At 70.5% G+C, this 56,434-nt stretch carries 53 protein-coding genes and 1 pseudogene (1 of these 54 running past the window's edge); 24 read left to right on the top strand and 30 right to left on the bottom strand.

The window, feature by feature from the left end; all coding sequences use genetic code 11:
- Both ACFPA8_RS24345 and ACFPA8_RS24350 read left to right on the top strand, forming a co-directional pair.
- On the top strand, window positions 1–55 hold the end of the coding sequence (locus ACFPA8_RS24345; RefSeq protein ID WP_386451856.1) for a sirohydrochlorin chelatase. 857 nt of this gene lie to the left of the window's left edge; 55 of the gene's 912 nt are visible here — the last part of the coding sequence; the start codon falls outside the window, past its left edge; the stop codon is at window positions 53–55.
- Entirely contained in the window at window positions 45–1,313 is a 1,269-nt protein-coding gene (locus ACFPA8_RS24350) for an aminotransferase class I/II-fold pyridoxal phosphate-dependent enzyme (protein ID WP_386451858.1), read from the top strand. The genes ACFPA8_RS24345 and ACFPA8_RS24350 overlap by 11 nt, the downstream gene beginning before the upstream one ends.
- Before the next feature lie 55 nt (window positions 1,314–1,368).
- On the opposite strand, the gene ACFPA8_RS24355 is transcribed toward ACFPA8_RS24350, so the two are convergent.
- The 3 genes from ACFPA8_RS24355 to ACFPA8_RS24365 all read right to left on the bottom strand — a co-directional run bounded on the left by ACFPA8_RS24355 (window position 1,369) and on the right by ACFPA8_RS24365 (window position 5,773).
- Entirely contained in the window at window positions 1,369–2,781 is a 1,413-nt protein-coding gene (locus ACFPA8_RS24355; RefSeq protein ID WP_386451860.1) for a carboxyl transferase domain-containing protein, read from the bottom strand.
- A complete protein-coding gene (locus tag ACFPA8_RS24360; protein ID WP_386451861.1) occupies window positions 2,774–4,213 on the bottom strand; it encodes an acyl-CoA synthetase in 1,440 nt (479 codons plus the stop codon). Before ACFPA8_RS24360 ends, ACFPA8_RS24355 begins: the two co-directional genes overlap by 8 nt.
- A 171-nt stretch (window positions 4,214–4,384) precedes the next feature.
- A complete protein-coding gene (locus ACFPA8_RS24365; RefSeq protein ID WP_386451865.1) occupies window positions 4,385–5,773 on the bottom strand; it encodes an SLC13 family permease in 1,389 nt (462 codons plus the stop codon).
- Window positions 5,774–6,069: 296 nt separating this feature from the next.
- Here ACFPA8_RS24365 and ACFPA8_RS24370 point away from each other — a divergent pair, with 296 nt between their 5' ends.
- Complete coding sequence (locus ACFPA8_RS24370) at window positions 6,070–6,792, top strand: FadR/GntR family transcriptional regulator (RefSeq protein ID WP_386451867.1); 723 nt, start codon at window positions 6,070–6,072, stop codon at window positions 6,790–6,792.
- A gap of 134 nt (window positions 6,793–6,926) precedes the next feature.
- Here the strand turns inward: ACFPA8_RS24370 and ACFPA8_RS24375 are convergent, their stop codons facing one another.
- On the bottom strand, window positions 6,927–8,441 hold the full coding sequence (locus ACFPA8_RS24375) for an amidase (protein WP_386451869.1): 1,515 nt from the start codon (window positions 8,439–8,441) through the stop codon (window positions 6,927–6,929).
- 2 nt (window positions 8,442–8,443) lie between these two features.
- Window positions 8,444–9,547: an amidohydrolase family protein gene (locus ACFPA8_RS24380; protein ID WP_386451870.1), complete on the bottom strand. Its 1,104-nt coding sequence runs from the start codon at window positions 9,545–9,547 to the stop codon at window positions 8,444–8,446.
- Between the two features lie 486 nt (window positions 9,548–10,033).
- Between ACFPA8_RS24380 and ectA the strand changes: the two genes are divergently transcribed.
- The 5 genes from ectA to ACFPA8_RS24405 all read left to right on the top strand — a co-directional run bounded on the left by ectA (window position 10,034) and on the right by ACFPA8_RS24405 (window position 14,471).
- The gene (ectA, locus tag ACFPA8_RS24385; RefSeq protein ID WP_386451872.1) at window positions 10,034–10,561 is read left to right on the top strand and encodes a diaminobutyrate acetyltransferase; all 528 of its coding nucleotides are present in this window, start codon (window positions 10,034–10,036) and stop codon (window positions 10,559–10,561) included.
- Window positions 10,562–10,686: 125 nt separating this feature from the next.
- Window positions 10,687–11,955 (top strand): diaminobutyrate--2-oxoglutarate transaminase, encoded by a 1,269-nt coding sequence (gene ectB / locus ACFPA8_RS24390; protein WP_386451873.1) that lies wholly within the window; start codon window positions 10,687–10,689, stop codon window positions 11,953–11,955.
- A 76-nt stretch (window positions 11,956–12,031) separates the two neighbouring features.
- Window positions 12,032–12,436, top strand: coding sequence for an ectoine synthase (locus ACFPA8_RS24395; RefSeq protein ID WP_386451875.1), 405 nt, complete (start codon window positions 12,032–12,034; stop codon window positions 12,434–12,436).
- A 93-nt stretch (window positions 12,437–12,529) separates the two neighbouring features.
- Window positions 12,530–13,429: an ectoine hydroxylase gene (gene thpD / locus ACFPA8_RS24400; RefSeq protein WP_386451877.1), complete on the top strand. Its 900-nt coding sequence runs from the start codon at window positions 12,530–12,532 to the stop codon at window positions 13,427–13,429.
- Between the two features lie 193 nt (window positions 13,430–13,622).
- Window positions 13,623–14,471: an urea carboxylase-associated family protein gene (locus ACFPA8_RS24405; protein WP_386451879.1), complete on the top strand. Its 849-nt coding sequence runs from the start codon at window positions 13,623–13,625 to the stop codon at window positions 14,469–14,471.
- Window positions 14,472–14,595: 124 nt separating this feature from the next.
- Here ACFPA8_RS24405 and ACFPA8_RS24410 read toward each other — a convergent pair whose 3' ends face one another.
- A complete protein-coding gene (locus tag ACFPA8_RS24410; RefSeq protein ID WP_386451881.1) occupies window positions 14,596–16,128 on the bottom strand; it encodes an aldehyde dehydrogenase (NADP(+)) in 1,533 nt (510 codons plus the stop codon).
- A 123-nt stretch (window positions 16,129–16,251) separates the two neighbouring features.
- Between ACFPA8_RS24410 and ACFPA8_RS24415 the strand changes: the two genes are divergently transcribed.
- On the top strand, window positions 16,252–17,022 hold the full coding sequence (locus ACFPA8_RS24415; RefSeq protein ID WP_386451883.1) for an IclR family transcriptional regulator: 771 nt from the start codon (window positions 16,252–16,254) through the stop codon (window positions 17,020–17,022).
- Window positions 17,023–17,343: 321 nt separating this feature from the next.
- Window positions 17,344–17,703: a DUF952 domain-containing protein gene (locus tag ACFPA8_RS24420; RefSeq protein ID WP_386451885.1), complete on the top strand. Its 360-nt coding sequence runs from the start codon at window positions 17,344–17,346 to the stop codon at window positions 17,701–17,703.
- 83 nt (window positions 17,704–17,786) lie between these two features.
- Here ACFPA8_RS24420 and ACFPA8_RS24425 read toward each other — a convergent pair whose 3' ends face one another.
- Complete coding sequence (locus ACFPA8_RS24425) at window positions 17,787–18,362, bottom strand: carboxymuconolactone decarboxylase family protein (protein ID WP_386451886.1); 576 nt, start codon at window positions 18,360–18,362, stop codon at window positions 17,787–17,789.
- Window positions 18,363–18,777: 415 nt separating this feature from the next.
- Here ACFPA8_RS24425 and ACFPA8_RS24430 point away from each other — a divergent pair, with 415 nt between their 5' ends.
- The 3 genes from ACFPA8_RS24430 (at window position 18,778) to ACFPA8_RS24440 (ending at window position 22,156) form a co-directional block, all read left to right on the top strand.
- On the top strand, window positions 18,778–19,107 hold the full coding sequence (locus ACFPA8_RS24430) for a GlsB/YeaQ/YmgE family stress response membrane protein (protein WP_386451888.1): 330 nt from the start codon (window positions 18,778–18,780) through the stop codon (window positions 19,105–19,107).
- A gap of 224 nt (window positions 19,108–19,331) precedes the next feature.
- Window positions 19,332–20,570 (top strand): TerD family protein, encoded by a 1,239-nt coding sequence (locus tag ACFPA8_RS24435; RefSeq protein ID WP_386451890.1) that lies wholly within the window; start codon window positions 19,332–19,334, stop codon window positions 20,568–20,570.
- 188 nt (window positions 20,571–20,758) lie between these two features.
- The gene (locus tag ACFPA8_RS24440) at window positions 20,759–22,156 is read left to right on the top strand and encodes an NADP-dependent succinic semialdehyde dehydrogenase (RefSeq protein ID WP_386451892.1); all 1,398 of its coding nucleotides are present in this window, start codon (window positions 20,759–20,761) and stop codon (window positions 22,154–22,156) included.
- A 202-nt stretch (window positions 22,157–22,358) separates the two neighbouring features.
- On the opposite strand, the pseudogene ACFPA8_RS24445 reads toward ACFPA8_RS24440, so the two are convergent.
- Window positions 22,359–22,758: pseudogene (locus tag ACFPA8_RS24445) on the bottom strand (YeeE/YedE thiosulfate transporter family protein); the annotation flags it as partial.
- A 154-nt stretch (window positions 22,759–22,912) separates the two neighbouring features.
- Here ACFPA8_RS24445 and ACFPA8_RS24450 point away from each other — a divergent pair.
- A complete protein-coding gene (locus tag ACFPA8_RS24450; RefSeq protein WP_386451894.1) occupies window positions 22,913–23,677 on the top strand; it encodes a crotonase/enoyl-CoA hydratase family protein in 765 nt (254 codons plus the stop codon).
- A 193-nt stretch (window positions 23,678–23,870) separates the two neighbouring features.
- Here the strand turns inward: ACFPA8_RS24450 and ACFPA8_RS24455 are convergent, their stop codons facing one another.
- Window positions 23,871–25,487 carry a hypothetical protein gene (locus ACFPA8_RS24455; protein WP_386452339.1) on the bottom strand — a complete coding sequence of 539 codons (1,617 nt, stop codon included), beginning with the start codon at window positions 25,485–25,487 and terminating at the stop codon, window positions 23,871–23,873.
- 316 nt (window positions 25,488–25,803) lie between these two features.
- Here ACFPA8_RS24455 and ACFPA8_RS24460 point away from each other — a divergent pair, with 316 nt between their 5' ends.
- Entirely contained in the window at window positions 25,804–27,651 is a 1,848-nt protein-coding gene (locus tag ACFPA8_RS24460; protein ID WP_386451896.1) for an endonuclease/exonuclease/phosphatase family protein, read from the top strand.
- Between the two features lie 177 nt (window positions 27,652–27,828).
- On the opposite strand, the gene ACFPA8_RS24465 is transcribed toward ACFPA8_RS24460, so the two are convergent.
- The 12 genes from ACFPA8_RS24465 to ACFPA8_RS24520 form a co-directional block, all read right to left on the bottom strand.
- Window positions 27,829–28,683: an EI24 domain-containing protein gene (locus ACFPA8_RS24465; RefSeq protein ID WP_386451898.1), complete on the bottom strand. Its 855-nt coding sequence runs from the start codon at window positions 28,681–28,683 to the stop codon at window positions 27,829–27,831.
- 102 nt (window positions 28,684–28,785) lie between these two features.
- Window positions 28,786–29,775 (bottom strand): 2,3,4,5-tetrahydropyridine-2,6-dicarboxylate N-succinyltransferase, encoded by a 990-nt coding sequence (gene dapD, locus ACFPA8_RS24470; protein WP_386451899.1) that lies wholly within the window; start codon window positions 29,773–29,775, stop codon window positions 28,786–28,788.
- Between the two features lie 118 nt (window positions 29,776–29,893).
- The gene (locus ACFPA8_RS24475; RefSeq protein ID WP_386451901.1) at window positions 29,894–30,541 is read right to left on the bottom strand and encodes a TetR/AcrR family transcriptional regulator; all 648 of its coding nucleotides are present in this window, start codon (window positions 30,539–30,541) and stop codon (window positions 29,894–29,896) included.
- Entirely contained in the window at window positions 30,541–30,861 is a 321-nt protein-coding gene (locus tag ACFPA8_RS24480; RefSeq protein ID WP_386451903.1) for a DMT family transporter, read from the bottom strand. The genes ACFPA8_RS24475 and ACFPA8_RS24480 overlap by 1 nt, the downstream gene beginning before the upstream one ends.
- 228 nt (window positions 30,862–31,089) lie before the next feature.
- On the bottom strand, window positions 31,090–31,419 hold the full coding sequence (locus ACFPA8_RS24485; protein ID WP_386451904.1) for a metal-sulfur cluster assembly factor: 330 nt from the start codon (window positions 31,417–31,419) through the stop codon (window positions 31,090–31,092).
- Window positions 31,416–31,883: a Fe-S cluster assembly sulfur transfer protein SufU gene (sufU, locus tag ACFPA8_RS24490; protein WP_386451906.1), complete on the bottom strand. Its 468-nt coding sequence runs from the start codon at window positions 31,881–31,883 to the stop codon at window positions 31,416–31,418. The genes ACFPA8_RS24485 and sufU overlap by 4 nt, the downstream gene beginning before the upstream one ends.
- A gap of 44 nt (window positions 31,884–31,927) precedes the next feature.
- A complete protein-coding gene (locus ACFPA8_RS24495) occupies window positions 31,928–33,181 on the bottom strand; it encodes a cysteine desulfurase (protein WP_386452341.1) in 1,254 nt (417 codons plus the stop codon).
- A 5-nt stretch (window positions 33,182–33,186) separates the two neighbouring features.
- A complete protein-coding gene (sufC, locus tag ACFPA8_RS24500) occupies window positions 33,187–33,960 on the bottom strand; it encodes a Fe-S cluster assembly ATPase SufC (protein WP_386451908.1) in 774 nt (257 codons plus the stop codon).
- Window positions 33,961–33,967: 7 nt separating this feature from the next.
- Window positions 33,968–34,309, bottom strand: a complete 342-nt coding sequence (locus tag ACFPA8_RS24505; RefSeq protein ID WP_386451910.1) for a non-heme iron oxygenase ferredoxin subunit — start codon at window positions 34,307–34,309, stop codon at window positions 33,968–33,970.
- Entirely contained in the window at window positions 34,306–35,514 is a 1,209-nt protein-coding gene (sufD, locus tag ACFPA8_RS24510; protein ID WP_386451912.1) for a Fe-S cluster assembly protein SufD, read from the bottom strand. Before sufD ends, ACFPA8_RS24505 begins: the two co-directional genes overlap by 4 nt.
- 127 nt (window positions 35,515–35,641) lie before the next feature.
- Window positions 35,642–37,063 carry a Fe-S cluster assembly protein SufB gene (gene sufB, locus ACFPA8_RS24515; RefSeq protein ID WP_386451914.1) on the bottom strand — a complete coding sequence of 474 codons (1,422 nt, stop codon included), beginning with the start codon at window positions 37,061–37,063 and terminating at the stop codon, window positions 35,642–35,644.
- Complete coding sequence (locus ACFPA8_RS24520; protein WP_386451916.1) at window positions 37,060–38,001, bottom strand: helix-turn-helix transcriptional regulator; 942 nt, start codon at window positions 37,999–38,001, stop codon at window positions 37,060–37,062. Before ACFPA8_RS24520 ends, sufB begins: the two co-directional genes overlap by 4 nt.
- Window positions 38,002–38,211: 210 nt before the next feature.
- Between ACFPA8_RS24520 and ACFPA8_RS24525 the strand changes: the two genes are divergently transcribed.
- The 3 genes from ACFPA8_RS24525 (at window position 38,212) to ACFPA8_RS24535 (ending at window position 41,171) form a co-directional block, all read left to right on the top strand.
- Window positions 38,212–39,141, top strand: a complete 930-nt coding sequence (locus ACFPA8_RS24525; RefSeq protein WP_386451918.1) for an ABC transporter ATP-binding protein — start codon at window positions 38,212–38,214, stop codon at window positions 39,139–39,141.
- A gap of 47 nt (window positions 39,142–39,188) precedes the next feature.
- Window positions 39,189–39,905, top strand: a complete 717-nt coding sequence (locus ACFPA8_RS24530; protein WP_386452343.1) for an ABC transporter permease — start codon at window positions 39,189–39,191, stop codon at window positions 39,903–39,905.
- 174 nt (window positions 39,906–40,079) lie between these two features.
- A complete protein-coding gene (locus ACFPA8_RS24535) occupies window positions 40,080–41,171 on the top strand; it encodes a COX15/CtaA family protein (protein WP_386451920.1) in 1,092 nt (363 codons plus the stop codon).
- Here ACFPA8_RS24535 and ACFPA8_RS24540 read toward each other — a convergent pair.
- On the bottom strand, window positions 41,141–41,467 hold the full coding sequence (locus ACFPA8_RS24540) for a hypothetical protein (protein ID WP_386451922.1): 327 nt from the start codon (window positions 41,465–41,467) through the stop codon (window positions 41,141–41,143). The genes ACFPA8_RS24535 and ACFPA8_RS24540 overlap by 31 nt on opposite strands.
- Before the next feature lie 29 nt (window positions 41,468–41,496).
- Entirely contained in the window at window positions 41,497–41,760 is a 264-nt protein-coding gene (locus ACFPA8_RS24545; protein ID WP_386451924.1) for a hypothetical protein, read from the bottom strand.
- A 153-nt stretch (window positions 41,761–41,913) separates the two neighbouring features.
- Here ACFPA8_RS24545 and ACFPA8_RS24550 point away from each other — a divergent pair, with 153 nt between their 5' ends.
- Window positions 41,914–42,228 (top strand): hypothetical protein, encoded by a 315-nt coding sequence (locus ACFPA8_RS24550; RefSeq protein ID WP_386451925.1) that lies wholly within the window; start codon window positions 41,914–41,916, stop codon window positions 42,226–42,228.
- Between the two features lie 244 nt (window positions 42,229–42,472).
- Here the strand turns inward: ACFPA8_RS24550 and ACFPA8_RS24555 are convergent, their stop codons facing one another.
- On the bottom strand, window positions 42,473–43,414 hold the full coding sequence (locus ACFPA8_RS24555; protein ID WP_386451926.1) for a heme o synthase: 942 nt from the start codon (window positions 43,412–43,414) through the stop codon (window positions 42,473–42,475).
- A gap of 428 nt (window positions 43,415–43,842) precedes the next feature.
- Here ACFPA8_RS24555 and tkt point away from each other — a divergent pair, with 428 nt between their 5' ends.
- The 5 genes from tkt to pgl are packed head-to-tail and all read left to right on the top strand — an operon-like array spanning window position 43,843 to window position 50,509.
- Entirely contained in the window at window positions 43,843–45,918 is a 2,076-nt protein-coding gene (gene tkt / locus ACFPA8_RS24560) for a transketolase (RefSeq protein WP_386451927.1), read from the top strand.
- A gap of 52 nt (window positions 45,919–45,970) precedes the next feature.
- Window positions 45,971–47,113: a transaldolase gene (gene tal / locus ACFPA8_RS24565; RefSeq protein WP_386451928.1), complete on the top strand. Its 1,143-nt coding sequence runs from the start codon at window positions 45,971–45,973 to the stop codon at window positions 47,111–47,113.
- Window positions 47,114–47,118: 5 nt separating this feature from the next.
- On the top strand, window positions 47,119–48,645 hold the full coding sequence (gene zwf / locus ACFPA8_RS24570; RefSeq protein WP_386451929.1) for a glucose-6-phosphate dehydrogenase: 1,527 nt from the start codon (window positions 47,119–47,121) through the stop codon (window positions 48,643–48,645).
- A complete protein-coding gene (gene opcA, locus ACFPA8_RS24575; RefSeq protein ID WP_386451930.1) occupies window positions 48,642–49,718 on the top strand; it encodes a glucose-6-phosphate dehydrogenase assembly protein OpcA in 1,077 nt (358 codons plus the stop codon). Before zwf ends, opcA begins: the two co-directional genes overlap by 4 nt.
- Entirely contained in the window at window positions 49,715–50,509 is a 795-nt protein-coding gene (pgl, locus tag ACFPA8_RS24580) for a 6-phosphogluconolactonase (RefSeq protein ID WP_386451931.1), read from the top strand. Before opcA ends, pgl begins: the two co-directional genes overlap by 4 nt.
- Window positions 50,510–50,767: 258 nt before the next feature.
- On the opposite strand, the gene ACFPA8_RS24585 is transcribed toward pgl, so the two are convergent.
- The 6 genes from ACFPA8_RS24585 to ACFPA8_RS24610 all read right to left on the bottom strand — a co-directional run bounded on the left by ACFPA8_RS24585 (window position 50,768) and on the right by ACFPA8_RS24610 (window position 56,390).
- Entirely contained in the window at window positions 50,768–51,154 is a 387-nt protein-coding gene (locus tag ACFPA8_RS24585; RefSeq protein ID WP_386451932.1) for a hypothetical protein, read from the bottom strand.
- Window positions 51,155–51,333: 179 nt separating this feature from the next.
- Window positions 51,334–52,983 (bottom strand): glucose-6-phosphate isomerase, encoded by a 1,650-nt coding sequence (gene pgi, locus ACFPA8_RS24590; RefSeq protein ID WP_386451934.1) that lies wholly within the window; start codon window positions 52,981–52,983, stop codon window positions 51,334–51,336.
- 298 nt (window positions 52,984–53,281) lie between these two features.
- Window positions 53,282–53,617, bottom strand: coding sequence for an RNA polymerase-binding protein RbpA (locus ACFPA8_RS24595; RefSeq protein ID WP_386451936.1), 336 nt, complete (start codon window positions 53,615–53,617; stop codon window positions 53,282–53,284).
- Between the two features lie 237 nt (window positions 53,618–53,854).
- A complete protein-coding gene (secG, locus tag ACFPA8_RS24600) occupies window positions 53,855–54,085 on the bottom strand; it encodes a preprotein translocase subunit SecG (RefSeq protein WP_386451938.1) in 231 nt (76 codons plus the stop codon).
- Window positions 54,086–54,256: 171 nt separating this feature from the next.
- Window positions 54,257–55,033 (bottom strand): triose-phosphate isomerase, encoded by a 777-nt coding sequence (gene tpiA, locus ACFPA8_RS24605; RefSeq protein ID WP_386451940.1) that lies wholly within the window; start codon window positions 55,031–55,033, stop codon window positions 54,257–54,259.
- Window positions 55,034–55,175: 142 nt separating this feature from the next.
- Entirely contained in the window at window positions 55,176–56,390 is a 1,215-nt protein-coding gene (locus ACFPA8_RS24610; protein WP_386451942.1) for a phosphoglycerate kinase, read from the bottom strand.
- Window positions 56,391–56,434 lie beyond the last annotated feature (44 nt).

Here is a 56,434-nt window from a genome sequence, read left to right on the forward strand (position 1 = left end):
GGAACCGCACGGCACGGAGGACGGGGCAACTCGTCCCGGCAGCCATGCACGCTGAGCCGCCGTCGACAGCGGCGGCGACCGCCCGGTGCCGGAAGCCGGACGTCTCCGGTCTGCGGCACCATGGCGACGCCGAACTGCGCGACGCCGGGCCGGGGTTGACCGATCTCGCGGTCAACGTGCGCGCGGGCACGCCACCTCCCTGGCTCAAGTCCCGTCTCGCCGCGTCACTCGACTCGCTGGCCGCCTACCCGGACCAGCGGGACGCCCGCCGGGCGGTCGCCGCCCGGCACGGCGTGGCCGAGGATCAGGTTCTGCTCACCGCGGGGGCCGCCGAAGCGTTCGTGCTGCTGGCCCGCGCTCTGCACAGCGCCCGGCCCGTCGTGGTCCACCCCCAGTTCACCGAGCCGGAGGCGGCGCTGGCGGACGCCGGGCGGAACGTGCGCCGAGTCCTGCTGGGCACCTCGGACGGTTTCCGCCTGGATCCCTCGGCGGTGCCGGAGAGCGCCGACCTGGTCGTCGTCGGCAACCCCACCAACCCGACGTCCGTGCTCCACCCGGCCCGCGTGCTCTCCCGGCTCGCCCGGCCGGGACGGACTCTCGTGGTGGACGAGGCTTTCATCGACGCGGTACCGGGCGAAGCCGAGTCCCTGGCACCGATGTTGGCGGGGCGAGGCGCACCGGCTCACCCGGCGTCGCCGGAAGAGGCGTCACGGGACGAGGAAGCACGGGACGAGGCTCCGCGGGAGGACGAACCGCGGGAAGAGGACCCGCGGGAAGAGGACGCGGACCCGTACGCACAGCCCGGGCAGCAGGTCCTGCCGACGCGGCCGCTGCCCGGACGGCTCGTCGTGCTGCGCAGCCTCACCAAGACCTGGGGGCTGGCGGGGCTGCGCATCGGCTACGTGCTCTCCGACGCCGGGACGATCGCCGACCTCGCACGGCACCAGCCGCTGTGGCCCGTCTCGACTCCCGCTCTGACGGCGGCCGAAGCGTGCTGCGAGCCCGCGGCGCTGGCCGAAGCGGAGGCGGCAGCGCGGCAGATCGAGGCGGACAGAGCCCGTCTGCTGGACCGGCTGCGCGAGTTCGCTCCGGCAGGGCTGCTCGTGGCGGGACGTCCGCGCGCACCGTTCGTCCTCGTGCGTCACCCGCGGGCGGCCGCCCTGCGGGAGGAGTTGCGCACGCGGGGCTTCGCCCTCCGCCGGGGCGACACCTTCCCCGGTCTGGGGCCGCAGTGGCTTCGGATCGCCGTACGGGACGGGGAGTGCACGGACCGGCTGGCGGCGGCCCTCGCCGACGTGCTCGGCCATCCCTGAGGGCCCGTACGACGCCCGGCGTGGCCCCGCAGCCCCGCGCCGGTACGACCACCGGTCACGCGGCGCTGCTTCGCGGCTCCGACCCCTGCCGCGCCCGCGCCCCCACCACGCCCCGCGCGATGCCGAGCCGCACCACGTCCTGGGGACGGAGCCACAACTCGTCGGCGGTACGCGGCACTTCGTCCGGAGTCCGCTTGAGGATCGCCGCGGCCAGTTCGGGAGCGATGACGGAGAAGTAGCTGTCGGGAGTGACCCACAGCCTCCCCGGCGCCGCGAGGGCGAGCGCGCCCCCCGATCCGCCCTCCCCGATGAGCAGCGACGTGACGGGCACGGCCGCTTCGGCGACGGCCGCGAAGGCGTCGGCGATGGCCGGTCCCGCACCCGCGTGCTCCGCCTCCGCGTCGTTGGCCGCACCCGGGGTGTCGATGAGCGTGAGCACGGGGATGCCCAGCCGGTCCGCGGTGCGGATCAGCCGCGCCGCGGTACGGAAGCCGGCGGGGCGGGTAGCCGTTCCGCACTGCGCGGCGTAGGCGACCGTACGTCCCTCGCGCCGTCCGAAGCCGCAGAGCATTCCCTCGTCGACGCCGCCGCAGCGGTCGCCGCGTACGTCCTCGCGCGTCTCGAAGTAGTCGTCCAGATAGGCCGTGGCGGGCGGCCGTCGAGCGTCACGGGCGCGCGCCACGGCCTCCTGCCCGTCGGCCGGGACGGAAGCGGGGCTTCCCCCGGGCAGGGCCTCGGGAGGAGGCGGAGCGGCGCCGGAGCCGCCGGTCAGCAGCGTGAGCCACCGCGCGAGTGTCCCCCGCAGCTCCTCCTCCCCCACGATCTGGTCGACGTGTCCCGCTTCCCACTGCCCCTCCGCCGAGTAGGGCCGCGGGTCGACGCCCTGCGGACGTACCCGGGAACCCGCGAAGGCGACCTGTGCGCCGGGGAGCGCGAGCACCACGTCCGCGCCGGCACCGAGCGTGGCCCAGCCGCCGCCGGTGGCGGGGTCCCGCAGCACGGCGAGCTGCGGCACCCCCGCACGCCGCGCGAGCATCGACTCCTGCGCGACACGCTGCAGTTGGGACAGAGCAACCATCCCCTCCTGCATACGGCTGCCGCCGGTGGCGATGAGGGAGACCACGGGCATCTTGCGTGCGCGGGCCTGCGCGTAGGCCGCGGCGACGCGGTCGCCCGTGCGGGCTCCCAGCGAGCCGCCGAGGAAGCCGAACTCGAAGGAGATCAGCACCGCTTCGACGTCCCCGACCACGGCCGTTCCGCACACCACCGACTCGCTCTCGCCGGTGCGTTCCGCGGCGCGTTCGCGGGCCGCGCCGTAGCCGTTCCAGGCGAGCGGCCCGTCGGTCGCGTGGTGGCCGCCCGGGCCCGGCTCCGCCGCGGTGCCGGGGAGTTCGGTGAAGCCGCTGGAGACGGCGCGGATCACGCCGCGCGCCGACAGGCCCTTGCGGGGGCGGGCGCCGTCACTCATGGAGCGCCCGCTTCATCAGCTTGCCCATGTCGTTGCGGGGCAGCGCGTCGCGGAACCGCACCACGCGGGGCCGCTTGTAGGGCGTCAGCTGGGAGGCGACATGCTCGGCGAGCTCCTGCTCACCGGGCTGCCTGGAGCCGGGAACGATCCAGGCCACGATGCGTTCCCCGAGGTCGTCGTCGGGCTCACCGGTGACGGCGGCCTCCCGGACGTCGGGGTGTTCCAGCAGGACGTTCTCGATCTCGCCCGCACCGATCTTGTAGCCGCCGCTCTTGATGATGTCGGTGGCCTTGCGGCCGACGATCCGCACGTAGCCGTCGGGGTCCCGGGTCGCCATGTCGCCCGTCCGGAACCAGCCTCCGTCGAAGGCCTCCGCGGTGGCGTCGGGGCGGTTGAGGTACTCGGTGAACAGGTTGCGGCCCCGGACCTGGATCTCGCCGACGGTCTCACCGTCGCATTCGCCGACGCTCCGCCCGTCCTCGTCCACGAGCCGCACCTCGACGCCGGCCAGCGGAACGCCCACCGTGCCGGGACGGCGCTCCCCGTCCGAGCGGACGCTGGTGTTCATCAGGGTCTCCGTCATGCCGTACCGCTCCACGATCTGCTGACCCGTCGCCGCGGCGATCCGCCGGTGGTCGTGGACGGGCAGGGGGGCGGAGCCGGACACCAGCAGGCGGGCGCCGGCGAGGGCCCGGGCGAGTCGCTCATCGTCACCGACCTCCTCGGCGATGCGGTGATACATCGTCGGTACCCCGAAAAGCATGGTGCCCTCACCGCTCAGCGCGTCCCTGATGCCGTCGGTCGAGAAACGGCCCAGGTGGCGCAGCGTCCCGGCACGGCGCAGCGGCCCGAGGACGCCGAGGATGAGGCCGTGCACGTGGAAGAGCGGGAGAGCGTGCACGAGCACGTCGTGCTCCGTCCACGCCCAGGCGTCCTCGAGTGCGTCGAGGGTGCAGGCCAGCGCACGGCGTGGGAGGACGGCGCCCTTCGGCGGGCCCGTGGTGCCCGAGGTGTAGACGATCAACGCGGGGGTCTCCTCGCCGGGTTCGGCGGGAAGCGGCGGCGCAGGAGCGGCCGGCGGCGCCGCGGTGACGTCCGTCCGGGGGAGCGCGTCCAGCACCGAGGGGAGAGCAGTCTCCGGCTCGGCGAGCACGAGGGCGGGTTTGCTGTCGCCGACGATGTGCGCCAGTTCGCGCTCTCCCACCTTCGGATTCACCGGTACGGCCGGCGCGCCGGCGAGGAGGGCGGCTACCACCGCGACGCTGGTGTGGAGGGTGGGGGTCGCCCAGACCGCGACGCGCTCCCCAGGGGTGAGTTCCTGGGCCAATGTGCCTGCCGCTGCGGCGAGTCCGGCGTACGTGAGGGAGTGGTCGCCGAAGTCCAGGGCGGTCTTTGCGGGCGGGGTGCTCAGCGCCGGGAAGAGGGTGGACACGGTGGCATTTCCTCGCAGTCTCGCTGGTGCGGCAGCGGGTGGTCGGTCGGGTTCGCGGGTCGGTCCGGGAGACGGGCCGGCCGGTGGGCCGGGGGCTCTCGGGCCGGGGCCTTCGCGGGCCGGGCTTTCGCGGGCCGGCCCCGGAGTGCGGTTACCCGGGGAGTCCGGGGGTCACCCGAAGCCGGGGACGACGATCGCCAGCCAGACGAGGGCGGGGACCGCTGCCGTGACGACGCCGCCGTAGATCATGAGCTGACGGAAGAAGCGGTCCCTGTCGACCTCCTCGGCACTGGCCAGGACCAGGGCGCCGTTGGTCGAGAACGGACTGACGTCGACGACGGTCGCGGACACGGACAGAGCGGCGACCATCCCCACGACGCCGATCTCGCCCTTCTCCAGGAAGGGCACCACGAGAGGGATGAGCGCACCGATGATGCCGACGGACGAGGCGAACGCGGAGACGAAACCGCCGATGTAGCAGAAGAGCAGTGCCGCGATCAGCGGCACGCCGATGGCGGCGACGCCCTCTCCGGCCCATTCGATGGTGCCCATCTCGTCCAGGACGTTGACGTACGTGAGCATGCCGCAGACCAGGAGCACAGTGGGCCAAGTGATGCCGTTCACCGCCTCCTTGCTGTCCTGGGGCCAGATCACGGCGAGGAGGACGGCGAGGGCGATGGCGGTCAGGCCCGCGTCGAGGTCGAAGACGAGGACGGCGACGACCAGCAGGACGAGCCCGGAGAGGGTGGCCAGCCGGGCCGGGGTCGGCCCGGCCGTTCCGCCGGGCTTCTCCCCGGTGGCGCCGGCCGGCTGCACGGTCGCGACGGGGCGCGCGCTTCCGGCAGGGCCCGTGGCCGTTCCGTCTCCCCCACCGGTTACCGGCTTCTCGGGGGCGCCCGCGCCACCGCCTGCACCCGCCGCCTCTGCGGTGTCCCCCGCGAGGGATGCCTCCGAACCGCGAAGGCGCATGCCTCCGCAGGCGACGAAGATGACCGCCGCGATGACGAGGTTGACGACGAGGCTGGCGCCGAACAGGGCGAGTTCACTGCCCGGCAGACCTTCCCTGGCGACGATGCTGTTCACCGTCGAGCCGTAGATGCTGATCGGGGAGAAGCCACCCGCCTGCGCGCCGTGCACCACCAGCGCACCCATGAGCAGCGGGTGGATGCGGTACTTCGCCGCGAACCCCATGGCGAGCGGCGCGATGATGGCGACAGCTGCGGGGCTGACGGCGCCGATGGCGGTCAGCACGCCCGTGACGGCGAACATCACCCACGGGATGAGCACCACCCGGCCGCGCACCATCCTGATTCCGGCGTGCACGAGCCAGTCGGTCGTGCCGTTGGCCCGTGCGATCGCGAAGAAGTACGTGACGCCCACCAGCACCACGAACAGGTCGCCGGGGAAGCCGGCGAAGACCTGCTCGGCGTCGAAGCCGGCGGCCAGGGTGCCGACACCGAAGGCGGCGGCGAAGGCGAGAGCGCCCATGTTGACCGAGCGCGTAGTGGCGATGACGAAGATCACCGCCAGCACCAGGATCGATATGAGTTCGGCGGACATGGGGCTCCCGTCGTCGGGCCCGCGAGCGGATCGTCTCGGGGGAAGTTCGCTGTGGTGGGTGAGGGCCGAAATCCGGCCGTTGCTGGGCGAGCGCGGGTGCCGGAGCCCTCGTGGGAGGACCGGGAGGCAGCCGAAAATTGGCCAATTGGCCGACTGGTCAAGTGGCTGAACCACGTTGAGCCGCGCCGTCACCGATGTCAATGACTGCGACAGAATTGGTTCGTCCACTCGACCATTGAGCCTTTGATCCACGCTGCTAGGCTCCGGCCACGGGGCAGCAGACCGAGGGGGCCCGCATGACCGACGACTCACTGCGACCGATGGCGCGTCCTCGCCTCTACGAGCAGGTCCTGGACCGCCTCAGGGCGTACGCCCTCGAACAGCGGCTCGGCGCTGGCGACAGACTGCCGCCGGAACGCGAGCTGGCCCAGCGCCTGGGCGTCAGCCGGGCCTCCGTGAAGCAGGCCGTGGTCGTCCTGGAGGTGCAGGGCCTCGTCGAGACCCGGCACGGCGGCGGGACGTACATGGTCGGCGGCACTCTCGACGCGGAACCCGTCGAACGGCTGGTGGAACGCCGGCGGCGGCTCCCCGACGTCCTGGAGGCCCGGGAGGCGCTGGAGACCAAACTCGCCGAACTCGCGGCCGAGCGCCGCACGGAAGAGGACCTGAAGGCGATGCGTACCGCCCTCAGCGACATGGAGGCGGACATCGCCGCCGGAGGACACGGCGTCGAGGGCGACCGGCAGTTCCACGCTGCTGTCACCGCGGCCGGGCACAGCTCCCTCCTCGCGGAGTTCATGCGCTCGATCTCCGAGTCGGTCGCCGAGAGCCGCACCGAGTCACTGCGCCAGCCCGGGCGCCCCACCCGCTCGCTCGACCAGCATGTGCGCATCCTCGAGGCCGTCCGGGCAGGCGACCCCGCAGCCGCCGCCGCCGCGATGCGCGACCACGTGAGGACTGTCGCCAAGGTGCGGCTCCTGGAGTGGAACCCGGACGAGAAGGCCGAACCGCACGAGTAGCCACGGACACCCGCCGGCCCGGGGCGGTCCGAATCGGACGGTCCGGAACAGGACGGTCCGGAGCAGGGACGATCCGGAACGAAACCAGGGCGCGACAGGACGGGTGCGGTTCGGGGCGGAACGGAACGGGAAGCTCAGCCGACGCCGGCCAGTGCGGGCTTCCTGCGCTCCACCCAGCCCGTCGACTGCTCGTACGCGTACGCCAGTTGAAGCAGCTCGAAGTCGGCACGGGGCCTGCCCACGAGCTGCAGCCCCATCGGCAGCCCCCGGTCGCTGAAGCCCGCCGGCATCCCGACTGCCGGCACACCGGCCAGCGACCAGGGCACCACCGTCTCCATCCAGCGGTGGTACGTGTCCATCCTGCGTCCGCCGACCCGCTCGGGCCAGTGCGTCTCCTTCGCGAAGGGGAACACCTGTGCCGCCGGGGCGAGTACGTAGTCGTAGTCCCGGAAGAACTCGGTCAGCGCCGCGTACCAGCGGTCGCGCGACTCGGCCGCCACCGTGACGTCGAGGGCGCTCAGCGACAGGCCGCGCTCGGTCTCCCATACCGCTTCCGGCTTCATCCGCGCCCGCGTGCCGGGGTCGGCGTAGAGGCCGTACCGCTCCAGGGCCGCCCACCAGCGCCAGGTGAGGAACGTCCGCCAGATCTCCTCGGCCGGGAAGTCCGGCACCGCCTCGGCCACTTCGCACCCGAGCGCCTCGAAGGCGGTGAACGAGGAGCGGCACACGTCCAGCACTCCCGGTTCCGTGGCCAGGTGGCCGTTCCAGTCCCCGACCCAGGCGATGCGGGTGCCCCGGAAGTCGCGGTCGAGGCGCTCACGGAAGCGTTCCCCGGCCTCGGAAACGGCCGACGGCGACCCTTCGTGCGGCCCCGCCATCACCGACAGCAGCCACGCGAGGTCCGTCACCGTACGGGCCATGGGGCCCGTCACGCCCAGCTGCCCGGTGAATCCGGGAGCGGGAACGCGCCCCCAACTCGGGCGCATGCCGAGCACGTTGTTGAACGCGGCGGGATTGCGCAGGGAACCCATGTAGTCGCTGCCGTCGGCGACCGGCAGCATCCGCAGAGCGAGGGCACACGCCGCTCCCCCGCTGCTGCCGCCGGCTGTGAGCGCGGGGTCGTAGGCGTTGCCCGTCGTCCCCCACACCTCGTTGTACGTCTGCGAACCCAGCCCGAATTCGGGGGTGTTGGTCTTGCCGATCACGACGGCCCCGGCGTCCTTCAGACGCCTGACGAACAAGGCGTCCTGCCCTGCGACGCGGTCCCTGTGCAGCGGCGAACCCTCAGTCCACGGCAGGCCACGCGCCTCCGCGAGGTCCTTCACCGCGTACGGGAAACCGTGCATCCAGCCCAGGTGCCGGCCGCGCTCCAGCCGGCGGTCCTGCTCGCGTGCCTGCTCCAGGGAGAGTTCCGGTGCCTGCGCTCCGACGATCGCGCCGACGTGCGGATTGACCCTGTCGATGTGCGTCAGGTACGCCTGCATGACCTCGGTGCACGTCACCTCGCGTCGCGCTATGGCGCGGGAGAGGTCCATCGCGCTCCACGAGACGATCTCGGGCGCCTCCGCCTGCTCCGGGTCCAGGGCCTCCGCGGGGTTCTCCGGGGTGTCCCCGCCCTCCCCGTCCATGGGGGCTTCGGCGTCCGGCACTGCTACCGCACCACCTCTCCCCGCAGCACGACCCTCTGCGGGGACCCCAGCACCCGTACGTCTGCGCGCGGGTCATCCGTGTAGACGACGAGGTCGGCGGGCGCTCCTTCCTCCAGCCCGGGGCGGCCGAGCCAGCGCCGGGCCCCCCAGACGGCCGCCGACAGAGCGTCCGCCGCGGGGATGCCCGCCTTCACCAGCTCGCCGACCTCCGCCGGGACGAGGCCGTGCGGCAGGGACCCGCCGGCGTCGGTGCCCGTGAAGACGGGGATTCCCGCCTCGTGGGCGGAACGCACCGTCTCGTAGCGGCGTTCGTGGAGCCGCCGCATGTGCGCGGCCCAGCGCGGATACTTCATGCCGCCCGCGGCGAGCTGCGGGAACGTGGCGGTGTTCACGAGAGTGGGAACGATCGCGACGCCGCGCTCCGCGAAGAGCGGGATGGTCTCCTCGGTGAGCCCGGTGGCGTGCTCGATGCAGTCGACACCGGCTTCGACCAGGTCGCGCAGCGAGCTCTCGGCGAAGCAGTGCGCCGTGACCCGGGCGCCTTCCTCGTGCGCCGCGGCGATGGCCTCCTCGACCGCCCAGCGCGGCCAGCACGGGGAGAGGTCGCCCTCCTCCCGGTCGATCCAGTCCCCGACGAGCTTCACCCAGCCGTCGCCGCGGCGCGCCTCGCGGCGGACGTAGGCCGCGAGGTCCCCCGGCTCGATCTCGTGCGCGTAGTTGCGGATGTAGCGCTTCGTGCGCGCGATGTGCCTGCCCGCGCGGATGATCCGGGGCAGATCCGCACGGTCGTCGATCCAGCGGGTGTCGGAGGGGGAGCCCGCGTCGCGCAGCAGCAGCGCCCCGGCCTCCCGCTCCGTCACCGCCTGCTTCTCCGTGGTCGACTCGTCGACAGGACCGGCGGAGCCGAGACCGACGTGGCAGTGGGCGTCGACGAGGCCGGGCAGGACCCAGCCCTCGATGACGCCGGAACCGGGCTCTGAGTCGGGCACTGCGCGCGGAGGGCGCTCGTAGGTGATGCGCCCGTCCACCACCCACAGTTCGTCCCGTATGTCCTCGGGCCCGGCCAGCACGCGCCCCTTGATGTGGAGAATCCCGCGGTCACTCATGGCCCGCAGCCTACGAGCCGCCCGCCCGCCTTCACACCTGCCCGGCATTCCCGCAACTCCGCCCCGGTGCGGAACGTGTTGATCCCATTGCACTCGCGGGCCAAGAGATGCGACATTGAACTCGACGGAGGAAAATGCATTTCCCGGGTTTTATTGGAGCGTAGCCGCCCGTATTCTTGTTCCCGCTTTCCGGTCGCTTAAACACTCGGATTTTCTATGGTTACCATGGTGTAATTAGTGACCTTCCCAAGGTCGTTTCGGGGATGTGACAGACTCCACAAGGCGCCCGTATCCTCCGGGAATATCCTCTTAAGTCGGGGCAGAACGTGCTGCTCAGCTCACCTGCGCGCCTGCGCGCGATAACACACGACCCCCTTCTTGTGTAACCCTGGCCCGCCGTGCGTTTTTGGCATCTGCTGGGTAAATTTAATACCCATGACCGCCGCACAAGCAGACCATGCACGTGCCCACAGGAATTTCCTGGAAATGCCGGAGGGGCTGACACTCGACGCTCCACGACCGGAGGACGGGGCGGCGCTGTGGCGCATCGCCCGCGACTCACGGACGCTCGACCTCAACTCCTCCTACAGCTATCTCCTGTGGTGCCGCGACTTCGCAGGGACCTCCGTGGTGGCACGGAACGCGGACGGCGAACCGGTCGGCTTCATCACCGGCTACGTGCGCCCCCCGCGCCCCCTGACGCTCCTCATCTGGCAGGTCGCCGTCGACGAGGCGGCACGCGGCCGCGGGCTGGCAGCGGCCATGCTCGACGGGCTGGCCGCCCGTGTCGCACGGGAAGCGGGGATCGACGGGATCGAGACCACCGTCACCCCGGACAACACGCCCTCGAACCGCCTCTTCACCTCATTCGCAGAGCGCCACGGCGCCCGGATGGAGAAGGAGGTGCTCTTCGACGCCGGCGTCTTCCCCGAGAGCGGTCACGAACCCGAAGTGCTGTACCGGATCGGGCCGGTCACGTCCCTGACCGGCCTCGCGCCGCTCACCACGCGCTGAGCGTCCGCACGCCGGGTACCGCTTCGCGTCCCCGACTTCGAACAACTCTGCAAGTCCCCGCACATCTGCAAGGCACATCCGCAAGAAGCACATCTCAGCACTCAACTCACTCCCAGGAGCATGCTGTGACCATCACCCAGCCGGACCTCAGCGTCTTCGAGACCGTCGAGTCGGAAGTCCGCAGCTACTGCCGCAGCTGGCCCACGATCTTCGACCGGGCCCAGGGCTCGCACATGTACGACGAGGACGGTCATACCTACCTCGACTTCTTCGCCGGAGCGGGGACGCTCAACTACGGCCATAACAACCCCGTCCTCAAACGGGCGCTGCTCGATTACCTGGAGCGGGACGGCGTCGTGCACGGGCTGGACATGAGCACGGCTGCCAAGCGGGCCTTCCTGGAGACCTTCCACGAGAAGATCCTCAAGCCGCGCGAGATGAACCACAAGGTCATGTTCCCCGGCCCGACCGGCACCAACGCCGTGGAGGCGGCGCTGAAGCTCGCCCGCAAGGTCAAGGGCCGCGAGTCGATCGTCTCCTTCACCAACGCCTTCCACGGCATGTCGCTCGGCTCGCTCGCCGTCACCGGCAACGCCTTCAAGCGCGCGGGAGCGGGCATCCCGCTCGTGCACGGCACCCCGATGCCGTTCGACGACTATCTCGGCGGTACGACCGAGGACTTCGTCTGGTTCGAGCGCCTCCTGGAGGACCAGGGCTCCGGCCTGAACAAGCCCGCGGCGGTCATCGTCGAGACCGTGCAGGGCGAAGGCGGCATCAACGTCGCGCGTGCCGAGTGGCTGCGCGACCTGTCCGACCTGTGCGAGCGGCACGACATGCTGCTCATCGTCGACGACATCCAGATGGGCTGCGGCCGTACCGGCGCCTTCTTCTCCTTCGAGGAGGCGGGCATCAAGCCGGACATCATCACCCTGTCCAAGTCGATCGGCGGCTACGGCCTTCCGCTCGCGCTCACCCTGTTCAAGCCCGAACTGGACATCTGGGAGCCGGGCGAGCACAACGGAACCTTCCGCGGCAACAACCCGGCGTTCGTGACAGCCACTGCCGCGGTGGAGACCTACTGGACCGACAGCCAGATGGAGAAGCAGACTCTCTCTCGCGGCGAGCAGGTCGAGGCAGTGCTGCGCGCGATCTCGGAGGAACACACCGAGGACGTCGCAGACTTCCGCGGCCGCGGACTCGTGTGGGGCCTGGAGTTCCACGACAAGGACCGCGCGGGCGCCGTGGCCAAGCGCTGCTTCGACCTGGGTCTGCTCGTCGAGACCTCGGGTCCGCAGAGCGAGGTCGTCAAGCTCCTCCCGTCCCTGACGATCACCCCCGAGGAGCTCGACGAAGGTCTGCGTGTGCTGGCACGCGCAGTCCGCGAAACTGCTTGACGTCCCGTTCACGGCCCGCCCCGGTTGCGTCCGGGGCGGGCCGACCCCGTAATGAGAGAGAAAGGTAAGACAGAACGTGATCGTTCGTTCGTTCAAGGACATCGAAGGCACCGACCGACACATCAAGTCCGCATCCGGCACCTGGGAGAGCAAGCGGATCGTGCTGGCCAAGGAGCGAGCCGGCTTCTCCCTGCACGAGACCACGCTGTACGCGGGTACGGAGACGTCGATGTGGTACGCAAACCACATCGAAGCCGTACTCTGCGTCGAGGGCGAGGCGGAACTCACCAATGACGAGACGGGTGAGAAGCATCTGATCACCCCCGGCACCATGTACCTGCTCGACGGGCACGAGAAGCACACCATGCGCCCCAAGACCGACTTCCGGTGCGTCTGTGTCTTCAACCCGCCCGTGACGGGCCGGGAGGATCACGACGAGAACGGTGTCTACCCGCTTCTCACGGAACCCGCCGAGGACTGAGCTTCCAACGTCCGGCCGCCACAGGCCGGTTCGGCCTCCTTCAGGCCGCTCGCCAACCCACAGGGCCGTACGAGAGGAGAGGAAGGCAACACCATGACCACCGCACCCGAGCGAACCGCCGACCTGTACCCGACTCGCGGAGCCACCGAGGTGGCCACTCCACGCATGGACCCCGTCGTGTGGTCCGAGCCGGGTGCCCCGGGGCCCATCGAGGCCGCGGTGCTGGCGGACTACGAGCGGGACGGGTTCCTTTCGGTCGACCAGCTCATCACTCCCGATGAGGTCGACATGTACCGGCAGGAACTGGTCCGGCTCACCACGGATTCGGATGTCCGTGCCGACGAGCGCTCGATCATCGAGCCCAAGTCGGACGAGATCCGTACCGTGTTCGAGGTGCACAAGATCAGCGAGGTCTTCGCCGATCTGGTGGGTGACCCGCGGGTAGTGGGTCGGGCCCGGCAGATCCTGGGTTCGGACGTCTACGTCCACCAGTCCCGGATCAACGTCAAGCCCGGCTTCGGTGCCACAGGCTTCTACTGGCACTCCGACTTCGAGACCTGGCACGCGGAAGACGGCATTCCCAACATGCGGACCGTCTCGGTCTCGATCGCGCTGACCCGCAACTACGCCACCAACGGCGGCCTGATGATCATGCCGGGGTCGCACAAGACCTTCCTCGGCTGCGCGGGCGAGACACCGAAGGACAACTACAAGCAATCGCTGCAGATGCAGAACGCGGGGACTCCCTCCGACGAGTCCCTGACCAAGTTCGCCGACGCGCACGGCATCAAGCTCTTCACGGGCGAGCCGGGTTCGGCGGTCTGGTTCGACTGCAACTGCATGCACGGGAGCGGTGACAACATCACTCCATACCCCAGGAGCAATGTCTTCATCGTCTTCAACAGCGTGGAGAACGAGGCCGTGGAGCCGTTCGCGGCGCCGGTCCGCCGCCCCGAGTTCATCGGGGCGCGGGAGTTCACCCCGGTCAGGTGACGCCGGACGTCATACCTGAGCCCGCTGGATGAGAGGGGAGGCCGCACAACGGCCTCCCCCCTTTTTTCTGCGCGGACGGCTCTCTGCGGTGATCAGTGAGCTGCCTCCACACGACGCGCCGCGTCCAGCGCAGGCAGCAGGCACACGCCACAGCACCCCGGATACCCCCGACAGCGAGGGAGCGTACGCACGCATGGCCAGCACCACAGCCGCCTACCAGGCAACCGAGGGCGGCCCCCTCGACGTCGACCGCGCCTTCTACGAGCGGGCGGCCTCCGCGGAGGACGGACGCGAACTGGTCGAGCGCTTCACCGTGCCGATCCGCTCCGGCCGGGCCTGGGAGGTGCCCGCCGGGCACGTGTGCCGCCTGGTCACCGTGGACGGCCCGCAGGTGGGCGACCTGAACGTATGGAACAGGCACGACCCCCGCGAGCGGCTCTGGGCCTCGCGCACACGGCAGTTGCAGCGGGCGCACGTGAGCACCTACGACCGGCTTTGGTCGACGCTGCCGTTTCTGCGTCCGCTGCTGACCATCACCTCCGACACCCTCGCCGGCTACGGAACCGACGCGGAGGGCGGCAGGGTGCACGACCTGCTGGGGACGCGCTGCGACCCGTACGTCAACCGCATGCTGACCGGCGAGGACTTCGACTTCCACTGCCACTCGAACCTCGTGCGGGCCGTACTCCCCTACGGTCTCACCGAGTTCGACGTGCACGACGTCCTCAACGTCTTCCAGTGCACGGGGCTCAACGAGGACGACCAGTACTTCATGAAGGACTGCCCGGCACGCCCCGGCGACCACCTGGAGTTCTTCGCCGAACAGGACCTGCTGTGCGCGCTGTCGACGTGCCCGGGCGGTGACTTGTCGGTTCCCATGTGGGGACCCGGCTCCGACGTGGACCCCGTCGCGTTCTGCCATCCGATCGGCGTCGAGGTCCACCGCCTCGCCCCGGAGCTGCTGACGGGCTGGACGCCGCCGGAGCGGGCCGCGTACCGCAATCTGCACGGGATGAGCCGTCCCGAGTGGCGTACTGCCTGAACTCCCGCGCCCCGCTGAGAGGTTGCAGAGGACCGCAGCTCGTGCCGGAGCTCCGGCCGCACCCGGCGCGTGGGGGCCGGGTGCGGGGGCCGGGTGCGGGTTACGTACGCGCCGACGGCGCCTCTCAGCGCTCCCAGCGCCCGTCGACGCGGCGTGGCAGCCCCAGCGGGTTGGACTCCCGCAGCTCGGGCGGCAGCAGCGGGTCCGGCGCGTCCTGGTACGCGACGGGACGCAGCCAGCGTTCGATGGCGGTGGCGCCGACGGAGGTCGAGGTGGAAGTGGTCGCGGGGTAGGGGCCGCCGTGGTGCTGGGCCGGAGCGACCGCGACACCCGTGGGCCAGCCGTTGACCAGGACACGGCCCGCCAGCGGGGTCAGAGCGGCCAGCAGCCGCGCGCCCCGGCCGCCGTCGCCGGCCGCTTCGCCCCCGCTGAGCTGCAGGGTGGCGGTGAGGTTGCCGGGCAGGCGCGAGAGCACTGCGGAGACCTCGTCCTCGTCCCGGTAGCGTGCGACGACCGTGACCGGCCCGAAGCACTCCTCCAGCAGCAGTTCGTACTGCGGCTGTCCGATCCTCCCGGCGGGAACGGTGAGGAAGCCGGCACCGACAGTGTGCTCGTCCTCACCCGCTCCCGCGAGCACGGGAGCCTCGACGCCCTCCAACTCCGCACGGGCGCCGACCCCTTCCAGGAAGGACTCGCGCATGCGGCTGTCCAGCAACGGTCCTCGGGCCGCCTCGGTGACCTTCTCCCGCAGCGCGTCCAGCAGCCGGTCGCCCGCCTCGCCCTCCGGGGCGAGGACGAAGCCCGGCTTGGTGCAGAACTGGCCGGTGCCCATCGTCATCGAACCGGCGAGACCCGCTCCGATCTCCTCCGCGCGCTCGGCCGCGGCGGCGGCGGTGACCACGACCGGGTTGAGGGAGCCGAGTTCACCGTGGAACGGGATCGGCGCGGGCCGGGCGGCGGCGGCGTCGAACAGGGCACGCCCGCCGCGGACGGAACCGGTGAAGCCTGCCGCCGCGACGAGCGGGTGCTTGATGAGCTCGACGCCCGCCTCGAAGCCGTGCACCACGCTGAGGACGTCCTCGGGCAGCCCCACTTCGGCGGCCGCCCGGCGCAGTGCGGCTCCCGTCAGCTCGGACGTCGCGGGGTGGTCCGGGTGGGCCTTGACGACGACGGGGCACCCCGCCGCGAGTGCGCTGGCGGTGTCCCCGCCGGGCACGGAGAAGGCCAGCGGGAAGTTCGAGGCGGCGTAGACCGCGACGACGCCGAGCGGAATCCGGTAGCGGCGCAGGTCGGGGCAGGGCGGAGTCGCGTCGGGGTCGGCGTGGTCGACGGTGACCCCGAGGTAGGTGCCGTCCTCGATCTCGTCCGCGAAGGCACGGAGCTGGGCCTGGGTGCGGGCCAGCTCGCCCGGGAGGCGCGGCCGCCCGAGCGCGGTCTCCGCGTCCGCCGTGGTGATGATCTCCTCGCTCGCCGCGCCCAGCTGAGCTGCGGCGGCGCGGAGCAGCGCGGCGCGCACGGCGCGGTCCGCGAGCGGCTCGACGGCGCCGTGCGCCGCGCGTACTGCCGTGTCGACGTCGGCGGGTGTGGCCTCCGTGCCGACCTGTTCGCGCTGCTCTCCGGTCCGGGGGTCGACGCTCCACACTGGTGCTGCTGCCACCGTGATTTCCTCCTGCCGCGTGCTTGTCTCCGCAGAGAGGTCGTTCGATATGCTGAACAACGTCTCTGTCGGTGAACCACTGCCGGGGACCCTAAGAGTGCCGCAACGAGGGGGTCAAGGTCGATGTCAGCCGGTGAGACGGGTGCTTCGCAGGTCAAGTCCGCTGTCCGCACGGTGGAGCTGCTGGAGTTCTTCGCCGGGCGGCCGGGCATGCACTCCCTCGCCGCTGTGCAGGAAGCGGTCGGGTACCCCAAGTCCAGTCTGTACATGCTGCTTCGCACGCTGGTCGACCTGGGCTGGGTGGAGACGGACTCCACCGGCACACGCTACGGCATCGGGGTGCGGGCGCTGCTGGTCGGAACCTCCTACATCGACGGCGACGAAGCGGTGGCGGCCGCCCGTCCGACGCTGGACCGCCTCTCCGAGGACACGACGGAGACCATCCACCTCGCCAGGCTCGACGGCACGAACGTCGTCTACCTCGCCACGCGCCAGTCGCAGCACTATCTGCGGCCCTTCACCCGGGTCGGACGCCGGCTGCCGGCGCACTCCACGTCGCTCGGCAAGGCACTGCTGGCCACGTACGACGACGAGCAGGTACGCAAGATGCTGCCGGAGACGCTGCCCGCGCTGACGGAGCACACCGTCACGGACCGCGAGGCCCTGATCGAGGAGCTCGCGCTGGTACGGGAGCAGGGCTACGCCGTGGACCGCGAGGAGAACACGCTGGGGCTGCGCTGCTTCGGCGTCGCCATCCCCTACCGGACGCCGGCGCGGGACGCCATCAGCTGCTCCGTGCCCGTCGCGCGTCTGACGCCGGCGCACGAGCAGATGATCAGGGAGGCACTGTTCGACGCACGTGACCGGCTGACGCTGGCGACCAGGCGCCTCTGACCGCGGGCGGGCAGCGGGCAGAGGCCGCTGCGAGGCACATCCGGAGCCCGGCGGCGAAACGGCGGCCGGGTGCGGGGACCCGGTGGGCGCGGTACGGCTCGCCGTCCGGCTCCCGGCCTGACCCGCCGGACCTGCCGGACCTGCCTCGGTGAAGGCTCAAGTGGCCGCAGTCCTCGCGGAGTCGGGCCCCGGACCGTACTCGTGCGGTGGCCGAGGCGTACGCCCCGGGCTTCGTCAGAGCCGGAACGCGGTGAGCGACGGCCCGGGCGGCCTCCTCCGGTGCGAGGTGTCGTCACGCACTCACCTGGCTAACCTGGCCTCATGGCTGAGCTGTTGCACATCACGGAGCGCTCCCTGTGGGAGTCCGCCCGCCCGTCGGGCAGATACGAGATGTCGACGCGGGGGCGGACCCTCGAGGAAGAGGGCTTCATCCACTGCTCGCTGCGGCACCAACTCCCGCAGGTGGCGAAGATGCTGTACGCCGACACGGATCCCGCCGAGCTCGTGGTCCTCGTCATCGACAGCGAGCGGATCTCCGCGCCCGTGCGCTACGAAGCGCCGGTTCCCGACGCCGCGAGCGGGCCCGGGACGGAGAAGTACCCGCACGTCTACGGTCCGTTGCCCGTGGAGGCCGTCGTCGCCGAAGAGGCGTGGGAGGGGCAGGCCGGCAAGGCGGAGTGATGCGCGTGTGGTGAACGGCCCGCTCCGGACGGGCTGTTCACCACACGGGCGTCGCGGGCCCGGAAGGAAGGACCCGGCATCCCCTAAGCGGAAGCCGCTCCCTTCCGGTGCGGCTGCACCGCGCACTGGTCGGAGAAACCCTGGCCGACGAGGCCGAGTGCCGCGTTGATGCGGGAACGGTGGTTCTCGACGGCGACGATCGCCGTGAGCTCGACGAACGAGCGCTCCCCCAGCCTGCGCATCAGCTCCTCCGCCATCGCGTCCGTGACCGTGGGCTCGGTCTCGGTCATCGCCTCGGCGAACTCCATCACCAGCAGCTCGATCTCGCTGAAGCGCTCCCTGTTCTCCCGCCACACCGGCACGTACTGGACCTTCTCCATCGGCATGCCGAGGTCGTCGGCGAGCCAGTACCCGAAGTCCACGCACCACGAACAGCCGATACGGGCCGCCGAGACCATCTCCGCGAGGTGCTTCAGGCCGGGGTCGAGGGCCCGCCACTTGGCGATGCTCTGCTCGTAGATCGCACCCGCCCGCAGCACCCTGGGGTTGTGCCCCATGGCCAGCAGCGGGTCGAGGACTCTCCCGTACTTGCGGCGCGAGTACCACTCGGCGAGCCGCAGAAAGACGGTGCGCGGCGGATCGAGCGAGATACGGGCCATGAGCTGCTCCTTCGTCCCTGACGTGTAGGCGTTCCAAGCCGTTCCGGCTGACACCTCTACGACGGGACGGGGCGTGCGGATGTGACACGCGCCGCAGGAGTCGCCCGGCCGGACTCGGCAATACGACCAGGCGCTCCCGCGCTCTCCCGCCGTGACCGCCCACCGCGCGCCACGCGCCGCCTGCCGGGGTGGGCTCCCTTCCCGTACGAGGAGGGAGCCCACCCCGGCCTCTCCCCACGAACACCCCTGAACTCACCGCCGGACGAGAGAAGTTGGATTCAGCCACGCCCGATCGCGGTTGTCCCGGCGGCACTTGGGCACGGAACGGCCCATCCGGCGGCACTGAAGCGGAGGCCGGCGGGCATGATGGTTCCCGAACCGATCACCACGGTCGCTCACGGGGAGGCGCTTCACCATGCTTTTCATCGCAGACACAGATCCGGAATCGGCCTTTTCCGGCCTTGTGGAGTCCGGCGTCGTCAGCTGGCTGATCCTGGGACTGGTCGCGGGCACCATCGCCAAGGTCATCCTCCCGGGCCGCGATCCGGGCGGGCTGCTCGGCACGATACTCATCGGCATCGCCGGTGCGTTCATCGGAGGCTGGCTCTCCTCGACATTCCTCGACCGCTCCGTGGACCACGACTTCGTCGACCCGACGCTGTGGGTGTCGGCCATCGCAGGGTCGCTGGTGCTGCTGATCGCGTACCGCATCTTCTTCGGCCACTCGCGCGAGCGGCGACGCTGATCCTCGGAGGCTCCCGGAGGCGGTCCGTCACGGGCTCGGGACGATGCTGCCGGGCCCGGTGCGGGGCCGCCTAGTGCTGTGACCGGGAAGACGCCGTCCCGGCCCCCGCGCCCTCGCACCGCACCGGGCTGCGGGGTCGGCCGGAGCCGCCGACCGCGAAGGCACCGGGCCCTCAGCAAAGGAACTGCAAAGCACAGCCGCTCGTTACGACCGGCATGACCGCAATGACTCCTGGCTCGAACCTTCCGCTGACCGCACCACGGGTGGCGGTGGAAGTGACCGCACCGACCCGGCTCGACGTCTCGGGGCTGCTGCTCGGCGAGCAGGGAAAGGTTCGATCGGACGACGACTTCGTCTTCTACAACCAGCCCACCGCACCAGGCGTGACGCACAGCAGCGGCACCGCCGACACCATCACCGTCGACACCGCCGCGGTCCCTGCCGACGTGCACAAGATCGTCGTCACCGCCAGCCTCGACACCCCCGGTGCGTCCTTCGCCGGTACGGAACCGACGGCGACCGTGCGGGACGCCGCCACGCAGGCGGTCGTCGCCACGTTCACCCCGCCCCAGCTGGGCCCGGAGACGGCACTGGTCGTGGTCGAGGTCTACCGCCGCGGCAACGCGTGGAAGGTGCGCGCCGTCGGCCAGGGCTACGCCAACGGGCTGGGCGGAATCGCCGCCGACTTCGGCGTCGACGTCGAGGAGCCGGCCGCACCTCAGGCGTCCGCGGCGCCGGCCGCGGCCCCCGGGCGGACCGCACCTCCCTCCCCGCCGCCCACTCCGCACGCACCGCCGCCGCAGCCCGCCCCGCAGGCGGCGCCCGCTCCCCCGCCCACTCCCGCCGCGCAGGCAGCAGCACCGCCCTCCACAGGCAAGATCAACCTGGACAAGGGCCGGGTCAGCCTCCAGAAGAACCAGACGGTCTCGCTCACCAAGGGCGGACGTCCCATGCTCAGCACCGTGAAGATGGGCCTCGGCTGGGAGCCCGCGTACCGGGGCCGCGGCCGGGGCCAGGACATCGACCTGGACGCCTCCGTCATCGCCTACGACGCCAACCGCAAGAAGGTCGACGCCTGTTACTTCGGCAAGCTCGTCATCCTCAACGGCGTCGTGCAGCACTCCGGTGACAACCTCACCGGCGAGGGCGGCGGCGACGACGAGGTGATCACCGTCCACCTCGGCGACCTCCCCGCGCAGGTCTCCGGGCTGGTCTTCACCGTGAACTCCTTCTCGGGACAGAAGTTCACCGAGGTGGCCAAGGCGTACTGCCGCCTGATCGACGCGGCCACCGACCAGGAGCTGGTCCGGTTCGACCTCAGCAACGCGGAGCCGCGCACCGGCGTGCTGATGTGCAAGCTCGTACGCCAGTTCTCCGGCGAGTGGGACATGACGGCGCTGGGTGAGTACGTCGACTCACGTACGGTCCGCGGCATGGTCAAGCCGGGAGGCGCCGCGCTGTGACCGCCCGTGAGGCGGGGACGGGCCGTCCGGGCCCGCCCCCGTCCGCTTCCTCCCCTTCTGCCGCTTACCGATCCCGCCGTCAGCAATAGGGCGCCCGATCCGGGGTACCGCGAATGCACGGTCGCTGGCACCCCCGCAGCACGTACGCGCAGACAGGCTCCCGAAGCAGGCAGAAGGAGGCGCTTCACATGGCCATCGCCACCGTGAACCCGGCCACGGGCGAGACCCTCAAGACGTTCGACGCGCTGAACGCCGGTGAGATCGAGGAGCGGCTCGTCCGGTCCGCCCGTGCGTTCAGCGAGTACCGCCTCACCGATTTCGCCCAGCGAGCCGGGCTCATGCACCGTGCTGCCGACCTGCTCGAAGCGGATCAGGAGGGCGTGGCCCGCACCATCACCACCGAGATGGGCAAGACCCTCGGCTCGGCCCGCGCCGAGGTGGCCAAGTGCGTGAAGGCGATGCGCTGGTACGCGGAGCACGCCGAGAAGCTGCTGGCCGACGAGCATCCCGAACAGGACGACGTCAAGGACTCCGGCGCCGAACGGGCCCTCGTCCGCTACCGCCCCTTGGGCACGGTGCTGGCGGTCATGCCCTGGAACTTCCCGCTGTGGCAGGTGGTCCGCTTCGCGGCCCCCGCCCTCATGGCGGGCAACACGGGACTGCTGAAGCACGCCTCGAACGTGCCGCAGACCGCTCTGTACGTGGAGGAGCTCTTCCGCAGGGCCGGATTCCCCGAAGGCGTCTTCCAGACCCTGCTGGTCGGCTCCGGCGCCGTCGCGGATCTCCTGCGCGACGAGCGCATCGCGGCGGCGACCCTGACCGGCAGCGAACCCGCGGGCCGCTCCGTCGCCTCCATCGCGGGCGACGAGATCAAGAAGACGGTGCTGGAACTGGGCGGCAGTGACCCGTTTCTCGTGCTGCCCTCGGCCGATCTGGACAAGGCTGTACGGACAGCCGTCACCGCCCGCGTGCAGAACGCCGGTCAGTCGTGCATCGCCGCGAAGCGCTTCATCGTCCACACCGACGTCTTCGAGCAGTTCTCCTCGGGTTTCGTGGAGCGCATGGCCTCGCTCAAGCTCGGTGATCCGATGGACGAGGAGACCGATGTCGGGCCGCTCTCCAGCTCCAAGGGCCGTTCCGACCTCGAGGAGCTCGTCGACGACGCGACACGGCGCGGTGCCACGGCCCTGTGCGGCGGAGGACGCCCGCAGCACCTCCCGAACGGCTACTTCTACGAGCCGACAGTGCTCACCGGCATCACGGAGAGCATGAGGATCCACCGCGAGGAGACCTTCGGCCCCGTCGCGTCCCTCTACCGCGTGGCCGACCTCGACGAAGCGGTCGCCCTGGCGAACGACACCCCCTTCGGGCTCAGCTCCAACGCGTGGACACGTGACCCCGCGGAGCAGGAGGAGCTCACCCGCGACCTGGCGGCCGGGGCCATCTACTTCAACGGCATGACCGCCTCCCACCCGGGGCTGCCCTTCGGCGGCACCAAGCGCTCCGGGTACGGGAGGGAGCTCGCCGGGCACGGCATCCGCGAATTCTGCAACGCGACGACGGTGTGGTTCGGCCCGGAGGGGTGACTCGTACGGGTGAGCTCCGCGGAGCCGCTGTGCACGTCGGCTCCGCGCGGCTTTCCGTCGCACGTCCTGTGTGACGACCGGGGAAGCGTCCGGACCGGTGGGGGCCGGCGGGGACCGGGCGGGCGGACATCCGGGGAGAGGGTCCGCCCGCCTGGCCTCCCCCGGGCCACGGAGCGTCGCGTGCGATCCCGCCGGGAGTCGCTCAGCAGACTCCGTCGCGGGGTGCGGGATTGCCCAGCTCGAACAGCGGCCGGAGTCTGAGCCCTGCGAACGTGCCGGCGATCGCGGCAGCGGCCCAGATCCACCCGTGCAGACTCCCGGAGGCGACCCCCGCCAGGCAGGCGCCGATGTTGCAGCCGCCCGCGAGCCGGGCTCCGATCCCCATCAGGACGCCGCCGAGGACGGCACCCACGGCGCGGCGCCAGGAGATTCCGCGGTGCAGCGTCCATTACGCCGCCCGACGCCGCGGCGAGCGCCGCACCGGTCACGATGCCGAGGTCGGTGAGGCTGGTCTTGTCCGCCGGCACGGGCCCGGAGAGCTGGAGCGCGTTCTTCGGCTCCTGCCAGTACGCCCACGTCTCCGGCGAGGCGCCCAGCGCACCGGCGAACGCCCGGGTGCGCACGGCGCTGACGGTGATCACAGATAGGGTCACGAACCGCTGCCGGCCACCTGGCCCCCGTGCAGACCCCCAGCGCCCGTCCAGCGCCCGCCCAGCCCGACGCCGTCCCGGCGCCCGTCCTACGGAGGTCGAGTCCATGGCCGTACGCACCGAGAAGCAGGGCCCGGTCACGACCGTGGTCCTCTCCCGTCCCGCCGCGCGCAACGCCGTCGACGGCGAGACGGCGACGGCGCTCGCCGACGCCTTCCGTGCGTTCGAGGCGGACCCCGGGGCACTCGTCGCGGTTCTGTGGGGCGAGGGCGGCACCTTCTGCGCGGGAGCCGACCTGAAGGCCATCGGGACGGACCGCGCCAATCGCGTGGCTCCCGACGGTGACGGTCCGATGGGACCCACGAGGCTCCGTCTGTCGAAGCCGGTGATCGCCGCGGTCAGCGGCCACGCCGTCGCCGGAGGACTCGAACTGGCCCTGTGGTGCGATCTGCGGGTCGCCGAGGAGGACGCTGTCTTCGGTGTCTTCTGCCGCCGGTGGGGTGTCCCCCTCATCGACGGCGGTACGGTCCGCCTCCCGCGTCTGATCGGCACCAGCCGCGCCCTGGATCTCATCCTCACCGGCCGGCCGGTCCCCGCAGCGGAGGCGTACGGGATGGGCCTGGCCAACCGCCTTGTCCCGACCGGCACTTCACGCTCCGCCGCAGAGGAGCTGGCAGCGGGGATCGCCCGGTTCCCGCAGACGTGCCTGCGCGGCGACCTCGCCTCCGTACACGAGCAGCAGGGCCTGCCGGAGGAGGAAGCGATGGGGGTCGAACTGCGCCACGGCCAGGTCTCGTTGCGCGAGGCCGGGCAGGGCGCGGCGCGCTTCGCGGCGGGCGCGGGCCGGCACGGCGACTTCGAGGGCGTCTGACCTCTCCTCCGCGGCCGCACAGGGGCATCGAGGGACGACCCCATGGCCTCATGGCTGCCCGACTCCCGGGACTCCGACGAGTCGGGCCACTTGCACAACCGCGTCGGGACCGGGCTCGCCTTCGCGGTCACCTCTCGAGCACCGGGACGCGGCCTGCCCCATGAGGGCGGGCCGCGTCCCGGTCTCCAGTCCCTCAGGCCTCCAGCCGGCTCCGTGACTTGAAGGCCGCCTTGCGGGCCTCCTTCGCCGTCTGCTTGTCGGGATGGACCCGGCCCATCGCCTCCAGAACCTCGGCGGTCGCCGGGTGGTCGACCCGCCATGCCTTGTCGAAGAAGCCGGCGTGCTGGTCGACCAACCCCTGTACCAGACCTTGCAGTTCGACCGCTTCGCCCGCCGTCGCCAGCTGGGCCGCGATCGTGTCGACCGTGAGCCAGAAGACCATCTCCTGGTCCGGCTGCGGCACGTCGCGCGCTCCGTGCTCGACGAGCCACACCCGTGCCAGTCCGCCCAGCTCCCGGTCCTCCAGGACGTCTCGCAGGGCGGGTTCGGCCTCCTTGCCCAGCAGCGAGAGTGCCTGCTGGCAGGCCAGGCGGCGGGAGGGAGCCTGCTCGTCCATCCCATGCGCCGCACCGAGGAGTTCGCGGGCGGCCTCCAGCGGCGTACGGGCGGCGAGCCAGGACTCGATCTCCGCCTGGGCGTTCTCCTCGGTGTAGGCGGAGAGGGCGCCGAGCAGTACGGCGGCGCCCTCTCCCGCGAGGTCGCCGACCGCGGGTGCCTCGATGCCGGCTTCCCTGATGCGGGTCCGCACCCCGTGGATGCCGAGCGGAGTCAGCTTCACCATGCCGTAGCGGGAGACGTCCTCGTCGTCGAGCTGCTCCGGCAGTTCCGTGTCCTCGTCCGACTCCTCGGTCAACGCCTCGTCCACGGGCCGGTATTCGACGAGCCCGGTGGGTGCGAGCATCCGGAACTGCTCGTCGAGCTTCATCATCGCCGCCGAGACCGCTTCGAGGACTTCGTCCGTGGGTTCCTCCATGTCGTCAGGGACGATCATGGATGCGGCGAGCACCGGCAGCGGCACCATCGCACCTGCGGACACAGCCTGGTCCGTCGCTGTGAGGAGGTAGAGGTTGGCCAGTGCTCCGTCGAGGAAGTCGGCCTCCTCCTCGGGGTTCCAGTCGAGGTCGTCGAGGTCGATGGCGTCCGGGTCGATGTTCCCGTCCTCGCCCGTGGCGCCGTCGAGGTCGCCGACCAGGTCCTCGAAGCTGGGGGTGGCGGCGTCGGCGAGGACGCTCTCCAGGCCGCCCTGCCAGATCTCCAGCACGTCGAGCGGACTGCCACCGCCCCTGAGTTGGGCGAGTTCCTCGCCGGGTCGGGCGGTTCCCACCGGTTCCTCGGTCAGCAGCCTCGTGACGCCTCCGTCCTCTCCGGACGCGCCGGACCCACCGGACGCGCCGGTCCCGCCCGGTCCGTCCTCGGCGGCCTCCTCGACCTCCAACAGCCCCGTGTCGACGGCCAGATGCCAGGCCTGAGCCGTGTGCGCGGGCCCGTCCTCGTCCTCGGAGAGCCCCAGGTGCGCCATGGCCTCCTTCAGTTGGGGGGCGAGGAGTTCGCCGCCCGCACCGACCGGGACCCCGGCCGCGCCCTCGTCCTTCCCGCCGGCTCCTCCCACCCCGTCGGCGCTGCCGTCTCCGGCCCAACTCGCGAGCCTGGCCGCCCACGCGAAGAGCGGGGCGGCGAGCGCGTCCCGGGCCAGTTCGGCCTCGGAGGGCAGCCGTACGGGCGGCATGGCGGGACGGTCGCCACCGGTCATCTCACCGGACATCAGCGCGTTCATCTCCTACGGGGTGCTACTCACTGCCGGAATGGTGCGGCCCCCAGCGTAGACGGGATGTGTCCCCTGCTGCCCGAATCGCACACCTCGCCACCCCGGGGACCCGAGAGTGACCGGACGGGCACCTTCCGTGTCATCGGGCGGCGTTCGTACGAGAGTTGCGTCGCAGTCGTGACAAGTGGCCGGTCATCTGCTTGACAACTCGGGTTTCGACGCCAGACTTTACGCGCGTAGAGAATCACGGATCCTCGCGAACGCCCGGACCACCGTCCGCAACCCCCCTCCGGAGGCACCGTTGTCGTCACGTCTGGCCCGCTCCTCGGCTCTCACCGTCGTGGCGCTGTGCTCCACCCTCATCGTCCTGCCCGCCTCTTCCGCGATCGGCAACAACTCCGTCGAGTCGCCGCGCCTGCACGAGATCCAGGGCAGCACACGGATATCCCCCTTCGCGGGCAAGCACGTCACGGACGTGCCCGGAGTCGTCACCGCCGTACGCTCCTTCGGCAAGGCACGGGGCTTCTGGCTGCAGGACCCCGAGCCCGACGACAACCCCGCGACCAGCGAGGGCATCTTCGTCTTCACCGGTGAGAAGACCCCTGACGTCGAGGCGGGCGACTCGGTGCGGGTCTCCGGTGACGTCAGCGAGTACTACCCGGGCGGCAAGGAGTCGGGCGGCCAGTCCGTCACGCAGCTGACGAAGGCGGAGTGGACCGCGGCGTCCAAGGAGCGGAAGCTGCCCCGGGCCGTGACCCTGGACGGCGGCCTGGTCCCGGACGAGTACGCGCCCCCCGCGGAGGACGGCGGCGACATAGAGCCCCTCCAACTGCGCCCCGAGAAGTTCGCCCTCGACCTCTACGAGTCGCTGGAGGGCATGCGCACCCGGCTGAAGGACGCCCCGGTGACCGGACCCACCTCGCAGTACGGCGAGTTGTGGGTCACCGCCGACCGCTTCGAGAACCCGACGCCCCGCGGCGGCACGCTCTACGGCGCCTACGACCAGCAGAACGGCGCCCGGGTGAAGGTCAGTTCGCTTCTGCCGTCGGCGGTGCAGCCCTTCCCGAACGCGGATGTCGGCGACAAGCTGCGCGGCACGACCGCAGGCCCGCTGGACTACGACGCCTTCGGCGGCTACTCCGTACGGGCAACGGACATGGGCGAGTTGGAGGACAACAAGCTCAAGCGCGAGAAGACGCGCAAGCAGCACAAGGGCGAACTCTCCGTCGCCACCTACAACGTGGAGAACCTCTCGCCGAAGAGCGAGCCCGAGAAGTTCACCCGCCTCGCCGAGGCCCTCGTGCAGAACCTCGCCTCGCCGGACATCGTCGCGGTGGAGGAGGTCCAGGACAACACCGGCCCGGACGACGACGGAACGGTGGCCGCCGACAAGACGCTCGAGAAGCTGACCGGAGCCATCAAGGAGGCCGGCGGACCCGCTTACGAGTGGCGCCAGATCGACCCCGCAGACAAGGCCGACGGCGGACAGCCGGGCGGCAACATACGCGTCGCGTTCCTCTTCAACCCGGAGCGGGTCTCCTTCACCGACCGCAAGGGCGGCGACGCGGACACCGCGGTGGAGGTGACGGACGAGGACGGCACTCCGCAGCTGTCCGCGAACCCGGGCCGCATCGAGCCCGAGGACGAGGCGTGGAAGGCGAGCCGCAAGTCGCTCGCCGGTGAATTCACCTTCCGCGGCCGCCAGGTCTTCGTCGTCGCGAACCACTTCAGCTCCAAGGGCGGCGGCGACCTCGACGGCGACCAGCCGATGGACGGCCGCATCCAGCCTCCGGCACGCCACTCCGAGCCGCAGCGCATCGACCAGGCGAAGCTCGTCAACTCCTTCGTGAAGGAAGTGCAGTCCGTCGACCCGGACGCGGCCGTGATCGCTGCCGGCGACCTCAACGACTTCCCCTTCTCCCCGAGCCTCGACGCGCTGCGCGACGACGAGGCCCTCAGCAGCCCGATGGACCGGCTGCCCGCGGACGAGCGTTACGGCTACGTCTTCAACGGCAACTCCCAGGCCCTCGACCACGCGTTGACCAGCCCGGGCGTGGGCGGGGTGGACTACGACATCGTGCACATCAACTCGGAGTTCCACGACCAGGCCAGCGACCACGACCCTTCGGTGATCCGCTTCCGTCCCTGACGGACCCGGCGGCACCGCCCCGTACCACCACCCCGACCCGCCGACGGGCGTCTCCTGTGAGGGAGGCGCCCGTCGGCTGCGCGTACGGCGCGGCGGCGAGGGAGTGCCGGAGCGAGCTGACCGTGGACCTGGGCACTCCCGTCGGCCCGGCCACCACGCGCCCCGGTATGCCGCTGCCTACTGCCGGCTTCCCCCGGGAGGCCGTGACCCGGCCGCCGGACCGACCGGCCCGTGCGGCTGCTCCCCCTCACCGGTCACCCCACCGTCGTGGACCTCGCCGGCGTCCACGCCACCGTCCTCGTCCATGAGGTCCCGTACGAGCAGCGCGGCCCCCGCGACCGCGCCCGGCATCAGCAGCACGGCCACGAACGGCACGAGGAACGCCAGCACCAGAGGGACGCCGAAGCCGAGCGCGAGCGCCTTGCGCGCACGCAGGATCCGGAGCCGCTCCCGTACGGGGATGCCGCGGCGCTGCATGGCGACGGAGACCAGTTCGAGCGTCAGGAAGAAGCCGGAGACGCAGAACCCCAGCGCGGGGACGACGGTCTGTCCGAGGACGGGCACGAAGCCCAGGAAGAAGAGCGGCACGGCGAGGAGCAGGGCACGCCACAGCACGTAGAGGCTGTCGCACAGCGAGGTCCACAGTTCGAGCCAGAGCGGCCTGCCGAGGTCCTCGGGGCAGCCGCCCTCCGATTCCTCGACCTGTTCGGAGAGCTTCTCGTAGAAGGGGTCGCCGACGAGCAGCGTCACGGCGGTGAAGGTGAGCACGGACAGCAGCAGTGCACCGAGCCAGAGCAGCACCGCGAAGAGTCCGCGCAGGATCGAACGCCAGGTCTCGTCCCAGCTGTCGGCGAAGGGCGTGGCCCACACCGCGACGTCGTCCGCCCAGAAGGCGAGCGCCGTGAGCGCCGCCGCGTACAGCACGAATGTCACCAGTGCGGGGAGCAGGCCGAAGCCGAACCACCGCCCGTGACCGACGGCCCATCTCTGGCCGCGCCCCAAATACCGTACCCCTGCCGCAAGATCACGCATGCCCGTAAGCCTATGGCCTACGGGCATGCGCGGTGAACTCGCGTTCAGCTCCCGCCGCCGGGCCCGCGACAGGGCGCGGGCCCCTATCCGGGCGCTGCGGGTTCAGTTGCTGTGCAGGGCCTCGTTCAGGCCGCCCCACGAACCGGTGCGCTGAAGGACTTCGACGGTGCCGGTCGTCGAATTGCGCCGGAAGAGGAGGTTGTTGGCGCCGGAGAGTTCCAGCGCCTTGACGATCTGTCCGTCCGGCAGGGAGACGCGCGTACCGGCCGTCACATAGAGCCCCGCCTCGACGATGCAGTCGTCACCCAGCGAGATGCCGATGCCGGCCTCGGCACCGAGCAGGCACCGTTCGCCGATGGAGATGGTCTGCTGACCTCCGCCGGAGAGCGTGCCCATGATCGAGGCGCCGCCGCCGATGTCGGAGCCGTCACCGACGACTACGCCCGCGCTGATCCGGCCCTCCACCATGGACTTGCCCAGCGTGCCCGCGTTGAAGTTGACGAAGCCTTCGTGCATCACCGTGGTGCCCTCGGCGAGGTGCGCCCCGAGGCGGGCACGGTCGGCGTCGGCGATGCGTACGCCCAGGGGCGCGACGTAGTCCGTCATGCGCGGGAACTTGTCGACGCTGGTGACGCTCAGGTGCTTGCCGGCGGCACGGGCCGCGAGCCGTACCTGCTCCAGCCGGTCGACCGCGACGGGGCCGAGGTTCGTCCAGGCGACGTTGGAGAGCAGCCCGAAGAGACCTTCGAGGTTCTGTCCGTGGGGCCGCACCAGACGGTGGCTGAGCAGGTGCAGGCGCAGGTACGCGTCGTGGGCGTCCAGCGGCTTGTCGTCGAGGGAGGTGATGACCGTCCGTACGGCCACGATCTCGACCCCTCGGACCGGGTCGGCGCCGAGTGCCTGCGGTGCGGCCTCCCCCATCGCCTCGGCGGCGCTCTCGGGGCTCAGCCGGTCGCTTCCGGCGGGGACGCCGGGCTCCGCGACGAGTTCGGGGACGGGGAACCAGGTGTCCAGGACCTTGTCCCCGGCGATGGTGGCGAGCCCGACGGCGACGGCGCCGGTCGTACGGGTGGTGGTGGCAGCTTGGGTCATGTATCGAACGCTATCGGCCCGCGCGTGGCCGATGCCAACCGGTCTCAGCAGGCGGAGCGGCCCGGGAACCGCAGCTCGGGGACCGCGGCCCGCCGCGTCCCCGAGTGGCCCCGGGGCCTCAGGGTTCGCCCGTGACGCGGGCGAGCGCCGCCCGTACCGCCGCCCTGTCGAACGGGCGGTCGGTGAGCAGGAGTTGGAGAAGCAGGCCGTCGATGAGCGCGACGAGGACATGCGCCGTGGCCGGGTCGGCGGTGTGGCGGGCGAGTATCCGGGCCATCTCGTCGCACCAGGCGGCGGCGACGGGCTGGAGCGCGGGGCGGCGCAGCGCGGCGAGATACAGCTCGTACTCCAGGCGGATACGGCCGCGACCGCCGTGCGCGTACTCGTCGAGGAGGCGTGTGAGGGCGTCGGCGAGTGTGAGCCGCCGCCCTTCCGCGGGCCCGGGTTCCGCGGGCCCGGGTTCCGCGGGCCCGGGTTCCGCGGGCCCGGGTTCCGCAAGCACAGCCTCCGCCGGCCGGCCGACCTCCGCCAGCACGTCCTCCCAGTCCGTCATGGCACTGCTCGGCTCTCTGGTGACCTGTTCGAGCGCGGCGACGAGCAGGTCGTCGAGACTCGCGAAGTGGTATGTGGTCGAGCCCAGCGGGACGTCCGCCTCCGCGGCGACAGTGCGGTGCGACAATCCGGCGATGCCCTTGAACTCGGCGATGCGGATGGCGGCGTCGATGATGCGCTGCCGCCGCTCGGGGTCGAAGCGGCGGACGGCCATCAGTGGACGCTCCCCAGATTGAGCAGCATGACTCCGAGGATCACCAGCAGAATGCCGGCGACCTTCGCGGCAGTGACGGCCTCACCGATGAAGACGACCCCGATGACGGCGATCGCGGCGGTGCCGACGCCGGACCAGATCGCATAGGTCGTGCCCACCGCCATCGTCTTGAGCGTCTGGGCGAGGAGCACGAAGGCGATCGTGTAGCTGGCGGCGGTGACGAGTGACGGCCACAGCCTGCTGAAACCGTCGCTGTACTTCATCGCGGTCGTGCCCACAACCTCCGCCAGGATCGCTCCTATGAGCGTCACGTAGACCATGGTCACGAGCCTACCCAGCGATGCGTACGCCCGTACACAAGCGCGCCGCCCCGATGCGCGTGAATCACGGACACACCGGAGACTGCCGGACCATGACCATGGAAGCCCACGGAACCCCCACGGAAACGGTCATGGAACCCCCATGAAAACGGTCATGCCCCGGCATGACTGCCGGGGCATGACCGAGGTGACGCGTGCGTGGCGACGAAGCCCGCGGGAGGGGAACGCTCAGACGTTGAAACCCAGCGCCCGCAGCTGCTCGCGGCCGTCGTCCGTGATCTTGTCCGGGCCCCACGGGGGCATCCAGACCCAGTTGATCTTCAGCTCGTCGACGATGCCCTCGGTCGCGGACTTGGCCTGGTCCTCGATGACGTCGGTCAGCGGGCAGGCCGCCGAGGTGAGCGTCATGTCGATCGTCGCCACGTTCGACTCGTCGACGTGGACCCCGTAGATCAGGCCCAGGTTGACGACGTCGATGCCCAGCTCGGGGTCGACGACATCGAGGAGCGCCTCGCGGACCTCGTCCTCGCTCGCGGGCTTCGTGGTGGTCCCGGTCATGCGGTCTTCTCCTTTACCGAGTCCTCGCCCAGCGCCTGGGCGGTGGCGTCCTTCCATGCCATCCAGCTCAGCAGAGCACACTTCACGCGTGCCGGGTACTTCGAGACCCCGGCGAACGCGACGGCGTCCTCCAGCACGTCCTCCATGGCGTCGTCCGGCTCGACCTGCCCGCGGGACTGCATGAGCTCCAGGAACGTCTCCTGGATGGTGCGTGCCTCGTCCAGCTCCTTGCCGACCAGCAGCTCGTTCAGCACGGAGGCGCTGGCCTGGCTGATGGAGCAGCCCTGCCCCTCGTAGCTGACGTCGCGGATCGTGTCGCCGTCGTACCGCACACGCAGGGTGATCTCGTCCCCGCACGTGGGGTTGACGTGGTGCACCTCGGCGTCACCCTCGCGCAGGCCCTTGCCGTGCGGATTCTTGTAGTGGTCCAGGATCACTTCCTGGTACATGGAGTCCAGCTTCACGAGTCAGTCCGTCCGTCCAGTCCTCAGCAGCAGCCGTGCCTTCGCTAAGCGAAGAAGTTCCGTACGTGTTCCACGCCCTCGGCCAAGGCGTCGACCTCGGCCGGCGTGGAGTACAGGTAGAACGACGCTCGCGTGGTCGCAGGAATTCCGTACCTGAGGCAGACGGGCCGCGCGCAGTGGTGACCCACACGCACCGCGATGCCCTGCTCGTCCAGCACCTGCCCCACATCGTGCGGGTGGATGTCCCCGAGCGTGAAGGAGATCGCCGCGCCCCGGTCCTCGGCCGTGGTGGGGCCGATGAAGCGCAGGTCGGGGATCTCCTTGAGCTTGCTGACCGCGTACTCGGTCAGCGCGTGCTCATGTGCCTGGATCTTGTCCATGCCGACGGACGACAGATAGTCGACGGCCGCACCGAGACCGACCGCCTGTGCGATCGGCGGCGTGCCCGCCTCGAACTTGTGCGGAGCGGGTGCGTAGGTCGACGCGTGCATCGTGACCGTCTCGATCATCTCGCCGCCGCCCAGGAACGGCGGCAGGTCGTCGAGCAGCTCCTGCCGCCCCCACAGCACGCCGATGCCCGTCGGCCCGCACATCTTGTGCCCGGTGAAGGCCACGAAGTCCGCCTGCAGCGCCTGCACGTCCAGCACCATGTGCGGCGCGGCCTGCGAGGCGTCGACGACGACCAGCGCGCCGACCTCCTGGGCACGCCGGACGATCGCGTCGACCGGGTTGATCGTGCCCATGATGTTGGAGACCAGCGTGAAGGAGACGACCTTCGTCTTCTCCGTGATGACCTCGTCGATGGCCGAGAGGTCCAGCCGCCCGTCGTCGGTGAGCCCGAACCACTTCAGCTTCGCGCCCGTGCGCTGCGAGAGCAGCTGCCACGGAACGATGTTGGAGTGGTGCTCCATCTCCGTGATGACGATCTCGGTGTCGTGCTCCACGCGGTAGGGCTCGTCCGCCCAGCCCAGCATGTTCGCAACGAGGTTGAGCGACTCCGAGGCGTTCTTGGTGAACACGACCTCGTCGCGGCTGGGGGCGTTGACGAAGGCCGCGACCTTGTCGCGCGCCCCCTCGTACAGCGCCGTGGCCTCTTCCGCGAGGACGTGCACACCGCGGTGGACGTTGGCGTTGTGCCGCTCGTTGTAGTCGCTCATCGCGTCGAGCACCTGGCGCGGCTTCTGCGAGGTCGCCGCGTTGTCCAGGTACACGAGCTTCTTACCGTCGTGGACCATGCGGTCCAGGATCGGGAAGTCCTTGCGGATCGCCTCGGTGTCGAGCAGACCCGGAAGCGTCACGTCATTCACGAAGCGGCGCCTCCCTTCACGTATGCCTCGTAGCCCTCTTCCTCGAGCTTGTCCGCCAGCTCCGGGCCGCCGGACTCGGCGATCCGGCCCTTGGCGAAGACGTGCACGTGGTCGGGCTTGATGTAGCGCAGGATGCGCGTGTAGTGGGTGATCAGCATGGTGCCGACCTCGCCGTTCTCACGGACGCGGTTGACACCCTCGGAGACCACGCGCAGCGCGTCGACGTCGAGACCGGAGTCGGTCTCGTCGAGGATCGCGATCTTCGGCTTGAGGAGCTCCAGCTGGAGGATCTCGTGCCGCTTCTTCTCACCGCCGGAGAAGCCCTCGTTGACGTTCCGCTCGGCGAAGGACGGGTCGATCTGGAGGCGCTCCATGGCCGCCTTGACCTCCTTGACCCACAGCCGCAGCTTGGGTGCCTCGCCGCGGAGCGCCGTGGCCGACGTACGCAGGAAGTTGGAGACGGAGACACCGGGCACCTCGACCGGGTACTGCATGGCCAGGAAGACGCCCGCGCGGGCGCGCTCGTCCGGAGTCATCTCCAGGACGTCCTCGCCGTCGAGGCGCACCGAGCCGCCGGTGATCGTGTACTTGGGGTGGCCCGCGAGGGAGTACGCGAGCGTGCTCTTGCCGGAGCCGTTCGGCCCCATGATCGCGTGCGTCTCGCCCTGCTTCACAGTCAGGTCGACGCCGCGCAGGATCTCGGTAGGACGGTTCGACGAGTCGTCGGCGTCGACGGAGACGTGCAGGTCGTTGATCTCAAGCGTTGCCATGGGGACTTCAGGACTCCTGGGTGACGGAGACGAGCACAGCCGCATCAGGGCCGTCGCCTTCGATTTTTACGGGGTACACGGGCACGGGTCGGGTCGCCGGAAGCCCGGAGGGCTTGCCGGTGCGCAGGTCGAAGCTGGAGCCGTGCAGCCAGCACTCGATCTGGCAGTCTTCGACCTCCCCCTCGGAGAGGGAGACGTTCGCGTGCGAGCAGATGTCGTTGACCGCGAACACCTCGCCCTCCGTACGGACGAGAGCGACCGGCACGCCTTCGAGTTCCACCCGCTTCGGGGTGTCCTCCTCCAGCTCGCCGAGTGCCGCCACGCGGACGAAGCCTTCGCCGCTGCTCATACGGACGTCTCCAGCTCGGTCTCGATCTTCTCGATGAGGCGCTTCTCCACGTCCGGCAGCCCGATCTGCTGGACGAGTTCGGCGAAGAAGCCCCGGACGACGAGCCGGCGGGCCTCCTGCTCGGGGATGCCCCGGGCCTGGAGGTAGAACAGCTGCTCGTCGTCGAACCGGCCGGTCGCCGACGCGTGCCCCGCCCCGACGATCTCACCGGTCTCGATCTCGAGGTTGGGTACCGAGTCGACCCGCGCGCCGTCGGTGAGGACGAGGTTGCGGTTCAGCTCGTAGGTGTCGGTGCCGGTGGCGGCGGCACGGATCAGTACGTCGCCGATCCACACCGCGTGCGCCTGCTCGCCTTGCAGGGCGCCCTTGTAGACCACGTTGCTCCGGCAGTTGGGCATGTCGTGGTCGACGAAGAGGCGGTGCTCCTGGTGCTGGCCGTTGTCTGTGAAGAAGAGGCCGTAGAACTCCGCCTCGCCTCCCGGGCCCGCGTAGTTCACACGGGGGTGCAGCCGGACCACGTCACCGCCGAAGGTGACGACGATCGACTTGAAGGTCGCGTCCCGGCCCACCAGCGTGTTGTGCTGCGAGCAGTGGACGGCGGTGTCGTCCCAGTCCTGCACGGAGACCACGGTCAGCTTGGCGCCGTCGCCGACGACGAACTCGACGTTCGCCGCACGTACGGCATCGCCTGTGTGGTCGATGACGATGACGGCCTCGGCGAAGTCCTTGACCTCGAAGACCGTGTGCCCGTAGCTGACGCCGCCCTCTCCGTGCAGCGAGACCCGCACCGGCTCGTCCAGCACGGCCTCCTTGGGCACCGTGACGACCGCTGCCTTCTCGAAGGCGGAGAACGCCTGCGCGGCCACCCGGTCGACCGGCTTGCCCGCCCGCCCGACGCGTGCGTCGTCACGGGCGACCGTCTCCACCGTCACGCCCTCGGGCGCGTCGACCTCGACCTTGAGGGACCCGGACGCCTCGGCCGAGCCGTCGTGCAGCCCCTTGAGCCGCTCCAGCGGCGTGAAGCGCCACTCCTCCTCCCGGCCGTGCGGCACGGGGAAGTCCGCCACGTCGAAGGAGGGCGGTGCACTCATCCGCGTGGCGACGGTGGACTCAGCCGCCACCGCGATCGCTCCGGTGGTGTTCGAACCGACCGGAGGGGGTCCACCCTGGACGACGTCCTTGGGGGAGTTCTGAGCCTCAGCCATGGCGCTCGTACTGCTCACTCTCTGAAAACGGAACCTGCTTGGGAACCTCGGACGGACGGTGCTGGACGGTGCTGGAGGCAGGGACCGGGCCGCGGCACCACGGCCGGTCCCCCGCACGGTACGGGCGTCAGCCGACCGCGCCCTCCATCTGCAGCTCGATCAGCCTGTTGAGTTCCAGCGCGTACTCCATCGGGAGTTCCTTCGCGATGGGCTCGACGAAGCCGCGGACGATCATCGCCATCGCCTCGTCCTCGGACAGACCCCGGCTCATCAGGTAGAAGAGCTGGTCGTCGCTGACCTTGGAGACGGTGGCCTCGTGGCCCATCGTCACGTCGTCCTCACGGACGTCGACGTACGGGTAGGTGTCCGAACGGGAGACCGTGTCCACGAGCAGCGCGTCGCACAGCACGTTGGACTTCGATCCCTCCGCGCCCTCGGCGATCTCGATGAGACCGCGGTAGGACGTACGGCCGCCGCTGCGGGCCACCGACTTGGAGACGATGTTCGAGGACGTGCGCGGCGCCATGTGCACCATCTTCGCGCCGGCGTCCTGGTGCTGGCCCTCACCCGCGAACGCGACCGAGAGGGTCTCGCCCTTGGCGTGCTCGCCCATGAGGTAGACGGCCGGGTACTTCATGGTGACCTTGGAGCCGAGGTTGCCGTCGACCCACTCCATGGTCGCGCCCTCGTAGGCCACGGCGCGCTTGGTGACCAGGTTGTAGACGTTGTTCGACCAGTTCTGGATCGTCGTGTAGCGGCAGCGGCCGCCCTTCTTCACGATGATCTCGACGACGGCGGAGTGCAGCGAGTCCGAGTCGTAGATCGGAGCCGTGCAGCCCTCGACGTAGTGCACGTAGGCGTTCTCGTCGACGATGATCAGCGTCCGCTCGAACTGGCCCATGTTCTCCGTGTTGATGCGGAAGTACGCCTGGAGCGGGATGTCGACGTGCACGCCCGGCGGGACGTAGATGAAGGAACCGCCGGACCAGACCGCGGTGTTGAGCGCGGCGAACTTGTTGTCGCCGGGCGGGATGACCGTGCCGAAGTGCTCCTGGAAGATCTCCGGGTGCTCACGCAGCGCCGTGTCGGTGTCCAGGAAGAGCACACCCTGCTGCTCCAGGTCCTCACGGATCTGGTGGTAGACGACCTCCGACTCGTACTGCGCGGCGACGCCCGCGACGAGACGCTGCTTCTCCGCCTCCGGGATGCCGAGCCTGTCGTAGGTGTTCTTGATGTCCTCGGGCAGGTCCTCCCACGTCTGGGCCTGCTTCTCCGTGGAACGCACGAAGTACTTGATGTTGTCGAAGTCGATGCCCGAGAGGTCCGAACCCCAGTTGGGCATGGGCTTCTTCTCGAAGAGCCGGTGCCCCTTGAGGCGCAGCTTCAGCATCCAGTCGGGCTCGTTCTTCTTCCCCGAGATGTCGCGGACGACCTCGTCGGAGAGGCCACGCTTCGCGGTGGCACCGGCCGTGTCGGAGTCGGCCCAGCCGTATTCGTACTTGCCCAGTCCCTCGAGCTCCGGGTGAGCAGTCTCCGTAGGAGAGGTCATGCGGGGTTCCTCCCGGCGGTGTTGTTCGCAGGTGCTGTGGTGGCTTTGCTGGTGCTGCTGTTGGTGCTGCGGGTGGCGCTGCGGGTCTCGTCGGCGGCCTGCTCCGGCGGCCCGGACCCGCCATGGGGTCTCCCCGGCGGAGGCTGGGGATGGGCGGACGGGACGAAGGTGGTGCACACCCCGTCGCCGTGGGCGATGGTCGCCAGTCTCTGGACGTGGGTTCCGAGCAGGCGGGAGAAGACCTCCGTCTCCGCCTCGCACAGCTGCGGGAACTGCTCAGCGGTGTGAGCCACCGGGCAGTGGTGCTGGCAGAGCTGCTCTCCCAAGGAGCTACCCCCGGCGGAAGCGGGCGCGCTGCGCGCAGTGGCAGCGTACCCGTCCTTGGAGAGCGCCTCCGCCAGTGCCCTGGTGCGCTCCTCGGGCGGTACCCGCTCGAGTGCGCGCCGGTACAGCTCGGCCTGTTCGGCCACGCGGGCCCTGGCGAAGTCGGCGACCGCGGCGTCACCGCGCTCGCCGCCTCCGGCGCTCTGCGCTATCCAGCGGAGGGCGTCCGCGGCGAGCCTGTCGTAGTCCTGGTCGAAGGCGTCCCGGCCGCAGTCCGTGAGGGCGAAGACCTTGGCCGGCCGCCCCCTCCCCCGCGAGCCGTAGACCCGCTTCTCGCGCGGTTCGACGACTCCCTCGCCCACCAGCGAGTCGAGGTGGCGGCGGACGGCGGCCGCGGTCAGTTCGAGGCGCGTCGCCAGCTCTGCGGCAGTGGACGGGCCGTGGTCGAGGATGGAGCGGGCCACCTTGTTCCGCGTCCCGCGCTGCTCTTCCTGGACACCCGCGCCGGACTGACTTCCGGCATGGGTCGCGGCTGCGGCTCCGGGCACAGCAGAGCCGCCGGCGGCCGCTGCGGCCGCCGATCGCGTCTCAGGTCCCTCAGCCGTTTTTTTCACAACGCCATTGTTGCGTAATTCTTCGCAGCACAGCAAGCGGGGTTCTGACCTGCCGGAATGGACTACGTCACGTAAGGCGAGCCTTACCTGCCGCTGCCGCGGGCGCTCCGGAGCAGTTCACACGGGGGTTCCCCCGGGACCGCCGGAAGCGGGCGCCGAATCCTCAACCCCGTACACGGAGGCGGCGTTCCGCTCCTTAGACTCCCCCATATGGGAAGCGGAGGGGCGGCACTCGAGGTCTCGGGGCTGACGAAGCGGTACGGCACGAAGAGAGCGGTGGACGGTCTCGACCTCGTCGTCCCGCGCGGCACCGTCACCGCGGTGCTCGGTCCCAACGGCGCGGGCAAGACCACGACCGTCGAGATCTGCGAGGGCTACCGCAGACCCGACAGCGGCACCGTCCGGGTCCTCGGCCTGGACCCTGTCGCACAGGCCGCCCGGCTGCGCCCCCGCATCGGCGTGATGCTGCAGAGCGGCGGCGTCTACTCCGGCGCTCGGGCGGAGGAGATGCTGCGCCACATGGCGGCGCTCCACGCCGACCCCCTGGACGTCGCGGCGCTCATCGAGGGACTCGGTCTCGACAGCTGCGGCCGTACGCCGTACCGGCGCCTCTCCGGCGGCCAGCAGCAGCGGCTCGCCCTGGCCATGGCCGTCGTGGGACGCCCCGAGCTGGTCTTCCTCGACGAGCCGACCGCCGGCCTCGACCCGCAGGCCCGCCGCGCCACCTGGGAACTGGTCCGTGCCCTGCGCGCCGACGGAGTGACGGCGCTGCTCACCACGCACCACATGGACGAGGCCGAGGAGCTGGCCGACGACGTGGCCATCGTCGACGGCGGCCGGATCGTCGCCCAGGGCAGCCCGGAGGAGCTGTGCCGCGGCGGCGCCGAGAACTCGCTCCGCTTCACGGGACGCCCGGGACTCGACCTCGCCTCCCTGCTCAAAGCACTCCCCGACGACACGGCCGCGGCGGAGCTCGTACCCGGCGGCTACCGCGTCACCGGCACCGTCGGCCCCCAGCTGCTGGCCACCGTCACCTCCTGGTGCGCGCAGCACGGCGTCATGCCCGACCGCATCTCCGTCGAGCGCCGCACGCTGGAGGACGTCTTCCTGGAACTCACCGGCAAGGAGCTTCGGTCGTGAGCGTCGGCACCTTCACCCCCGCACCGGGCGCGGCGCCGCTGGGGCGCATGATCCGCGCGCAGGCGGCCCTGGAGACCCGGATGCTGCTGCGCCACGGCGAGCAGCTGCTGCTCACGGTCGTCATTCCGGCGCTGCTGCTGGTGCTCTTCAGCACCGTCGACATCGTCGACACGGGCGGCGGAGACTCCGTCGGCTTCCTGGCCCCAGGGGTTCTCGCGCTGGCGGTGCTCTCCACCGCGTTCACCGGGCAGGCCATCTCCACCGGCTTCGAGCGCCGTTACGGCGTACTGAAGCGGCTCGCCCTCTCCCCGCTGCCCCGCTGGGCCCTGATGGCGGCCAAGACCTGCTCGGTGCTCGTCATCGAAGTGCTGCAGGTGGCACTGCTGACGGTCGTCGCCCTGCTGCTCGGGTGGTCGCCGCACGGCAATCCCCTGTCGGTCGTCCTGCTGCTGCTCCTGGGCACCGCGGCGTTCTCCGGCCTCGGGCTGCTGCTGGCCGGGACGGTACGGGCGGATGCGACCCTCGCGGCCGCCAATCTCCTCTTCATCCTGCTGCTGGTGGGTGGCGGAGTCGTCGTGCCGCTGGAGAAGTTCCCCAGCGGTGTGCAGGACGTACTCGGGCTCCTCCCGATCGCCGCGCTGTCCGACGGTCTGCGCGACGTGCTGCAGCACGGGGCGGGCGTGCCCTGGGGCGCTCTGGGCGTCCTCGCGGTGTGGGCGGTGGCCGGACTGGCCGCCGCAGCGCGCTGGTTCAAGTGGGAGTGACACGAGACGCGGTGACAGACCCGGCGAGAGACGTGCCGGACACGCGGCGGTGACGCGGCGGTGACGCGGCGCTGCCCTCTACGGGCAGGGCTCCCGGAGGGGACGCGCGCCCCGGGCCTGTGCCCGGCGGGACCCTCGTGAAAGCGCGCACAAGCACAGCCGTACGATGTCCCCGTGCCGAAACTGCTCGAACTCGTACGCAACCCCATCGCGTACGTCGCCGCGCGCTGGACCCCCTCACAGCGGATCGTCCAGCGGGCCGCTCTCGCCGCGCTCCTCATGAGCGTCTTCATCATCGTCACCGGCGGCGCCGTCCGGCTGACCAGCTCCGGACTGGGCTGCGAGACCTGGCCCAAGTGCAGCAGCGACAGCCTGTACGCCACGTCGGAGATGGGCGTGCACGGCGCGATCGAGTTCGGCAACCGGATGCTGACGTACGTGCTGAGCGCCGCCGTCGGCTGGGCCATCGTCGCCTCGCGGGCGGCGAAGCCGCGCCGGCGCGGGCTGAGCCGACTGGCGTGGTCGCAGTTCTGGCTCGTGATGGGCAACGCCGTCATCGGCGGCGTCACGGTGCTGACCGAGCTCAACCCCTACACCGTCGCGGGGCACTTCATGCTCGCGATCGGGCTGCTGACCGTCACCACGCTCACATGGCTGCGCGCCCGCGAGGGCGACGAGAAGCCCCGTCCGCTGGTGGGCAAGCGGGTCAAGCAGCTCGTGCAGGTGCTGACGGTCCTCACCGCGGCACTGGTCGCCGCGGGAACCGTCGTGACGGGCGCGGGGCCGCACGCCGGCGACAGCAGCGCGGTCCCCCGGATGCCGGTCGACTGGCGGACGGTCGCACAGGTGCACGCCGACCTCGCGTGGCTGGTCGTCGCCCTGACGCTCGCGCTGTGGCTCGTACTGCGCGCGGTCGACGCACCGGCCAGGCCGTGCAGGCGCACGCGGGACCTGATGATCGTCCTGCTGGCACAGGGCCTGCTCGGCTACGTCCAGTACTTCACGGAGCTGCCCGAGGTCCTGGTGGGGACGCACCTGTTGGGGGCGGCGCTGGTGTGGGTGGCGGTCCTGCGGGTGCTGCTGTCGGTACGTGAGCGCGGTACGCCCCCTCACGGCGGGCCTGCGGACAGTGCACCGTCCGCAGAGAGCACCGAGGAGCGGACCGCACAACCGCACTCCCCGGTCACCGCCTCCACCGGTGGGTCCGCCGGAGGGTCCGCCGGAGGCGGGCAGGATCAACCCGCTCCCGCCTCGTCGAAGCCGTAGATCTGCCCGGCCGTCCCGGCCGCGATACGCCTGGCGATGCGCACCGCGTCGTCGCCGGTGCAGCTGCCCTCGGCCGTCCACTCCGCCAGCACCTCGTGCAGCGCCTGCACGAACGCGCGGGCCCTCAGCACGTACAGCTCGGGCAGCGCCCGCACGTGCGAAGTGAAGAGCAGCTTCCCGAACGGCACCTCCGCCGGCGTTTCGGCGGGAGCGGGCCCGATGTCGGCGTACACGTGCGGGTGTTCGGCAGCGAGCCGGGCCGCGACGCGGTGGTACGAGGGCCTGGTCAGCAGCACCAGATCGCTGCCGAGCCCACGGGTGGCGCTCAGGAATCCGTCGAGCTGTCCGGGCTCACCGACGTGCAGTTGGACGGGACGGTCTTGCCCCCCGTGGCCGCGGCCAGGTGGGCCTCGAAGGTGCACAGGCCCAGGTCGCCCTGGAGCACCCCGTGGCTGTGCTGGTCGACCAGCACGCCTGTCCCGTGCGGCAGTGGACGTTCGGACGCCGTGACGGGCACGCGCCAGGCGGCTCCCCTCTCTCCTCCTCCGGGCAGGAGCCCGAGGGTGCCCACCGGCATCACGGCCGTCATCCGCGCCTCCTCGTCCGGTGGAACTAACGGCCGGAGACGCCCGCGGTGTCGCCCGGGCCGTCGCGAAGCCGGGCGGTGAGAAGCGGTGTGGCGTGGGTCTCGCAGCGAGGACGGCCGTGGCCAGGGGTGATACCCGCCGGTAGCATCAGGCTCATGGCAGACACGAGCAAGCGGGCCGCGAAGCTCGCCAGGGAGATCACCGGATTCGCGCAGCGCCACGGCGGCAGCGCGGAAGGGCAGATCGCCTACGTGGGGCAGGTGGGCGCCCGTATCGTCCTGGTCGGCGGAGACGGGACCTGGGGCGACCTGATGGCGCCGTCGGTGGAGTGCGCGAAGCAGGCCACCGAGAGTGCGGGCATCACCGTTCGGGACACCTTCGACGGTGAGATGGCGGAGAAGGTCAGAACGGGTCCGTACGAATGGAGCCGCATGGCGGGCATCCAGGTCGGCGGCCCGTCCGGAAGCTGACCGCCGACGGCGCACGCCCGGCCGGAAGCCGGACGGGCCCGGAGGAGGAGGGCCCGGACCACCGTCACAGGTCCGGGCCCTCACACCTTTCTGCACGTCGTCGGGCCCGGACGCGAAGCCCCGGACGCGAAGCCCCAGCCACAAGGCACAAGCCGCGGGGGCACAATGGGGGCCGCGGCAGTGCGGGACGCAGGCACCCGACAGGAACCCCCGCCGGACCGGACAGCCCCGCCTCGGAAGACGCTCAGCGCAGGAAGGGATCGACCGCGACGGCCACGAACAGCAGCGACACGTACGTGATCGACCAGTGGAAGAGGCGCATCTCCTTCAACTTCGCGCCCGCTGCGCCCGCCTTCGCCCGGGAGTGCAGCGCGTGCGCCTCCCACAGCCACCAGCCGCCCGCCGCCAGCGCGACGCTCGTGTAGAACCACCCGACGTAGCCCAGCGGCCACAGCAGCAGCGAGACGGCGACCATCACCCAGCTGTAGAGCACGATCTGACGCGCCACGGCCGCGTTGCCGGCCACGACCGGCAGCATCGGGACGCCCACGCGCGCGTAGTCCTCCCTGACCTTCATCGACAGCGGCCAGTAGTGCGGCGGCGTCCAGAAGAAGATGACGAGGAAGAGGACGACGGCGGCCCAGCTCAGATCGTTCTTCACCGCGGACCAGCCGATGAGGACGGGCATGCAGCCGGCGATGCCGCCCCACACGATGTTCTGCGAGGTGCGCCGCTTGAGCACGAGGGTGTAGACGAGCACGTAGAAGAGCAGCGCACCCAGGGAGAGCGCCGCGGAGAGCCAGTTGACGAGGAGTCCGAACCACAGCGTGGAGACCACCGTCAGAGCCAGCCCGAACAGGAGCCCCTCACGCGGCGAGACGATCCCGGTCACGAGTGGACGGTTCTCCGTGCGGTGCATCAGCGCGTCGATGTCACGGTCGGCGTACATGTTCAGCGCGTTGGCGCCGCCCGCCGAAAGGTAGCCGCCGACGCAGGTGGCGACGACCAGCCACAGGTCCGGCACGCCCTGCGCCGCGAGGAACATCACCGGGATCGTGGTGATCAGCAGCAGTTCGATGATGCGGGGCTTCGTCAGCGCCACGAAAGCCTTGACGCGGGCGCCGAACGACCGGTGCACCGCGCTCTGGTCGAGCACCCCCGCGGAACGGGATCCGACGGCCGTCACGAACACCCCTGATCACTTCAATAAAAAGCGGGCGTGTCTACGGCCGGAGTCGTAAAGCCCGCGCGTACCACGCCACTTTAGACGGCGCCATGTTTGCGCCTCCGCCCGGGGTGGTCGTGTTGGACGGCGGGCCCCTCCCCGACCCGGAGCCTGTGATCCCGGCCCGGGGGCGGTGCCCGGGGACCGAGGAATCCGGCAGGCCGTGAGGACAGCCGTTCAGCGGCTTCCCGGCCGGTACGTGCCCGGTTGCGCGGGTACACGGGTAAGGCCCCGGCGGGAATCCAACTTGTCCTGTTTCGGTTGTAAGAGTGGGTGCGCCCGTCGTGACAACACCCGGAAGTGCGCGCCTGGCACAGGGGTACGCTCGTCCCCGCCGGTGAGCGCAACGGCACCGGTCATCGACATGTGGAGAGGAGCCCTGACGCAGGGTGAGCACCAAGCCGACCACGACAGACCTCGAGTGGACCGATCTGGACCAGCGGGCTGTAGACACCGTCCGAGTCCTGGCGATGGATTCCGTGCAGAAGGTCGGCAACGGCCACCCCGGCACGGCCATGGCACTGGCTCCGGCGGCCTACCTGGTCTTCCAGAAGCTGATGCGCCACGACCCGTCCGACCCCGACTGGCCCGGCCGCGACCGTTTCGTCCTCTCCGTGGGCCACTCCAGTCTGACCCTCTACATCCAGCTCTACCTCGCGGGCTACGGCCTCGAGCTGGACGACCTGAAGAGTTTCCGCACCTGGGGCAGCAAGACCCCGGGCCACCCGGAACACGGCCACACCGTCGGCGTGGAGACGACTACCGGACCGCTCGGGCAGGGCGTCGCCAACGCGGTCGGCATGGCGATGGCGGCACGCTACGAGCGCGGCCTGTTCGATCCCGAGCCGGCTGCGGGTGAGTCCCTCTTCGACCACACCATCTGGACGTTCGCCAGTGACGGCGACCTCCAGGAGGGTGTCTCCGGGGAGGCGTCCTCCCTCGCGGGTCACCAGAAGCTCGGCAATCTGGTCGTGATGTGGGACGACAACCACATCTCCATCGAGGGCGACACCGAGACGGCCTTCTCCGAGGACACGGTCGCGCGGTACGAGTCCTACGGCTGGCACGTCCAGCGCGTCGACCCGCTGCCCGACGGAGACCTCGACCCGAAGGCGCTGTACAAGGCGTTCAAGGCGGCCAAGGCGGAGACCGGGCGTCCTTCGTTCATCGCCGTGCGCTCCGTCATCGCCTGGCCCGCGCCGAACGCCCAGAACACCGGCGCCTCGCACGGTGCCGCGCTGGGCGAGGAGGAGGTCGCCGAGACCAAGAAGGTGCTCGGCTTCGACCCGGAGCAGCACTTCCAGGTCGACCAGGACGTCCTGGAGCACGTGCGCAAGGCCTGGGACCGCGGCCGTGAGTCGCGGGCCGCGTGGGACAAGCGCTTCGCCGAGTGGCGTTCGGCCGACCCGCAGCGCGCCGCGGAGCTGGACCGCATCCGCGCAGGCGAACTGCCCGCCGGCTGGGAGAAGGCGCTGCCGACCTTCGAGCCGGGCAAGGACGTGGCCACCCGGAAGGCCTCCGGTGCCGTACTGAAGGCTCTCGGCCCCATGATCCCGGAGCTGTGGGGCGGTTCGGCCGACCTCGCGGGTTCCAACAACACCTCGTTCGACGAGACTTCGTTCCTTCCGGAGGGCAACCCGCTGCCCGGCGCCGACCCTTACGGCCGTACGGTGCACTTCGGCATCCGCGAGCACTCCATGGGCGCGACCATGAACGGCATCGCGCTGCACGGCAACACCCGCGTGTACGGCGGAACTTTCCTCACCTTCTCCGACTACATGCGACCCGCCGTGCGGCTCGCGGCGCTGATGCACGCGCCGGTGACGTACGTCTGGACGCACGACTCCATCGGTCTCGGCGAGGACGGCCCGACCCATCAGCCCGTCGAGCACCTGCCCGCGCTCCGGGCGATCCCGGGTCTCAACATCGTCCGTCCCGCGGACGCCAACGAGACGTCGATCGCGTGGGGCGAGGTGCTGCGCCGCCACTCCGAGAAGCCCGCCCCGCACGGCTTGGCGCTGACCCGTCAGAACGTACCGACCTACGAGCCCAACCACGATGCGGCCAAGGGCGGTTACGTGATGTTCGAGGCCGAGGGCGGCGAGCCTCAGATCATCCTGATCGGCACGGGTTCCGAGGTCCAGCTCGCGGTCGAGGCGCGCGAGACCCTGCAGGCCGAGGGCGTGCGTACGCGTGTCGTCTCCATGCCGTCCGTGGAGTGGTTCGAGGAGCAGGACCAGGCATACCGGGACTCGGTGCTGCTGCCGACGGTGCGGGCGCGTGTCGCCGTGGAGGCCGCGGTGGGCCTGACCTGGCACCGTTACGTCGGGGACGCCGGCCGGATCGTCTCGCTGGAGCACTACGGCGCCTCCGCCGACTACAAGACGCTCTACCGCGAGTTCGGTCTCACCGCCGAGGCGGTCGTGACGGCCGCGAAGGAATCGCTCGAGGCCGTGACCCGCTGACGCCCGTATACGTACAGCTGCGAAGCTACGACAAGCAGGAGATGCAATTCCCATGACAGACGCTCTCAAGCGCCTCTCCGACGAAGGCGTCGCGATCTGGCTGGATGACCTGTCCCGTCACCGGATCACCTCGGGCAACCTCGGCGAACTCATCGACGAGCAGCACGTGGTGGGCATCACCACGAACCCGACGATCTTCCAGAAGGCCATCTCTTCCGACGAGAAGTACGACCAGCAGGTCTCCGATCTGGCATCCCGCGGCGTCACCGTCGAAGAGGCCCTGCGCATGATCACCACCGCCGACGTGCGGGACGCCGCCGACGTGCTGCGCCCCGTGTACGACGCCACCGGCGGCAAGGACGGCCGGGTCTCCATCGAGGTCGATCCGCGGCTGGCGCACAACACGAAGGCGACCGTCGCGGAGGCCCGTCAGCTGGCGTGGCTGGTGGACCGTCCCAACACCTTCATCAAGATCCCGGCCACGAAGAAGGGGCTGCCGGCGATCACCGAGACCGTCGGGAAGGGCATCAGCGTCAACGTCACGCTGATCTTCTCCCTGGACCGGTACCGGGAGGTCGTGGACGCCTACCTGTCGGGTCTGGAGAAGGCCAAGTCGCTGGGCATGGACCTCTCGGCGATCCACTCCGTGGCGTCGTTCTTCGTCTCCCGCGTCGACACCGAGATCGACAAGCGCCTCGACGCGGTCGGCAGCGACGAGGCGAAGGAGCTGAAGAGCAAGTCGGCCGTCGCCAACGCACGGCTCGCCTACCAGGCATACGAGGAGGTCTTCGGCTCCGCCGACGGCTCCGTGGCGCCCTCCGAGCGCTGGCAGACCCTGGAGCGCGCAGGTGCGAACAGCCAGCGTCCGCTGTGGGCGTCGACCGGCGTGAAGGACCCGTCGCTGCCGGACACGCTCTACGTCACCGAGCTGGTCGCGCCGAACACGGTCAACACCATGCCGGAGGCCACCCTGAAGGCCACGGACGACCACGGCGAGATCACCGGCGACTCCGTACGGGCGAACTACGGGGACGCCAAGGCCGTGCTGGACGCCGTCGGCAAGCTCGGCATCTCCTACGACGACGTCGTGCAGGTGCTGGAGGACGAGGGCATCGAGAAGTTCGAGGCGTCCTGGAACGAGCTGCTCTCTTCCACCGAGGCGGAGCTCAAGCGCCTCACGCCGAAGGAGGCGTAAGCGAGTTGGACTACGCAGCCAATCCGCTGCGTGACGCACTGGACCGGCGGCTCCCGCGCATCGCGGGACCGTCGGGGCTGGTCATTTTCGGCGTCACGGGTGATTTGTCACGTAAAAAGCTGATGCCCGCCGTCTACGACCTCGCGAACCGCGGCCTCCTCCCCCCGGGCTTCTCACTGGTCGGCTTCGCGCGCCGCGACTGGGAGCACGAGGACTTCGCTCAGGTCGTGCACGACTCCGTGAAGGAGCACGCCCGTACGCCGTTCCGCGAGGAGGTCTGGCAGCAGCTCTCCCAGGGGATGCGGTTCGTGCCGGGCGTCTTCGACGACGACGACGCCTTCCAGACGCTCAAGGCCACCATCGAGGAACTCGACAAGTCCCGGGGTACGGGCGGCAATTTCGCCTTCTACCTCTCCGTGCCGCCCAAGTTCTTCCCCACCGTCGTCTCCCAGCTGAAGAAGCACGGACTCTCCGAGGGCGGGGAGGGCTCCTGGCGCCGCGCCGTCATCGAGAAGCCCTTCGGACACGACCTGCGCAGCGCGCAGGAGCTGAACGCGGTGGTGCACGGCGTCTTCAAGCCCGACCAGGTCTTCCGCATCGACCACTACCTGGGCAAGGAGACCGTCCAGAACATCCTGGCACTGCGGTTCGCCAACACGATGTTCGAGCCGCTGTGGAACCGCAGCTACGTCGACCACGTGCAGATCACCATGGCCGAGGACATCGGCATCGGCGGACGCGCGGGCTACTACGACGGCATCGGCTCGGCCCGCGACGTGATCCAGAACCACCTGCTGCAGCTGCTCGCGCTCACGGCCATGGAGGAACCCGCCTCCTTCGGCGCCAAGGCGCTGGTGACGGAGAAGCTCAAGGTGCTCAACGCCGTACGCCTCCCCCGCGAACTGGGCAAGCACACGGTGCGCGGCCAGTACACGGCAGGCTGGCAGGGCGGTCAGAAGGTGCGCGGCTACCTGGAGGAGGAGGGCATCGACCCCCACTCGAAGACCGACACCTTCGCGGCCATGCGGCTGGAGATCGACAACCGCCGCTGGGCGGGCGTGCCCTTCTACCTCCGGACCGGCAAACGGCTGGGACGGCGCGTCACCGAGATCGCCGTCGTCTTCCAGCGCGCACCGCACTCCCCCTTCGACGCCACGGACACCCAGGAACTGGGCCAGAACGCCCTGGTCATCCGGGTACAGCCGGACGAGGGCATCACCATCCGCTTCGGTTCCAAGGTGCCCGGCACCCAAATGGAGATCCGGGACGTGACCATGGACTTCGCGTACGGCGAGTCCTTCACCGAGTCCAGCCCGGAGGCGTACGAGCGCCTCCTGCTCGACGTCCTGCTCGGCGACGCGAACCTCTTCCCGCGCCACCAGGAGGTCGAGCGCTCCTGGGAGATCCTCGACCCCGTCGAGCGCTACTGGGAGAAGCACGGCAAGCCCGAGCAGTACCTGGCCGGGACCTGGGGCCCCCAGGCCGCCGACGAGATGCTCGCACGCGACGGACGGAGCTGGCGCCGGCCATGAACATCGACCTCACGGACACCACTTCGGCCCAGATCAACACCACCCTGGTCAAGGCGCGGCGCTCGATCGGCTCGCCCGCCGTCGGCATGGTGCTCACCCTCGTCATCGTCACGGACGAGGGCAACCACTACGACGCGCTCAAGGCCGCCAGCGAGGCGTCCAAGGAGCACCCCTCGCGCATCCTCGTCGTGGTGCGCCGCCCTGGCCGCTCACCGCGCGACCGCGCGATGGCGAGGCTCGACGCCGAGGTGCGGGTGGGCAGCGACTCGGGCACCGGCGAGACCGTGCTGCTCCGGCTGCACGGCGAACTGGCCTCGCACGCCTACAGCGTCGTGCTGCCGCTGCTGCTGCCGGACGCCCCCGTCGTGGTCTGGTGGCCCGAGGATCCGCCGGAGCACCCCTCGGACGACATGCTCGGCACCCTGGGGCAGCGCCGCATCACGGACGCCGCCGCCGCCGAGGACCCGCTCGCCACCCTCGCCCAGCGGGGCGAGACCTACGCGCCGGGCGACACGGACCTCTCCTGGACCCGCCTGACGCCCTGGCGGAGCGTCCTCGCGGCCGGACTGGACCAGCAGTCGGCCAAGGTGCTCTCCGCGGTGGTGGAGGGCGAGGGCTACAACCCTTCCGCCGAACTGCTGTCCTCGTGGCTGGCCGAGCGTCTCAAGGTGAAGGTCGAGCGGAAGGCGACGGAGGGCCCCGGCATCACGGCTGTACGGATGCACACCGCGCAGGGCGAGATCTGCCTGGACCGTGCGGACGGCTCCCTCGCCGAACTCGCCGTCCCGGGGCAGCCCGACCGTCACGTGGCGCTGCACCGGCGCGGCACCGCCGAGCTGATCGCGGAAGAGCTGCGGCGGCTCGACCCGGACGAGGCGTACGCGTCCGCCGTGCAGTACGGGGTCAGGAAGAGCGCGAAGGGCGGTTCCCGCGGCTCCGGGAACGGCGGCGGCTCCTCCCGTACGCGGACGGGAGCGCAGGCGGAGGCGCAGCCGGAGAAGGACACGGCGAAGCAGTCCGCGGCCGCCAGGAAGAGCGCCAAGGCGCCCACGAAGCGGGCGGCGAAGAAGTGAGCACTCCGCTTGAGATCGTGGTCCACGGCGACAAGGAGGAGATGGCCCGTTCGACAGCCGCCGCACTCGCTGGACGCATCGCCGAGGCGCAGCGCGCCCGCGGCACCGCCTCCGTCGTGCTCACCGGAGGACGCAACGGCAACGCTCTTCTCGCCGCGCTCGCCGCTCCGGGCGTTCGCGACTCCGTCGACTTCTCCCGGCTCGAACTGTGGTGGGGCGACGAGCGGTTCCTGCCGGAGGGCGACCCGGAACGCAACGTGACGCAGGCGCGGGAGGCGTTCCTCGCCGCGGTGCCGGCCGATCCGGCGCGGGTCCACGCGATGCCGTCCTCCGACGGGGCGCACGGCGACGACGTGGAGGCCGCCGCCGAGGCGTACGCCGCCGAACTCGCCGCGGCAGCACGGCCGGAGGACCAGGACGTGCCCGTCCCGTCGTTCGACGTGCTGCTGCTGGGCGTCGGGCCCGACACCCACGTCGCGTCCCTCTTCCCCGGCCATGCCGGGGCTCAGGAGGCGGAGCGTACGGTCGTCGGCGTGCGCGGCGCCCCCAAACCGCCGCCCGTACGCATCTCCCTCACGCTCCCCGCGATCCGCGCGGCACGCGAGGTGTGGCTGCTCGCGGCCGGCGAGGACAAGGCGGAGGCCGTCGCCCGGGTCCTCGGCGGGGACGCGGCACCGCACGAGACGGACGCTCCGGCGGCCGGGGCATACGGACGCGAGCGCACCCGGTGGCTCCTGGACGAGGCGGCGGCGTCCCTGCTGCCCCGCGACGGGCACTCGCCCCGAACCTGAAACGGAATCGGTCTGCCAGGCTCCGTGGGGCGAGTCGCTTCGGCGAAGGAGCCCCGCCCCACGGCCGTCGGCGAAGGCTGCGAAGGCTGCGACCCCGGCGCTGACCGCGTCGGCCCTCCGCCTGTCCCGATCATGGCCCCTGACAGGTCCCGTTCCCGACTGCCGCGGGTCTCCCTCGCGTGGGCACGAGAGGGAGACCCGCGCGTGCTCACGCGAGGGGGTGCGCCGATCGAGAACGCCGCCAAAGACGATGACCTCTCAGATCTGCCTGCTCCCGTGCAACTCCTTGACGAACAGCAAGTCCGGAACAACCCAGTCGGTACCGCGGTCGACGACCTCCACGATGCGGCCGGCCAGCGTCGGCGTCTGCTTCGGGCCCTCCATGGGGCACAGCCACCACAGCCCGTGCGGCGACCGTGCCCGGGCGCCTGAACGCCCGCTGGAGCCCCACCAGCAGGTCGTGGCCGCCACCGTCGATGTAGCGGGCGAGCAGGCCGGTTGTGCATGAAGAGCACCGTCCCTGGAGCCCGACTCCTCGGCGAGCGCGGTCAGTTGGTCCGACAGCCGCTCGGTGACACGCTGCACGTAGGAACGCAGCCCCGGCTTCACCTCATCCCCCGCCGAACGCGACGTCGCGCGCAGCACCTTCGCCCGGTCCGTGCCCGTGTCAGCCTCGCGGCCAGTGCCCGGTCAGTATTGCCGGACCGAACCGCTCTCCAAGACCGCCCAGTTGCTCAGTGACCTCCGTCCCTGCTGTCTGCACGCCCGCAGCTTGGAACGTGGCCGGGAGCAAACCTGGTGGCCGGGAGCAAACCCGGTGGCCGTCAGCGCCCCCGCAGCTCCCGGTAGCGGCCGACCAGGGACCGGGTCGAGGCGTCGAGGCCGTCCACCGCCGCGCCGTCGGTGAGCGCCGGCTCCAGGCGCTTGGCGAGGACCTTGCCCAGCTCGACGCCCCACTGGTCGAAGCTGTCGATGTCCCACACCGCGCCCTGCACGAAGACCTTGTGCTCGTACAGCGCCACGAGCTGGCCGAGCACGGCGGGTGAGAGCTCCGAGGCGAGGATCGTCGTCGTCGGGCGGTTGCCGGGGAAAGTGCGGTGCGGCACCTGCTCCTCGGGGACGCCCTCCGCCCGTACTTCTTCCTCCGTCTTGCCGAACGCGAGCGCCTGCCCCTGCGCGAAGAGGTTCGCCATCAACAGGTCGTGCTGATCGGCCAGTTCGCCCAGACCGTCCACGGGCCGGGCGATGCCGACGAGGTCGGCGGGGATCATCTTCGTGCCCTGGTGCAGCAGTTGGTAGTAGGCGTGCTGCCCGTTCGTGCCGGGCGTGCCCCAGACGACCGGCCCCGTCTGCCAGTTGACGGGACCCCCGTCCCGCTGAGCGGACTTGCCGTTCGACTCCATGTCGAGCTGCTGGAGGTAGGCCGTGAACTGGGAGAAGTAGTGGCTGTAGGGCAGTACGGCATGCGACTGCGCGTCGAAGAAGTTGCCGTACCAGACGCCCAGCAGGCCCATCAGCATCGGGGCGTTGGACTCGATGGGCGCGGTGCGGAAGTGCTCGTCGACGAGGTGGAAGCCGGCGAGCATCTCGTTGAAGTGGTCCGCGCCGACGGCGACCATGAGGGAGAGCCCGATGGCGGAGTCGTAGGAGTAGCGTCCGCCGACCCAGTCCCAGAACTCGAACATGTTCTCCGTGTCGATCCCGAACTCGGAGACCTTCACGGCGTTGGTGGACACCGCCACGAAATGCCTGGCGACGGCCTCCTCCGCGCCGCCGAGACCCGCGAGCAGCCAACTGCGCGCAGCGGTCGCGTTGGTGATCGTCTCGATGGTGGTGAAGGTCTTCGACGCCACGACGAAGAGCGTCTCGGAGGGATCGAGATCGCGGACCGCCTCGTGCAGGTCGGCACCGTCCACGTTCGAGACGAAGCGGAAGTTCATGTCCCGCCGCGTGTACGGGCGCAGCGCCTCGAACGCCATCTTCGGGCCGAGGTCGGAACCGCCGATGCCGATGTTCACGACGTTCCGGATCCGCTTGCCCGTGTGCCCCCTCCACAGGCCGTCGCGGACCTTGGCGGCGAACAGCCCCATCTTGGTGAGCACGGAGTGCACCTTCGGTACGACGTTCTCGCCGTCCGTGGCGACGACCGCCGAGACCGGGGTGCGCAGCGCGGTGTGCAGGACCGCGCGGTCCTCGGTGACGTTGATCCGCTCACCGTCGAACATGGCGTCCCGCAGCGATTCCACCCCGGTCGCGACCGCGAGTTCGCCGAGCAGCCGCAGCGTGTCGTCCGTGACCAGGTGCTTGGAGAAGTCCAGGTGCAGGTCGCCCACCTGCACGCCGTACCGCTCCGCACGGCGGACGTCCATGGCGAACAGTTCGCGCAGATGGGTGCCGCCGAACTCTTCACGGTGCTTTGCCAGCGCGTGCCACTCGGGCAGTTGATCGAGCCGGGTGCGGCGTGCTGCGTTCATCTGCGATCGTCACCGTCTTCTCGTGATCTCTGGTCTTCTCGTGCGGAACCCGCCGCACCAACCTAAATGACCGTCGGCCCGGCTGCGTGCACCGCATGGGCGGTGGCGGCCGGGCCGAGCCGGGGCGTGGCCCCGGAGCGAGACGGTGGGCCGGCTGACGACGGAGCGTCGGCCGGCGGGGGTGGGGTTCGTGGTGACGGTGACCGGTCCCCGGGACGGGCGGGGAGTCGGGAGGTGAGGACGTGCCGGCCGGCTCAAGGCTGCCGACCCTGGGCCGGGTGCCCCGGCGGCAGATGCGTCAGAGTTCGCCGCGGAGCTTGGCCAGCGCCTCGGCCAGGATCGCTTCGCCGTCCTCGTCGCTGCGCCGCTCCCGTACGTATGCGAGATGGGTCTTGTACGGCTCCGTACGCGGCGGGTCCGGCGGATTCTCCTGGTCCGTACCGGCCGGGAAACCACAGCGCGGGCAGTCCCAAGTGTCCGGGACCTGCGCGTCGCTGGCGAAGCTGGGCTGGGTCTCGTGCCCGTTGGAGCACCAGAAGGAGATGCGCAGGCGCGGGGCGGTTTCGCCTCGCTCGGCCTCCCCCATCGGCCCCGCTCCGACCCGGCTTCCCCGGATCGCGTTGCCACTTGCCACGGTCGTAACTCCCTGCCTCACGGTGCTGCGGAGCATCGGTAAGGAGCTCCGCTGCGGGGGCGCCCTAGTGTACGTAGGGCCCAACGCGCGTCCAGTGACCGGAGTTACTGCGTCGGCTCCGGACGCGAGCCTCATGATAGGCCGGGCACGTCGACTTGCGGCAGTTCTTGCAAGGCCGGAGGTACCTCCCGCCGCCTCGTGGACGGCGGGATTCCGGTCACCTGGCGACGGGTCCGATCAGGTCTCCAGCTTCATCAGCAGGCCGAGCACGACGATGATGGCGAACCAGATCAGGCCCACCACCACAGTGAGCCGGGACAGGTTGCGCTCGGCGACCGAGGAGCCGCCGACGGACGACTGCATGCCGCCGCCGAACATGTCGGAGAGGCCGCCGCCCTTCCCCTTGTGCATCAGGACCAGCAGCACTCCCAGTGCGCTGAAGACGATGAGGGCGATTGAGAACCCCATGATCACGGCTGGACCAACTCTCTCGGACAGTTCGGAAGACTTCTGCATCTCTGGACGGGCACCGGCCCGGCCCCCGACAGGGTACGACGGGCTGCCGCCCGCCGTCATGCGCCTGCCGCAGGGCCGGCACCGGGCACGGGCACCGCAGGCGGGCCGGCGGTGCGTACGGGCCTACTGGTCGCGGAATCGCACGATCTTGACGAACTCCTCCGCGTCGAGCGAGGCGCCGCCCACCAGCGCACCGTCGATGTCGGGCTGCGCCATGATCTGGGCGACGTTGCCCGACTTCACGGAGCCGCCGTACTGGATGCGGATCTTGTCGGCCACGTCCTGGTCGTAGAGCTCGGCCAGACGTCCCCGGATGGCACCGCAGACCTCCTGCGCGTCCTCGGCGCCGCAGGTCTTGCCCGTGCCGATGGCCCACACCGGCTCGTAGGCGATCACGATGGTGGCGGCCTGCTCGGCGGGGACGTCGTTCAGCGCGCCGTCGACCTGCGCGAGGGTGTGGGCGACGTGCTGGCCCGCCTCCCGGATCTCGAGCTCCTCACCGACGCAGAGGATGGGCGTCAGATCATGCGCGAAGGCGGCCTTGACCTTGGCGTTGACGACCGGCTCGTCCTCGCCGTGGTACTGGCGGCGCTCGGAGTGGCCGACTGCGACGTACGAGCAGTTCAGCTTGGCCAGGAACGCACCGCAGATCTCGCCGGTGTAGGCCCCGGATTCGTGGGCGGAGACGTCCTGTGCGCCGTACTTGATCTTCAGCTTGTCGCCGTCGACGAGCGTCTGCACGGAGCGCAGGTCGGTGTAGGGCGGCAGGACGGCGACCTCGCAGGCCTCGAAGTCCTTGTCGGTCAGTGCGAAGGCGAGCTTCTGGACATGGGCGATGGCCTCGAGGTGGTTGAGGTTCATCTTCCAGTTGCCCGCCATCAGCGGGGTGCGGGTGGTCACTTTCGGCGTCCTCCGATGTTCGCTCCGCCGCGGTCGCGGCTCATGTCACTGGCGCCCGCGCGGGGCAGAGTTGCGGAATCAGGTGCTGTCTTCGGCCGGGCAGCCGTGCGCGCGGCAGTACGTGTTGCCGTGCGCGCGCCGCTCAAGAGTCCTCCAGCGCGGCCAGACCCGGCAGCGTCTTGCCTTCGAGGTACTCCAGGCTGGCGCCGCCGCCGGTGGAGATGTGGCCGAACGCGTTCTCGTCGAAGCCGAGCAGCCGGACCGCCGCCGCGCTGTCGCCGCCGCCGACGACGGTGAAGGCGTCGCTGTCGAGCAGGCCCCGGGCCACGGCGCTGGTGCCCTCGGCGTAGTCCGGGTGCTCGAAGACCCCCATGGGGCCGTTCCAGAAGACCGTGGCCGCGTCGGCGAGCTTCGAGGCGTACAGCTCGCGGGTGCGGGGCCCGATGTCCAGGCCCATCAGCTCGGCCGGGATCGCGTCGACGGCGACTGTCTGCGGCTTAGCGGGCGCCTTCGTCTTCAGGTCGGGGAAGCTCTCGGCCGCCAGCACGTCGACGGGCAGCACGAACTCCACGCCGAGCTTCTCGGCCCGCTCCAGATAGCCCTGGACCACGGAGACCTGGTCCTCCTGGAGCAGGGAGCTGCCCACCTCGTGACCCTGCGCCTTGAGGAACGTGTAGGCCATGCCGCCGCCGATGAGGATGCGGTCGGCCTTCTCCAGCAGATGGTCGATGACGCCCAGCTTGTCGGAGACCTTCGCGCCCCCGAGCACGACCGCGTACGGGCGCCCGACGTCCTCGGTGAGCTTCTTCAGCACGCCGACCTCGGTGGCGATGAGACCGCCCGCGGCGTGCGGAAGCCGGGCGGGGAGGTCGTACACGGAGGCGTGCTTCCGGTGGACGGCACCGAAGCCGTCGCCGACGTACAGGTCGGCCAGGGCGGCGAGTTCACCGGCGAAGGCACCGCGTTCCGCATCGTCCTTGCTGGTCTCGCCCGCGTTGAACCGCAGGTTCTCCAGCAGCGTGACGCCGCCCCCGGAGCTCGCCTCCACGGTGCTCCGCGCGCTGTCGCCGACCGTGTCGGAGGCGAATGCGACGTCCTTGCCGAGGAGTTCACCCAGCCGCTTCGCGACCGGTGCGAGCGAGAACTGCGGGTCGGGCGCCCCCTTGGGACGGCCCAGGTGCGAGGCGACGACGACGCGGGCGCCGCCCTCGGAGAGCTTTCGGATGGTGGGGACGGCGGCGCGGATACGGCCGTCGTCGGTGATGGCGCCCGCATCGAGCGGAACGTTGAGGTCGGCGCGGACGAAGACCCGCTTCCCGGCCACGCCCTCGCCGATGAGTTCGTCGATCGTCTTCATGCTTGCTGGACTCCTTGGACTTCGGACCCTCGTGGAACCGCTCG

It is taken from the genome of Streptomyces ovatisporus (assembly GCF_042653885.1).
GTDB classification, from domain to species: domain Bacteria; phylum Actinomycetota; class Actinomycetes; order Streptomycetales; family Streptomycetaceae; genus Streptomyces; species Streptomyces ovatisporus.

Excerpts from the sequence above, each read along its gene's own strand:
- ACFPA8_RS24350 (WP_386451858.1), top strand. The coding sequence starts at position 45 with ATGCACGCTGAGCCGCCGTCGACAGCGGCGGCGACCGCCCGGTGCCGG.
- ACFPA8_RS24415 (WP_386451883.1), top strand. The coding sequence starts at position 16,252 with ATGTCAGCCGGTGAGACGGGTGCTTCGCAGGTCAAGTCCGCTGTCCGC.
- sufC (WP_386451908.1), bottom strand. The coding sequence starts at position 33,960 with ATGGCAACGCTTGAGATCAACGACCTGCACGTCTCCGTCGACGCCGAC.
- opcA (WP_386451930.1), top strand. The coding sequence starts at position 48,642 with ATGAACATCGACCTCACGGACACCACTTCGGCCCAGATCAACACCACC.
- ACFPA8_RS24380 (WP_386451870.1), bottom strand. The coding sequence starts at position 9,547 with ATGAGTGACCGCGGGATTCTCCACATCAAGGGGCGCGTGCTGGCCGGG.
- ACFPA8_RS24355 (WP_386451860.1), bottom strand. The coding sequence starts at position 2,781 with ATGAGTGACGGCGCCCGCCCCCGCAAGGGCCTGTCGGCGCGCGGCGTG.
- ACFPA8_RS24480 (WP_386451903.1), bottom strand. The coding sequence starts at position 30,861 with ATGGTCTACGTGACGCTCATAGGAGCGATCCTGGCGGAGGTTGTGGGC.
- tal (WP_386451928.1), top strand. The coding sequence starts at position 45,971 with ATGACAGACGCTCTCAAGCGCCTCTCCGACGAAGGCGTCGCGATCTGG.
- ACFPA8_RS24365 (WP_386451865.1), bottom strand. The coding sequence starts at position 5,773 with ATGTCCGCCGAACTCATATCGATCCTGGTGCTGGCGGTGATCTTCGTC.
- ACFPA8_RS24370 (WP_386451867.1), top strand. The coding sequence starts at position 6,070 with ATGACCGACGACTCACTGCGACCGATGGCGCGTCCTCGCCTCTACGAG.
- ACFPA8_RS24485 (WP_386451904.1), bottom strand. The coding sequence starts at position 31,419 with ATGACCGGGACCACCACGAAGCCCGCGAGCGAGGACGAGGTCCGCGAG.
- ectA (WP_386451872.1), top strand. The coding sequence starts at position 10,034 with ATGCCGGAGGGGCTGACACTCGACGCTCCACGACCGGAGGACGGGGCG.
- ACFPA8_RS24425 (WP_386451886.1), bottom strand. The coding sequence starts at position 18,362 with ATGGCCCGTATCTCGCTCGATCCGCCGCGCACCGTCTTTCTGCGGCTC.
- ACFPA8_RS24405 (WP_386451879.1), top strand. The coding sequence starts at position 13,623 with ATGGCCAGCACCACAGCCGCCTACCAGGCAACCGAGGGCGGCCCCCTC.
- ACFPA8_RS24505 (WP_386451910.1), bottom strand. The coding sequence starts at position 34,309 with ATGAGCAGCGGCGAAGGCTTCGTCCGCGTGGCGGCACTCGGCGAGCTG.
- thpD (WP_386451877.1), top strand. The coding sequence starts at position 12,530 with ATGACCACCGCACCCGAGCGAACCGCCGACCTGTACCCGACTCGCGGA.
- ACFPA8_RS24455 (WP_386452339.1), bottom strand. The coding sequence starts at position 25,487 with ATGACCGGTGGCGACCGTCCCGCCATGCCGCCCGTACGGCTGCCCTCC.
- secG (WP_386451938.1), bottom strand. The coding sequence starts at position 54,085 with ATGGGGTTCTCAATCGCCCTCATCGTCTTCAGCGCACTGGGAGTGCTG.
- ACFPA8_RS24435 (WP_386451890.1), top strand. The coding sequence starts at position 19,332 with ATGACTCCTGGCTCGAACCTTCCGCTGACCGCACCACGGGTGGCGGTG.
- pgi (WP_386451934.1), bottom strand. The coding sequence starts at position 52,983 with ATGAACGCAGCACGCCGCACCCGGCTCGATCAACTGCCCGAGTGGCAC.
- ACFPA8_RS24440 (WP_386451892.1), top strand. The coding sequence starts at position 20,759 with ATGGCCATCGCCACCGTGAACCCGGCCACGGGCGAGACCCTCAAGACG.
- ACFPA8_RS24525 (WP_386451918.1), top strand. The coding sequence starts at position 38,212 with ATGGGAAGCGGAGGGGCGGCACTCGAGGTCTCGGGGCTGACGAAGCGG.
- ACFPA8_RS24610 (WP_386451942.1), bottom strand. The coding sequence starts at position 56,390 with ATGAAGACGATCGACGAACTCATCGGCGAGGGCGTGGCCGGGAAGCGG.
- ACFPA8_RS24550 (WP_386451925.1), top strand. The coding sequence starts at position 41,914 with ATGGCAGACACGAGCAAGCGGGCCGCGAAGCTCGCCAGGGAGATCACC.
- ACFPA8_RS24430 (WP_386451888.1), top strand. The coding sequence starts at position 18,778 with ATGCTTTTCATCGCAGACACAGATCCGGAATCGGCCTTTTCCGGCCTT.
- sufB (WP_386451914.1), bottom strand. The coding sequence starts at position 37,063 with ATGACCTCTCCTACGGAGACTGCTCACCCGGAGCTCGAGGGACTGGGC.
- ACFPA8_RS24475 (WP_386451901.1), bottom strand. The coding sequence starts at position 30,541 with ATGGCCGTCCGCCGCTTCGACCCCGAGCGGCGGCAGCGCATCATCGAC.
- ACFPA8_RS24450 (WP_386451894.1), top strand. The coding sequence starts at position 22,913 with ATGGCCGTACGCACCGAGAAGCAGGGCCCGGTCACGACCGTGGTCCTC.
- dapD (WP_386451899.1), bottom strand. The coding sequence starts at position 29,775 with ATGACCCAAGCTGCCACCACCACCCGTACGACCGGCGCCGTCGCCGTC.
- ACFPA8_RS24465 (WP_386451898.1), bottom strand. The coding sequence starts at position 28,683 with ATGCGTGATCTTGCGGCAGGGGTACGGTATTTGGGGCGCGGCCAGAGA.
- sufD (WP_386451912.1), bottom strand. The coding sequence starts at position 35,514 with ATGGCTGAGGCTCAGAACTCCCCCAAGGACGTCGTCCAGGGTGGACCC.
- ACFPA8_RS24530 (WP_386452343.1), top strand. The coding sequence starts at position 39,189 with ATGATCCGCGCGCAGGCGGCCCTGGAGACCCGGATGCTGCTGCGCCAC.
- ACFPA8_RS24545 (WP_386451924.1), bottom strand. The coding sequence starts at position 41,760 with ATGACGGCCGTGATGCCGGTGGGCACCCTCGGGCTCCTGCCCGGAGGA.
- ACFPA8_RS24420 (WP_386451885.1), top strand. The coding sequence starts at position 17,344 with ATGGCTGAGCTGTTGCACATCACGGAGCGCTCCCTGTGGGAGTCCGCC.